53 protein-coding genes and 2 tRNA genes (1 of these 55 running past the window's edge) are annotated in these 57,671 nt (G+C 61.9%); 28 read left to right on the forward strand and 27 right to left on the reverse strand.

Annotated elements, in window-relative coordinates; translation table 11 throughout:
- Positions 1-2,628, forward strand: a 2,628-nt coding sequence (locus tag FZX13_RS05915) for an efflux RND transporter permease subunit (protein ID WP_226408379.1), incomplete at its 5' end; no start/stop codon positions are given.
- A gap of 53 nt (positions 2,629-2,681) precedes the next feature.
- The gene (locus FZX13_RS05920) at positions 2,682-3,545 is read left to right on the forward strand and encodes an alpha/beta fold hydrolase (RefSeq protein WP_226408807.1); all 864 of its coding nucleotides are present in this window, start codon (positions 2,682-2,684) and stop codon (positions 3,543-3,545) included.
- Here FZX13_RS05920 and FZX13_RS05925 read toward each other — a convergent pair.
- Positions 3,530-4,528, reverse strand: coding sequence for an RpoD/SigA family RNA polymerase sigma factor (locus FZX13_RS05925; RefSeq protein ID WP_226408381.1), 999 nt, complete (start codon positions 4,526-4,528; stop codon positions 3,530-3,532). The genes FZX13_RS05920 and FZX13_RS05925 overlap by 16 nt on opposite strands.
- Before the next feature lie 52 nt (positions 4,529-4,580).
- Positions 4,581-6,047, reverse strand: coding sequence for a magnesium transporter (mgtE, locus tag FZX13_RS05930; protein ID WP_226408383.1), 1,467 nt, complete (start codon positions 6,045-6,047; stop codon positions 4,581-4,583).
- A 72-nt stretch (positions 6,048-6,119) separates the two neighbouring features.
- Here mgtE and FZX13_RS05935 point away from each other — a divergent pair, with 72 nt between their 5' ends.
- Positions 6,120-6,593 (forward strand): glutathione peroxidase, encoded by a 474-nt coding sequence (locus FZX13_RS05935; protein WP_226408385.1) that lies wholly within the window; start codon positions 6,120-6,122, stop codon positions 6,591-6,593.
- On the opposite strand, the gene FZX13_RS05940 is transcribed toward FZX13_RS05935, so the two are convergent.
- From FZX13_RS05940 to gyrB, 4 genes are read right to left on the reverse strand one after another with little or no spacing between them, the layout of a single operon-like run.
- Positions 6,559-6,957: a CrcB family protein gene (locus tag FZX13_RS05940; protein WP_226408387.1), complete on the reverse strand. Its 399-nt coding sequence runs from the start codon at positions 6,955-6,957 to the stop codon at positions 6,559-6,561. The two genes, FZX13_RS05935 and FZX13_RS05940, sit on opposite strands and share 35 nt — an antisense overlap.
- The gene (locus FZX13_RS05945) at positions 6,950-7,330 is read right to left on the reverse strand and encodes a CrcB family protein (protein ID WP_226408389.1); all 381 of its coding nucleotides are present in this window, start codon (positions 7,328-7,330) and stop codon (positions 6,950-6,952) included. Before FZX13_RS05945 ends, FZX13_RS05940 begins: the two co-directional genes overlap by 8 nt.
- Positions 7,311-7,616 (reverse strand): SH3 domain-containing protein, encoded by a 306-nt coding sequence (locus FZX13_RS05950; protein ID WP_226408391.1) that lies wholly within the window; start codon positions 7,614-7,616, stop codon positions 7,311-7,313. Before FZX13_RS05950 ends, FZX13_RS05945 begins: the two co-directional genes overlap by 20 nt.
- Complete coding sequence (gyrB, locus tag FZX13_RS05955; protein WP_226408393.1) at positions 7,616-9,583, reverse strand: DNA topoisomerase (ATP-hydrolyzing) subunit B; 1,968 nt, start codon at positions 9,581-9,583, stop codon at positions 7,616-7,618. The genes FZX13_RS05950 and gyrB overlap by 1 nt, the downstream gene beginning before the upstream one ends.
- 153 nt (positions 9,584-9,736) lie before the next feature.
- On the opposite strand from gyrB, the gene miaA reads away from it, so the two are divergent.
- Both miaA and infC read left to right on the forward strand, forming a co-directional pair.
- Positions 9,737-10,636 carry a tRNA (adenosine(37)-N6)-dimethylallyltransferase MiaA gene (gene miaA / locus FZX13_RS05960; RefSeq protein WP_226408395.1) on the forward strand — a complete coding sequence of 300 codons (900 nt, stop codon included), beginning with the start codon at positions 9,737-9,739 and terminating at the stop codon, positions 10,634-10,636.
- 57 nt (positions 10,637-10,693) lie between these two features.
- Complete coding sequence (gene infC, locus FZX13_RS05965; protein ID WP_011363124.1) at positions 10,694-11,347, forward strand: translation initiation factor IF-3; 654 nt, start codon at positions 10,694-10,696, stop codon at positions 11,345-11,347.
- Here the strand turns inward: infC and FZX13_RS05970 are convergent.
- On the reverse strand, positions 11,344-11,973 hold the full coding sequence (locus tag FZX13_RS05970; protein ID WP_370630794.1) for a dienelactone hydrolase family protein: 630 nt from the start codon (positions 11,971-11,973) through the stop codon (positions 11,344-11,346). The two genes, infC and FZX13_RS05970, sit on opposite strands and share 4 nt — an antisense overlap.
- Positions 11,974-12,190: 217 nt before the next feature.
- Between FZX13_RS05970 and FZX13_RS05975 the strand changes: the two genes are divergently transcribed.
- The 3 genes from FZX13_RS05975 to FZX13_RS05985 are packed head-to-tail and all read left to right on the forward strand — an operon-like array spanning position 12,191 to position 14,797.
- Positions 12,191-13,192: a GntR family transcriptional regulator gene (locus FZX13_RS05975; protein WP_011363122.1), complete on the forward strand. Its 1,002-nt coding sequence runs from the start codon at positions 12,191-12,193 to the stop codon at positions 13,190-13,192.
- Between the two features lie 9 nt (positions 13,193-13,201).
- Positions 13,202-13,963 carry a serine O-acetyltransferase gene (gene cysE / locus FZX13_RS05980; protein WP_226408410.1) on the forward strand — a complete coding sequence of 254 codons (762 nt, stop codon included), beginning with the start codon at positions 13,202-13,204 and terminating at the stop codon, positions 13,961-13,963.
- A gap of 15 nt (positions 13,964-13,978) precedes the next feature.
- On the forward strand, positions 13,979-14,797 hold the full coding sequence (locus tag FZX13_RS05985) for a polysaccharide pyruvyl transferase family protein (RefSeq protein WP_226408412.1): 819 nt from the start codon (positions 13,979-13,981) through the stop codon (positions 14,795-14,797).
- Positions 14,798-15,593: 796 nt separating this feature from the next.
- Here the strand turns inward: FZX13_RS05985 and FZX13_RS05995 are convergent.
- From FZX13_RS05995 to uvrB, 4 genes are all read right to left on the reverse strand, one after another.
- Positions 15,594-16,487 carry a glycosyltransferase family 2 protein gene (locus tag FZX13_RS05995; protein WP_226408414.1) on the reverse strand — a complete coding sequence of 298 codons (894 nt, stop codon included), beginning with the start codon at positions 16,485-16,487 and terminating at the stop codon, positions 15,594-15,596.
- A 20-nt stretch (positions 16,488-16,507) separates the two neighbouring features.
- Positions 16,508-19,324: a preprotein translocase subunit SecA gene (secA, locus tag FZX13_RS06000; RefSeq protein ID WP_226408416.1), complete on the reverse strand. Its 2,817-nt coding sequence runs from the start codon at positions 19,322-19,324 to the stop codon at positions 16,508-16,510.
- Between the two features lie 78 nt (positions 19,325-19,402).
- Positions 19,403-19,474, reverse strand: a tRNA-Gly gene (locus FZX13_RS06005).
- 89 nt (positions 19,475-19,563) lie between these two features.
- A complete protein-coding gene (gene uvrB / locus FZX13_RS06010; RefSeq protein WP_226408418.1) occupies positions 19,564-21,603 on the reverse strand; it encodes an excinuclease ABC subunit UvrB in 2,040 nt (679 codons plus the stop codon).
- Positions 21,604-21,674: 71 nt separating this feature from the next.
- Between uvrB and FZX13_RS06015 the strand changes: the two genes are divergently transcribed.
- Both FZX13_RS06015 and mutS read left to right on the forward strand, forming a co-directional pair.
- Positions 21,675-22,130: a GNAT family N-acetyltransferase gene (locus tag FZX13_RS06015; RefSeq protein ID WP_226408420.1), complete on the forward strand. Its 456-nt coding sequence runs from the start codon at positions 21,675-21,677 to the stop codon at positions 22,128-22,130.
- 52 nt (positions 22,131-22,182) lie between these two features.
- Positions 22,183-24,888: a DNA mismatch repair protein MutS gene (gene mutS, locus FZX13_RS06020; protein WP_226408422.1), complete on the forward strand. Its 2,706-nt coding sequence runs from the start codon at positions 22,183-22,185 to the stop codon at positions 24,886-24,888.
- 4 nt (positions 24,889-24,892) lie between these two features.
- Here the strand turns inward: mutS and ribH are convergent, their stop codons facing one another.
- The 3 genes from ribH to FZX13_RS06035 all read right to left on the reverse strand — a co-directional run bounded on the left by ribH (position 24,893) and on the right by FZX13_RS06035 (position 26,499).
- Complete coding sequence (gene ribH, locus FZX13_RS06025) at positions 24,893-25,375, reverse strand: 6,7-dimethyl-8-ribityllumazine synthase (RefSeq protein ID WP_115024771.1); 483 nt, start codon at positions 25,373-25,375, stop codon at positions 24,893-24,895.
- 63 nt (positions 25,376-25,438) lie between these two features.
- Positions 25,439-25,627, reverse strand: coding sequence for a photosystem II reaction center protein PsbZ (gene psbZ / locus FZX13_RS06030; RefSeq protein WP_006850156.1), 189 nt, complete (start codon positions 25,625-25,627; stop codon positions 25,439-25,441).
- Between the two features lie 113 nt (positions 25,628-25,740).
- Positions 25,741-26,499, reverse strand: coding sequence for a DUF561 domain-containing protein (locus FZX13_RS06035; RefSeq protein WP_226408424.1), 759 nt, complete (start codon positions 26,497-26,499; stop codon positions 25,741-25,743).
- Positions 26,500-26,557: 58 nt separating this feature from the next.
- Between FZX13_RS06035 and tilS the strand changes: the two genes are divergently transcribed.
- Complete coding sequence (tilS, locus tag FZX13_RS06040; RefSeq protein ID WP_226408426.1) at positions 26,558-27,538, forward strand: tRNA lysidine(34) synthetase TilS; 981 nt, start codon at positions 26,558-26,560, stop codon at positions 27,536-27,538.
- On the opposite strand, the gene FZX13_RS06045 is transcribed toward tilS, so the two are convergent.
- A complete protein-coding gene (locus FZX13_RS06045; protein ID WP_226408809.1) occupies positions 27,486-28,133 on the reverse strand; it encodes a precorrin-8X methylmutase in 648 nt (215 codons plus the stop codon). The two genes, tilS and FZX13_RS06045, sit on opposite strands and share 53 nt — an antisense overlap.
- Positions 28,134-28,142: 9 nt before the next feature.
- On the opposite strand from FZX13_RS06045, the gene holA reads away from it, so the two are divergent.
- From holA to FZX13_RS06060, 3 genes are read left to right on the forward strand one after another with little or no spacing between them, the layout of a single operon-like run.
- A complete protein-coding gene (holA, locus tag FZX13_RS06050) occupies positions 28,143-29,108 on the forward strand; it encodes a DNA polymerase III subunit delta (protein WP_226408428.1) in 966 nt (321 codons plus the stop codon).
- Positions 29,109-29,155: 47 nt separating this feature from the next.
- Entirely contained in the window at positions 29,156-30,961 is a 1,806-nt protein-coding gene (locus tag FZX13_RS06055) for an aspartate kinase (RefSeq protein WP_226408811.1), read from the forward strand.
- 32 nt (positions 30,962-30,993) lie between these two features.
- Positions 30,994-31,719, forward strand: a complete 726-nt coding sequence (locus FZX13_RS06060; protein WP_226408430.1) for a hypothetical protein — start codon at positions 30,994-30,996, stop codon at positions 31,717-31,719.
- On the opposite strand, the gene FZX13_RS06065 is transcribed toward FZX13_RS06060, so the two are convergent.
- The 3 genes from FZX13_RS06065 to FZX13_RS06075 are packed head-to-tail and all read right to left on the reverse strand — an operon-like array spanning position 31,705 to position 35,740.
- Complete coding sequence (locus tag FZX13_RS06065) at positions 31,705-33,759, reverse strand: ribonuclease J (RefSeq protein WP_115024767.1); 2,055 nt, start codon at positions 33,757-33,759, stop codon at positions 31,705-31,707. The two genes, FZX13_RS06060 and FZX13_RS06065, sit on opposite strands and share 15 nt — an antisense overlap.
- Positions 33,760-33,809: 50 nt before the next feature.
- Positions 33,810-34,718, reverse strand: a complete 909-nt coding sequence (dapA, locus tag FZX13_RS06070; RefSeq protein WP_226408432.1) for a 4-hydroxy-tetrahydrodipicolinate synthase — start codon at positions 34,716-34,718, stop codon at positions 33,810-33,812.
- Positions 34,715-35,740, reverse strand: coding sequence for an aspartate-semialdehyde dehydrogenase (locus FZX13_RS06075; protein WP_226408445.1), 1,026 nt, complete (start codon positions 35,738-35,740; stop codon positions 34,715-34,717). Before FZX13_RS06075 ends, dapA begins: the two co-directional genes overlap by 4 nt.
- A gap of 157 nt (positions 35,741-35,897) precedes the next feature.
- Here FZX13_RS06075 and tig point away from each other — a divergent pair, with 157 nt between their 5' ends.
- From tig to FZX13_RS06100, 5 genes are all read left to right on the forward strand, one after another.
- Positions 35,898-37,307: a trigger factor gene (tig, locus tag FZX13_RS06080; RefSeq protein ID WP_226408447.1), complete on the forward strand. Its 1,410-nt coding sequence runs from the start codon at positions 35,898-35,900 to the stop codon at positions 37,305-37,307.
- 43 nt (positions 37,308-37,350) lie between these two features.
- The gene (clpP, locus tag FZX13_RS06085; protein WP_115024764.1) at positions 37,351-38,025 is read left to right on the forward strand and encodes an ATP-dependent Clp endopeptidase proteolytic subunit ClpP; all 675 of its coding nucleotides are present in this window, start codon (positions 37,351-37,353) and stop codon (positions 38,023-38,025) included.
- Positions 38,026-38,115: 90 nt separating this feature from the next.
- Positions 38,116-39,465 carry an ATP-dependent protease ATP-binding subunit ClpX gene (clpX, locus tag FZX13_RS06090; protein ID WP_226408449.1) on the forward strand — a complete coding sequence of 450 codons (1,350 nt, stop codon included), beginning with the start codon at positions 38,116-38,118 and terminating at the stop codon, positions 39,463-39,465.
- Between the two features lie 4 nt (positions 39,466-39,469).
- A complete protein-coding gene (locus tag FZX13_RS06095; RefSeq protein ID WP_226408451.1) occupies positions 39,470-40,108 on the forward strand; it encodes a lecithin retinol acyltransferase family protein in 639 nt (212 codons plus the stop codon).
- Positions 40,109-40,131: 23 nt separating this feature from the next.
- Positions 40,132-41,988 (forward strand): DNA polymerase III subunit gamma/tau, encoded by a 1,857-nt coding sequence (locus FZX13_RS06100; protein ID WP_226408453.1) that lies wholly within the window; start codon positions 40,132-40,134, stop codon positions 41,986-41,988.
- Between the two features lie 55 nt (positions 41,989-42,043).
- On the opposite strand, the gene FZX13_RS06105 is transcribed toward FZX13_RS06100, so the two are convergent.
- Both FZX13_RS06105 and FZX13_RS06110 read right to left on the reverse strand, forming a co-directional pair.
- Positions 42,044-43,363, reverse strand: a complete 1,320-nt coding sequence (locus FZX13_RS06105; protein WP_226408455.1) for a glycosyltransferase family 2 protein — start codon at positions 43,361-43,363, stop codon at positions 42,044-42,046.
- A gap of 23 nt (positions 43,364-43,386) precedes the next feature.
- A complete protein-coding gene (locus tag FZX13_RS06110; RefSeq protein WP_226408457.1) occupies positions 43,387-44,946 on the reverse strand; it encodes a SpoIID/LytB domain-containing protein in 1,560 nt (519 codons plus the stop codon).
- A gap of 57 nt (positions 44,947-45,003) precedes the next feature.
- Between FZX13_RS06110 and rpmI the strand changes: the two genes are divergently transcribed.
- The 3 genes from rpmI to FZX13_RS06125 are packed head-to-tail and all read left to right on the forward strand — an operon-like array spanning position 45,004 to position 46,133.
- Positions 45,004-45,201, forward strand: coding sequence for a 50S ribosomal protein L35 (gene rpmI / locus FZX13_RS06115; RefSeq protein WP_006852081.1), 198 nt, complete (start codon positions 45,004-45,006; stop codon positions 45,199-45,201).
- 56 nt (positions 45,202-45,257) lie between these two features.
- The gene (rplT, locus tag FZX13_RS06120) at positions 45,258-45,605 is read left to right on the forward strand and encodes a 50S ribosomal protein L20 (protein ID WP_011363098.1); all 348 of its coding nucleotides are present in this window, start codon (positions 45,258-45,260) and stop codon (positions 45,603-45,605) included.
- Positions 45,606-45,614: 9 nt separating this feature from the next.
- Positions 45,615-46,133 (forward strand): tetratricopeptide repeat protein, encoded by a 519-nt coding sequence (locus FZX13_RS06125; RefSeq protein ID WP_226408459.1) that lies wholly within the window; start codon positions 45,615-45,617, stop codon positions 46,131-46,133.
- A 12-nt stretch (positions 46,134-46,145) separates the two neighbouring features.
- Here the strand turns inward: FZX13_RS06125 and FZX13_RS06130 are convergent, their stop codons facing one another.
- Entirely contained in the window at positions 46,146-46,691 is a 546-nt protein-coding gene (locus FZX13_RS06130) for a hypothetical protein (protein WP_226408460.1), read from the reverse strand.
- A 51-nt stretch (positions 46,692-46,742) separates the two neighbouring features.
- Here FZX13_RS06130 and FZX13_RS06135 point away from each other — a divergent pair, with 51 nt between their 5' ends.
- The 4 genes from FZX13_RS06135 to FZX13_RS06150 all read left to right on the forward strand — a co-directional run bounded on the left by FZX13_RS06135 (position 46,743) and on the right by FZX13_RS06150 (position 50,256).
- On the forward strand, positions 46,743-47,561 hold the full coding sequence (locus tag FZX13_RS06135; RefSeq protein WP_226408462.1) for a thiazole synthase: 819 nt from the start codon (positions 46,743-46,745) through the stop codon (positions 47,559-47,561).
- Positions 47,562-47,653: 92 nt separating this feature from the next.
- Positions 47,654-47,827, forward strand: a complete 174-nt coding sequence (gene psb34, locus FZX13_RS06140; RefSeq protein ID WP_115094672.1) for a photosystem II assembly protein Psb34 — start codon at positions 47,654-47,656, stop codon at positions 47,825-47,827.
- 73 nt (positions 47,828-47,900) lie between these two features.
- A complete protein-coding gene (locus FZX13_RS06145) occupies positions 47,901-49,097 on the forward strand; it encodes an NAD-dependent epimerase/dehydratase family protein (RefSeq protein WP_226408464.1) in 1,197 nt (398 codons plus the stop codon).
- Between the two features lie 13 nt (positions 49,098-49,110).
- On the forward strand, positions 49,111-50,256 hold the full coding sequence (locus tag FZX13_RS06150) for a glycosyltransferase family 1 protein (protein WP_226408466.1): 1,146 nt from the start codon (positions 49,111-49,113) through the stop codon (positions 50,254-50,256).
- Here FZX13_RS06150 and mrdA read toward each other — a convergent pair.
- From mrdA to cbiD, 6 genes are read right to left on the reverse strand one after another with little or no spacing between them, the layout of a single operon-like run.
- Complete coding sequence (gene mrdA, locus FZX13_RS06155; protein ID WP_226408468.1) at positions 50,253-52,040, reverse strand: penicillin-binding protein 2; 1,788 nt, start codon at positions 52,038-52,040, stop codon at positions 50,253-50,255. The genes FZX13_RS06150 and mrdA overlap by 4 nt on opposite strands.
- Positions 52,037-52,423, reverse strand: a complete 387-nt coding sequence (locus FZX13_RS06160; RefSeq protein WP_226408470.1) for a hypothetical protein — start codon at positions 52,421-52,423, stop codon at positions 52,037-52,039. The genes mrdA and FZX13_RS06160 overlap by 4 nt, the downstream gene beginning before the upstream one ends.
- Positions 52,424-52,432: 9 nt before the next feature.
- Entirely contained in the window at positions 52,433-53,044 is a 612-nt protein-coding gene (locus FZX13_RS06165; RefSeq protein WP_226408472.1) for a hypothetical protein, read from the reverse strand.
- Positions 53,045-53,101: 57 nt separating this feature from the next.
- Complete coding sequence (locus tag FZX13_RS06170; protein WP_226408474.1) at positions 53,102-53,725, reverse strand: sulfotransferase; 624 nt, start codon at positions 53,723-53,725, stop codon at positions 53,102-53,104.
- Entirely contained in the window at positions 53,725-55,311 is a 1,587-nt protein-coding gene (gene guaA / locus FZX13_RS06175) for a glutamine-hydrolyzing GMP synthase (RefSeq protein ID WP_115094678.1), read from the reverse strand. The genes FZX13_RS06170 and guaA overlap by 1 nt, the downstream gene beginning before the upstream one ends.
- 32 nt (positions 55,312-55,343) lie before the next feature.
- Positions 55,344-56,450, reverse strand: a complete 1,107-nt coding sequence (cbiD, locus tag FZX13_RS06180; RefSeq protein ID WP_226408476.1) for a cobalt-precorrin-5B (C(1))-methyltransferase CbiD — start codon at positions 56,448-56,450, stop codon at positions 55,344-55,346.
- Between the two features lie 38 nt (positions 56,451-56,488).
- On the opposite strand from cbiD, the gene FZX13_RS06185 reads away from it, so the two are divergent.
- Together FZX13_RS06185 and FZX13_RS06190 are read left to right on the forward strand one after the other, a co-directional pair.
- Positions 56,489-57,637 carry an alanine--glyoxylate aminotransferase family protein gene (locus FZX13_RS06185; RefSeq protein WP_226408478.1) on the forward strand — a complete coding sequence of 383 codons (1,149 nt, stop codon included), beginning with the start codon at positions 56,489-56,491 and terminating at the stop codon, positions 57,635-57,637.
- Between the two features lie 32 nt (positions 57,638-57,669).
- Positions 57,670-57,671: transfer RNA gene (locus FZX13_RS06190), tRNA-Gly, on the forward strand; it runs 70 nt beyond the window's last position.

Consider the following 57,671-nt stretch of genomic DNA (forward strand, 5'->3'; position numbering starts at 1 on the left):
GTGGGGGGGCTGGTGGGAGGGCCTCCGGCATCAGGAGATCAGGCGTACACCTACCCGATCGTGGTGGAGAACAACGGCAACCTCACCTCCCTAGAAGACTTCAACAACCTGATTGTCAACCGCTCCCCCTCAGGCAACCTGCTCAAACTCGAGGACGTGGGCGAGGTGCGCTACGGCACCAACAGTTTCGCCGTACAGGGCATCGACAAGAACGGCCATGAGGCGCTGACCCTGGCGATCTATCAAACCCCGGCCAGCAACGCCCTGGATGTGTCCAATGCGGTGATGGCACAACTCGATCAGTTCCGCAGCCTCGTTCCCCCCGGGGTGACGGTGAATCAGATCTATGACATTGGCCAGTTCATCGAGGCGTCGGTGGATGGGGTGATTGATGCCCTGGGTCTTGCCATCGTGCTGGTGCTGGTGATCCTGTTTCTGTTCCTGCAGAACTGGCGCGCCACAGTGGTGCCCAGCCTGGCCATCCCGATCTCGCTGATCGGCACCTTTGCCTTCCTGAAGGTGTTCGGCTTCTCGATCAACCAACTCACACTGCTGGGGTTGGTGCTGGCGACGGGTCTGGTGGTGGACGACGCCATCGTGGTGATCGAGGCCGTGTCCACCAACATCGAGCGGGGGATGAAGCCCCGCGAGGCAGCCCTCGCCTGCATGGGCGAACTGTTCGGTGCCCTTGTAGCGACAGCACTTGTGCTGATGGCGGTGTTTGTTCCCGTGGCCTTCTACCCCGGCGGTATCGGCATCATCTACAAGCAGTTCGCCCTGACGATCGCCTTCTCGATCGCCATTTCGGCCTTCAACGCCCTCAGCTTCTCGCCGATGCTCTCGGGTTTGATCCTGCCCCGGGAGAAACCTCCCGAACCGCGCGGTCGCGCCTGGATTGTTGTGGGTGTGATCGTGGGTCTGGCCTTCGGGCGGTTCAGTGCCGCAGCCTTCGGCAGCTGGACCTACCTGGCCGGCGTGGGCATCGGCGCCCTAACTGGAGCCAACCTGCCGCGCATTTTCACGGCATTCAATGCCGGCTTTGACCGGCTGCAGCAGGCCTACGCCGCCCTGCTCACCCGGGTGATCGCCCTGCGCCAGCTGATCCTCGGCGGCTTGGCCGTGGGCATCGTGCTGACCGGCTTCGCCTTCAAAGCCCTGCCCACCGCCTTCATCCCCGATGAAGACCAGGGCTACGGCCTGGGCATCTTCCAACTCCAGAACGGCGCCTCTCTGGTGGAAACCAAAAAGCTCGGCATGCAGATCGCCAAGGTGCTCAGCGAGGAAGACGACGTGGCCAATGCTGGAATCATCAGCGGCTCCGGCTTCAACGGCTCCAGCCCTGATCAAGGCTTCTTCTTCTTCGGATTGAGACCCCTGGAGGACCGCAAAGGAGCCAGCCAAAGCTCCGACGCGATCATCAAGCGCTTGAACACCAAGCTGATCCAGCTGAGCGAAGGGCTGGCGGCGGCATCAGGGCCGCCAGCGGTTCCGGGTTTCTCATCTCAGGGCGGTTTTTACTTCCAGTTCAACGACCTCAGCAACGGCCAGTACAGCCTCAATGAGCTGTCGGATCTGGCGGATCAACTGATCAAGGAGGGGAATGCCAGCGGTGATTTCTCCACGCTCTACACCCAGTTCAACCCCAGCTCTCCGGCCGTCGGCCTGTCGGTGAACCGCGATGTGATGGGGGCTTTGAACGTCGACTATCAGGAGGCGATGGACAGCATCGCAGCTCTCACTGGCGGCAACTACTCCGGGCTCACCTATGAGAGCGGTCAGGTACGCAGCATCTACGTGCAGGGCACACCGGATCAACGCCAGACCATCGACGACGTGCTGAGTTACTACGTGCGTGATCGCGATGGCGGGCTGGTGCAGGTGTCGCAGTTCGCCTCGGCTGAACTGAGCAGTGCGCCGCCGGTGATCAGCCACTACAACCTCAACCGCACCGTGCTGATCCAAGGAGCAGAAGCGATTGGAAAGAGCAGTGGTCAGGCCCTGGCCAAGATTCAAGCGCTGTTCAATGCTGCCGACTTCACCAACATCGGCTCCGCCTTCACCGGACTGGCAGAGCTGCAACTCTCCGCCGGTAACGCCAGCGTTCTGGTGTTCGGCCTCGGCGTGCTGATTGTGTACCTGGTGCTCTCGGCCCAATACGAGAGCTACATCACGCCTGTGATCATCCTGGCCACGGTGCCTCTGGCCATGCTCGGTGCCCTGGCCTTCCTGGCCATCCGTTCGATCGACCTGAACATCTATGCCCAGGTGGGCCTGGTGACCCTGATCGGCCTTGCGGCCAAGAACGGCATCCTGATCGTGGAGGTGGCCGAACAAAAGCTGGAGCAGGGCCTGAGCATCACCGAGGCGGCGGTGCAGTCGGCCGAATCACGACTGCGACCCATCCTGATGACGGCCATTGCCGCCCTGGCCGGCTTCCTGCCTCTGGTGGTAGCCAATGGCGCCGGCGCCCACAGCCAGCAATCCCTGGGCACCGTGATCTTCGGTGGTCTGGTGGTGGCCACGGTGTTGTCGCTTGGAGTTGTGCCGCCGGTGTACGTGCTGGTGAAAAACCTCGAACAGCGGTTGTTCAGTCGCCAAGATGCACCGGCGCAGCAAGCCAAGGCGTGAGCCCTAGCAACAAACTCTGGAGCTGGAACCAACGATCCATTGGCTGGAGCCTGATGGGCGACCCCGATGCCGAAGAAGCGGTGCTGCTGATCCACGGCTTCGGGGCCAACACCAACCACTGGCGCTTCAACCAGCCGGTGCTGGCCGAGCTGGTGCCGACCTACGCCATCGATCTACTGGGGTTCGGTGCCAGCGACCAACCCCGGGCCCGCTTGAAGGATGAACCCGAAAGAACAGATGCGGTGCATTACGGCTTCGACCTCTGGGGCCAGCAAGTGGCGGACTTCTGCCGCGAGGAGATCGATCGACCGGTGCGACTGGTGGGCAACTCCATCGGCGGGGTTGTGGCCCTACGGGCCGCACAACTCCTGGACAACCAGTGCCGAGGCGTGGTGCTGATCGATTGCGCCCAGCGCTTGATGGACGACAAGCAACTGGCAACCCAGCCGGCCTGGATGACCTGGATCCGGCCGCTGCTGAAAACCATGGTGCGACAGCGCTGGTTGAGCACCGCCCTGTTCCGTAATGCGGCGCGTCCCGGCGTGATCCGCAGCGTGCTGAAACAGGCCTATCCCAGTGGCATCAACATCGACGACGCGCTGATCGACCTGCTGTTTCAGCCCACCCAGCGCCATGGTGCCGCCGAAGCCTTCCGCGGTTTCATCAACCTGTTCGACGACCATCTGGCGCCGGAGTTGATGGAGGAGCTAAACATCCCAGTAGATCTCATCTGGGGTGAACAGGATCCCTGGGAACCCGCCGCAGAAGCCAAGCGATGGGCCCAGACCATCAGCTGCGTTCGTTCCCTCGAAGTGATTCCCGGTGCAGGCCACTGCCCCCACGACGAGGCACCGGATCAAGTGAACCCGGTGCTGCAACGGCTGGTCAAGTCGGAATCTGATCAGCAGGCGACGTAGGCCTCCACCTGATCGCTGACCCTGCGTAGACCTGCTAGACCATCACGCTCCAAGTTGCGCACACGGTCGCGGCTCATGCCAAGAATCCGGCCAATGCCAGTGAGGCTCATCGGGTCTTCCCCATCCATGCCGTAACGCATCCGTAGCACCTGCTCTTGAAGGTGGGGCAGCTGGCCCAGCAGGCTGCGCAGATCACCTTTCAAGCAATCCTCTTCCACCTGATCGCTGGGCAGATCACCATCGCCGGAGAGCAGTTCCAACAGTTCGGTGTCGTCACCGTCGCCAACTTTCATCTCCAAGCTCACGGGCTGGCGGGCGCGACACATCAGATCCTTGACGTCGTCTTCCGGCAGCTCGACGTACTCGGCAAGCTCGATGACGGTGGGGGTGCGACCCAGTTCTTGGCTCAGCTCCCGCTGCCCCTTCTTGAGCTTGTTCAGCATCTCAGTGATGTGAATCGGTAGCCGAATCGTGCGGCTCTTTTCGGCAATGGCCCGCGTGATGCCCTGACGAATCCACCAGTAGGCATAGGTGGAAAATTTGTAACCCCTGGTTGGATCAAACTTTTCAACTCCACGCACCAGGCCGATGGTTCCTTCCTGAATTAGATCCAGAAGCTCCATGTTCCGCTTAGTGTATTTTTTAGCGACGCTCACCACCAGCCTTAGGTTGGCGGCCACCATGCGCTCTTTAGCGCGGCGGCCGTGCTGAAGCTTGCGCTTGAGCTGCACTGAGGAAAGCCCCGAGGCCTTCGCCAGCTGATCTCGGCTGGGCTTCTCACCTTCCTTGCTCTCTAGCTCAGACTCGATGGTCTCGATGTCCATTAACTCTTGGACCTGACGCCCGAGTGTGATCTCTTGCTCGTGGGTTAGCAGAGGAACACGGCCGATGTCACGCAGGTAGGAGCGGACTAGATCAACGTCTGCCGTGACGGTTTTCGCGGCAGTTTTTGGCTTGGAAGTAGCGGTCGCTGCCGGAGCCATGTCGCTTCTTTGAGTTATGTAAAGAGTACTCCTAAGAAACGTAAACACACTCTCAGAAAACGCCCAAGGCAAAGAATTGGGTAGAAATACCTGTGGCCTGAACCAGCTGCGGCAGGTGGACCAACAGCCACCCCGCCGTCTTCAGGTAGATCAGCGTGCCTGCCACATCAGTACAGGTGGTGATGAAGGGCGTGGACATCAAGGCCGGATCCAAACCCATGCGATCGAACAGCAGCGGAAACGCCGCTCCGGCAGTGGCCGCCAAGGTGGTGATCGCCAGCAGGCTCATCCCCACCGACAGACCCACCAAAGCGCTTTCACCTCTCCACCAAGCAAAAGGAACCACCAACAACATCATCAAGACACCCAGCAACGCCCCCGCCATGGCTTCGCGGGTAATCGCCCGCAAGGGTCCGAGGCTGGAGATGCTCTGGGTGCTCAAGCCACGGATCACCACCGTGGAGCTCTGGGCCCCCACATTGCCGCCAGTGCCACCGAGCAAGGGGATGAACGCCGCCAGCAAGACCACCTTCTGCAGCACGTCTTCATTGGCGGCAATCACTTCCGAGGTAAAGAAGCTGGCGAGCACCAGCACCGCCAACCACACCACCCGGCGACGGGCGACGGTGAACAGGTTGCTGCTGAAGTAGTCGTCGTCATCACCAGCCTGAACCGCACCGGCGGCGTACAGATCACGGGTGGCCTCCTGCTCGATCACATCGATCACGTCATCCACCGTGACGATGCCCACCAGACGCTGCTCCAGATCCACCACAGGAACGGCGAGGAAGTCGTAACGCTGAATTGTGCGGGCCACCTTCTCCTGATCGGTGTCGGTGCTGACGCTGAGCACTTCCTCCGTCATCACATCGCCGATGCGAGCCTGGGGGTCTGCCGTCACCAGATCCCTGAGCGACAGGATGCCGGTGAGGCGGCGTTCCGCATCCGTTACATACAAGGAATAAATCGTTTCGGTGTCGCGGGCGCGGCGGCGCACGATTTCCAACGCCACAGCCGCCGTCTGGTTTTCCTTCAGGGCGATGTACTCGGTCGTCATCAAGCGACCGGCCGTCTCAGAGCGGTAACCCAGCAATTCAGCGGTGACCTTGCGCTCATCCGGGCTGAGCTCGCTGAGCAGCTGGCGCACCACCTTGGCCGGCAGTTCCTCAAACAAGCGGGCGCGATCATCCGGCGACATCTCCTCCACCACCTCCCGCATCTCACCGGAACGCAGCAGGCTCAGCAGACTCTGCTGGGTGGCGGTGTCGAGGTACTCATAAACACTGATGGCTTCGTCTTTGCTGAGCAGCCGAAAGGCAATGGCCTGCAGGTTGGCTGGCAGCGCGCCGATCGCTTGAGCGATATCGACCGGCTGAACCGGTTCCAGCAGCAGTTTCACCGCGTCGTAGTTCCCCGCCTGAAGCATGGCGGCGAGTTCATGGGTGACTGCTTCAGCCAGTAACTCTGGCTCCACGCCCACGCCCATGCCGGCACTGCTCAGCCCCGATGCCTCCGTCATGCTCCTCCGGCCGGGAGCCCAGTCTATGGCCGTTACATCCGGTTAACGTCAGCTCTCCCTCAGTGTTCAACCATGGCGATCAGCGTCAGCTCTGTCTCCGTCACCACCCCCGACGGCAGCAGCAAATCCCTTGGCGATTACGCCGGCAAGGTGCTGCTGATCGTGAACGTGGCCAGCCGCTGTGGCTTCACCAAGCAATACGCCGGGCTGCAGGCCCTGAACGAGGCCTACGCCGCCAAGGGGCTGGCCGTTCTGGGTTTCCCCTGCAACGACTTCGGCGCCCAGGAGCCCGGCAGCCTCGACGAGATCAAGAGCTTCTGCTCCACCACCTACGGCGCTGACTTCGAGCTGTTCGAAAAAGTGCACGCCAAGGGCAGCACCACAGAGCCCTACACCACCCTCAATCAGATGGATCCCAGCGGTGACGTGGAATGGAACTTCGAGAAGTTCCTGGTGGGCAAGGACGGCACAGTTATCTCTCGCTTCAAGAGCGGCGTCACCCCCGAAGACCTCAAGTCGGCGATTGAGGCGGCTCTGGCGGCTTGATTCGGCGCCCCAGGCTGAAACCAAGGGCTGCGGCGCCAAGCCCCAGCCCAAGGGTCAGCCCGATCAAGCCCAATGCGGCGGCCCAATCACCTGAACTCAGGTGCTTCATGGCCGCCAACATCCAACTGCTGAAGGTGGTGAGCGAGCCGCAGAAGCCAATGCCCAGCAGCAACTGTCGACGCGGGGCGGCGGGAAGCCCGGCCAGCATGCCCAACAGCGCGGCCCCCAGGACGTTCACCAGCAGGTTCTGATCCCCCAGATGCAGAGCCAGCTGCCAGCGCAGCAGGGCTCCAGGCACAGCGCCCAGACCCACGAGCAGCAGCTCCTGCAGTTCCAGTTGCAGGCTGGGGTTGGCCTCAGGCATAGGTCCCCAATCCGTAACCAACGGCCGAGGCCAGCAAACCCGCCCCGATCGAAGCGAGCGCAAGCACCATGGCCGTTAGAGCCTGGCCAGCCCGGAGCTCGTTCAGTAACTCCACCGCAAAGGTGGAAAAGGTGCTGAGGCTACCGAAAAAACCGACACCCATCAGCAGCGCGATGCCGGTGCTAGCGGTGCAGGTTTCATTGAGGGCCAGCACCAACCCGAGGGCGAAACAGGCCAACACATTCACGAGAAAGGTGCCCCAGTGCTTCTTAGGCACCATGGGCTGAAAGTGGTTCACCACCTTCAAGCGCAGCCAGGCCCCGGGGATCGCCCCGAGACCAACCAACAGGGCGTCAGGCGCGGAGCCAGCCACGGCGTTGCTCTCCGGAGACGGTTTGCACGTGCAGCCAATCCTGGCCATCGGCGGCAGACCAACGCCGCAGCAGGCGCAGGGAGGATCCCGCCTTGAGGGTGCTCAACCGTGGAGCAACCTCCAGCGGGCTGAGGTGCAGGGGCTGGTCGGTCGACGTGTGTAAGGGCCCAGACGCCTCGCGGCGACGGGGCTGTGGTTGACGCCGATCAGCACCACCGGCGGGCAAGGCCGCCGGGGCCATCAGCGCCACCCCAAGCAACCAACTCCAACGGAGAAGAGGCCCCATCAAATGTCGAGGGCTGCCATGTCCAGCTCGGCGCTGTGGGTTTCGATGAATTCCCGGCGAGGAGCCACCTTGTCACCCATCAGGATCGTGAAGATTCGATCGGCCTCGAGGGCGTCTTCGATTTCGATGCGCTTCATCATCCGGGTGCTGGGATCCATGGTGGTTTCCCATAACTGCTTGGGCATCATTTCTCCGAGACCCTTGAAACGCTGAATGGTGTAGTTGGCTTTTTCACCAAACCCTTTCAATGTTTTTTGCAGATCTGATTCGTTATAACAATAGGTATGATTTTTACCGCGCTCCACTTTGTAGAGCGGTGGACAGGCAATGTAGATATAACCACCTTCAACCAATTCTTTTTGGTAGCGATAGAAAAATGTGAGGATCAAGGTGCGGATATGGGCGCCATCCACATCAGCATCGGTCATGATCACAATGCGGTGATAGCGCAGGTTCTTCACGTCGAAGTCTTCGCCCTTGATCCCCAAGCCCAAAGCGGTGATCAGCGCCTGGATCTCGGTGTTCTTATAAATCTTGGCGTCGTCGGTTTTCTCGATGTTGAGGATCTTGCCCCGCAGCGGCAGGATCGCCTGGAAGCGACGGTCCCGGCCCTGCTTGGCGGAGCCTCCAGCGGAGTCACCCTCCACGATGTAGATCTCGGATTCGCCAGGGTCGCGGGAGCTGCAGTCGGCCAGTTTTCCGGGCAGGGTTGAGCTCTCCAGAACGCTCTTGCGGCGCACCAGTTCGCGGGCACGGCGGGCGGCTTCCGCCGCATTGAACGCCTGGATCGCCTTCTCCAGGATCAGACCGATCACGGAAGGATTGAACTCGAGGAACTGCCCCAGCGACTCGCCCACCAGGTTGTCGACGATGCCCCGCACTTCGGTATTGCCGAGCTTGGTTTTGGTCTGACCTTCAAATTCCGGTTCCGGCACCTTCACCGACAGAACCGCGGTGAGGCCTTCACGGATGTTCTCCCCCGCCAGGTTGGAATCCGCTTCCTTGCGTTTGCCCAGCTTCTTGGCGAAGGCGTTGAGGGTACGGGTGAGCACCGTCTTGAGGCCTTCGATGTGGGTGCCCCCATCCACAGTGCGAATGTTGTTGGCAAAGCCAAGGATGCTGTCGGAGTAGGCATCGGAGCACCACTGCAATGCCGCCTCCACCTGAACGCCATCCTTCTCCGAATTCACGTAGATGATTTCGGGGTGAAGGGCATCCTTCTCCTTGTTCATGTAGGCGACGTATTCCTTGATGCCGCCTTCATAGAAATAGATCTCCTCATGGGGCTGACCCTCCTCATCCCGGGCCGACTCCCGCTCATCACGGAAGACAATCCGCACACCACCGTTGAGATAGGCGAGTTCCCTCAGACGAGCCGAGAGGGTGGCGTAATCGAAAACGATGCCGCCGGTGAAGATTTCAAGGTCGGGCTTGAAGCAGACGGTGGTGCCGGTCTCGCCGGACTCCGCCGATGACTGCGACTCCGAGGCAAGCGCCCCAATGGCAGTGCCCCGCTCAAAGCGCTGGCGATGAATCTGGCCCTGGCGGCGCACCGTCACCTGCACCCATTCACTCAGGGCATTCACCACCGAGATGCCGACGCCGTGCAAACCGCCAGACACCTTGTAACCGCCGGCTCCGAATTTGCCGCCGGCATGCAACACCGTGAGCACCGTCTCCAGGGCACTCTTGCCGGTGCGGGGATGGACATCGGTGGGAATGCCACGGCCGTTGTCACTCACCGAGGCAGAGCCGTCTTCACCCAAGACGACAACAATTTGGTCGCAATGACCGGCCAGAGCCTCATCGACCGAGTTATCAACCACCTCGTACACCAGGTGGTGCAAGCCCCGCGGCCCCGTGGTGCCGATGTACATGCCCGGGCGCTTGCGAACGGGCTCAAGCCCCTCCAGCACCTGAATTTGCTCAGCGCCGTAGGCGTTCTGGACCTTGGAAGCGTCGCTCATTCAGTAAGTCTCAAGCCAGGAAACCGGGTCATGGGCGGGCGCAACGGCTCTAAACCTCGACCTGACAATGCCAATCTACCACCGGCTGTCTATAGAGGCTTGCAGAGGCCTCTCAGAGGTCGTTCCAAGCCGGGCTGCACCCCCCTAACGCTTTTGAATAGCTCCAATCCCCTGGTGATCGCCCTGCTCGGGCCCACTGCCAGCGGCAAGACCGCCCTGGCTTTGGACATCGCCGAACGGCTGGATCTGCCGGTGATCAACGTGGATTCCCGCCAGCTCTACCGGGGGATGAATGTCGGCACTGCCAAGCCGACGGCGGAGCAGCAGGAACGGGTACAGCACCATTTATTGGACCTGCGCGCACCGGACCAGCCGATCACCCTGCAGGAGTTTCAATCAGAAGCCAATCCCTGCATCAACCATGAGCTGGAGCAGCGTGGTGTGGCCCTCCTCGTGGGCGGCAGCGGCCTGTATCTCAAAGCCCTCACCTCCGGACTGCAACCTCCGGCTGTCGCCCCGCAGCAGAAGCTGCGCCAACAACTGACGGCCCTGGGCCAGGGCATCTGCCACCCCCTGCTGCAAGCCGCCGACCCAGACGCCGCCGCCAAAATCGCTCCAGCCGATGCCGTGCGCACCCAGCGCGCCCTGGAAGTGCTCTACGCGTCCGGACAACCGATGAGCCGCCAAGCCACCGCCACACCGCCCCCCTGGAACGTTCTGGAACTGGGCCTCAATCCCGCCAATCTGCGCCAGCGGATCCAGCAACGCACCGAGCAGCTGTACCAGAACGGGCTCGTGGAGGAGACCCGGCGCCTTAGCGAGCGCTACGGCGCAGATCTGCCGCTGCTGCAGACCATCGGCTACGGCGAGGCGCTGCAGGTGATCAGCGGCGGGCTGACCAATGGAGACGCGGTGCGGATCACCAGCCAACGCACCCGCCAGTTCGCCAAACGACAACGCACCTGGTTCCGGCGTCAGCACAACCCCCACTGGCTGCCCGACCAGGCAACGTTGACGGATGCGATGACGTTGATCCAGCAGCAACTAATGTGAAGGATGCAGACGTTATATCCCTCGAAATTGTCTGCACCTGTCCCCGTCACCGCCTGAATGCCCCCACGTCCCCGTTTTGACCGTCGTGCCCCGGTTCGGGAGCTGCCCAACATCAACGATCGGATCAACTACCCCCAGTTGCGGGTGGTCGACTCAGACGGCGCTCAGCTGGGCGTGATCAGCAGGGAAGAAGCCCTCGACGTGGCCCGTGACCGGGAACTGGATCTGGTGCTGGTGAGCGAGAAGGCCGACCCGCCGGTCTGCCGAATCATGGACTACGGCAAGTTCAAGTTCGAACAAGAAAAAAAAGCCAAAGAGGCCAAGAAAAAGTCGCACCAGACCGAAGTTAAAGAGGTCAAGATGCGCTACAAGATCGACCAGCACGATTACGACGTGCGAATCGGTCAGGCTCAGCGCTTCCTCAAGGCTGGCGACAAGGTGAAGTGCACGGTGATCTTCCGCGGCCGGGAGATTCAGCACACGGCCCTGGCGGAAACCCTCCTGCGGCGGATGGCCAAGGATCTGGAGGAAAAGGCCGAGATCCAGCAGGCGCCCAAACGGGAGGGCCGCAACATGATCATGTTCCTCACCCCGCGCAAAACACCGCTGGTGAAGAAGGAGGAAAAGGAGCAAGCCGCCAACAAGGCCGTGCGCACGATTCCGGCACCCCCACGCCCCACCGCCGCGAAGGTGGCGAGCCCTCAGGGCTAGAGGAGAGAGACATCGTCCAGCAGCAAGCGCCATCCCTGGGCTGAGGCCTGGGGATCAAAACTGCTGCGGGCTTCGCACATGAAGCCGTGATCGGCGCCGTCATAGCTCAGACAACGCAAACGCTCGCCGGCGGGATCGGCCTTGCGCAGGGCCATATCAATTGTTTCGCGATCCTCCGCAGGAATCAGCGGATCGGCCGTGCCGAACACACAGGTAAGCCGTGCCTGGATCTGCGGCAGCAGGGTCAGGGAGGGTTCACCACCGCCGGGCCGCATCCGGCTGACGCCAGCGCCGTAGAAATCAAAGGCGGCCGCCACGCCAGGCAGGCTGGCCGCCAGGAACGCGGCATGCCCCCCGAAGCAGAAGCCCACCAGATGAACCGCTGCCTGCGGGTGTTGATCCTGGATCCAGGCGATTGCAGCAGCAACATCAGCGAGGATCTGATCGCTGGTGGTGGCGTCCTTGTGGCGACGACCTTGGGCCAGATCGGACGGTTCGTAGGCCAACTCCAGCTCGGGGGCCGTTCGCGCAAACAAGGGCACCGCCAGGGCCGGATAACCATGGGCGGCCAGCCGATCGGCCACGCTGCGCACCCAGGCATTCACACCGAACACCTCAGGCAGCACGATAAAGACACGATTTATAGACAATTCTGTATTGATATCGTTTGCGGCAGTTTGCGGCTGTGCCCACCAGCACCGCAGCGACACATCCCCATTGGCAATCTGAAGCCAGCGAGTTGACAGTGAGTTTGAAATTGTCACAGGTCCACAGGACACAGAAGTAATTGTCACCAAGGGAATCGCTCCGTATGGTGGCCGCATTCCGACCTGTCCCACCGGCGTGCGATTCCATATCCAACAGGAAAGCGACATTCCGGCATCGACGCAGCTCTACAACCAGATCTGTTTCGCCATCGCAGCGCGGCATTACCCACCGGGCCATCGATTGCCGAGCACCCGCCAGCTGGCGATGCAGACAGGATTGCACCGCAACACGATCAGCAAGGTTTACCGCCAGCTGGAAACCGATGGCGTGGTGGAAGCGATGGCCGGCTCTGGCATCTACGTGCGCGACCAGCAGAAACCACGTGAAATCAAAACGCCACCGCACATCCGCAATCGGGGCGTCACCGATCTCGACCGGGAAGTGCGCAAGTGCGTGGATGGCCTGCTGAATGCGGGCTGCACCCTGCAGCAGACCCGGGAACTGCTGACCCGAGAGATCGACTGGCGCCTGCGCTGCGGTGCACGGGTGCTGGTCAGCACGCCGCGGGAAGACATTGGCGCATCAATGCTGATCGCCGAAGAACTGGAACCCTGCCTGGATGTGCCGGTGGAAGTGGTGCCGTTGGAGGAACTGGAAAGCGTTCTGGAAAACTCCAGCAACGGCACAGTGGTGACCAGCCGTTATTTCCTCCAACCGGTGGAAGAGCTGGCCAAGAAACACAGTGTTCGGGCCGTGGCCGTTGACCTCAACGACTTCCGCCAGGAACTGGCCATGCTCAAGGAATTGCGCCCCGGCAGCTGTGTGGGCCTGGTGAGCATCAGCCCTGGAATCCTGCGGGCAGCGGAGGTGATCCTCCACTCAATGCGCGGCAACGAATTGCTGCTGATGACCGCCACTCCAGACGTGGGCAGCCGCCTGCTGGCGCTACTGCGGGCCTCCAGCCACGTGCTCTGCGATCGCCCCAGCCTGCCCCTGGTGGAGCAGAGCCTGCGCCAGAACCGCTCCCAACTGATGCGCATGCCCCAGGTGCATTGCGCCGAGAGCTACCTCAGCACCGATACGATCGATCTACTCCGCAAGGAGATTGGCCTACAGACCCCGGCAGCCGCCAGCTAAAACCCTGCGATGTTTGATCACATCCGTGCCGACCTCGCGATTATCCGCGAGCGTGATCCGGCTGCCCGTGGCTGGCTGGAGATTGTGTGCTGCTACCCCGGCTTCCAGGCGATCAGCCTGCATCGGTTCAGCCATCGGCTCTGGGCCTGCAAGCTGCCTCTGAAACTGGCCGCCCGCTGCCTCAGCCAGATCGGCCGTGCCCTCACTGGCATCGAAATCCACCCGGGCGCACGCATCGGCCACAGTGTGTTCATCGACCACGGCATGGGGGTGGTGATCGGCGAAACCGCTGAAATTGGCCCCCGCTGCCTGCTGTACCAGGGGGTGACCCTGGGAGGCACGGGCAAGGAGCATGGCAAACGCCACCCCACCCTGGCGGAGAACGTGGTGGTCGGAGCTGGAGCCAAGGTGCTGGGAGCCATCACGATCGGCACCAACACCCGCATCGGCGCCGGGTCAGTGGTGGTGCGCGATGTGGAAAGCGACTGCACCGTTGTGGGCATTCCAGGCCGCGTGATCCACCAAAGCGGCGTGAGGATTAACCCCCTGGCTCACTCCGCCCTGCCGGATGCCGAGGCGAGCGTGATCCGCAACCTGATGGAGCGGATCGATCACCTCGAAAACACGGTCACAAACCTCAAACGCTGCCTACAGGAGGTGGCGGCTGGGCGACAACTCACGGAAGAGTGCACTGGAGACGCTCAAAATCTTAAGGATCGGGAAATTCTGGAATTTCTGGGAGATAGCAATTCGTCATCATCCGAAAAATAATGGAGAACTCAAAACATGGCGCTGAGACACGAGAATCTGATCAGATTTCTGCTGGACACGACCAGCCCAGGAGAAACGATTCAATACATACCCAATCCAGGAAATGCCGGAGACAGCTTGATAGCTCTAGGTACGTTGCAATTAATGGAATCTCTTGGTTTACGCGTAAGACTCCACAAACACAGGGAAACTTTTAATAAAAATGATCGCGTCTTCTATGGAGGAGGTGGGAACTTTGTGCCTTACTACAAGCAATGTCGTGAATTCATTCTCCGCAACACTCACGTTCAGCAGCTCGTTCTGTTACCACACACTGTCCACGAACAGAGCGATGTGCTAGAGAAAATCGGGCCGAATATGGTTTTATTCGCACGAGAACGACGAAGCTTTAGGCACCTCACGCAGCACATGCGCTACCCGGAAAATGCTCGAATCGATCACGACTTGGCCTTTGCAATTGGCCCTAGCACCATTCAGTCATTGATCAAAAACGATTTAGGTCACAGGTCCGGTTGCTTACATGCGTTCCGAACTGACAAGGAAGCCACAAAGATTGAAATTCCGCCGGACAACAGTGATCTATCGCATATGTGCAAGACAATCAATAATACGCAAACACTAGAGGGGATTACTGAAAGCTCAAGAGCCATTTTTGAAGCGATAGCACCATACGCAGAAATAAAAACCAACCGACTTCACATCGCAATAGCCTCAGCACTTTTAAACAAAAAGACAATAATGGGAAGCAATTCTTATTTCAAAAATAGCGGAGTCTATCGATACTCAATTAAACAAAATTTTTCGAATGTAAAATTCGTAAATGTCAGGACTTAAAAATATTTATGACCAAAGGCCATAAGGAATTTTTTGAATTCCTTGTTTCTTGACCTGAAACAAACGTGCGCGAACATCAACAAAGGCTCGAAAGGAAAAGCCAGAGTTTTAAACCCTGTATTGGGCAATTATAGTATTCGTTTTTCCAAGCCAAAGGGTTCAATGCTGACATCCATGCGCAACTATTGAATTGGCGGAGCATTAAATCGAGCTCCCAACAAAGATTGGGCTTTCCTCATGAATTCTTGATCTGCCTTGTCAAGCAGTCGCGACAGAATGATCCCTTTGCAGCTCAGCAAGGGAGTCGATTGGAGAAGCGCATCGGCATCGACACCGACACCGAACTGGCGATCATCCACGCGTACAATCCGCAACAGGATCAAGCGGAGCGATCACCTCGAGAGCACGGTGACGAACCTCAAACGCTGCCTACAGGAGGTGGCGGCTGGGCGACAACTCATGGAAGAGTGCTCTGGCGAAGCTCAAAATCTCAAAGATCGAGAAATTCTGGAATTTCTCGGAGACGCCTCAAGCGAGCGTTGATCACAATCTGGAGCCATTTGCCCATCACACCTCTAAGCATGCAACCAGTTCGATAAAAAGCACTTTTTCAAGGCAAAGAACTAGAAAGATCTACAAACCCAACACCTGCAACAGGGCAAAGGCAATACCAGCCTCACATATACAGATAAATATTTTCAACACCTCCATTTTAGGAACCATGCTGAATGCCTTCCAGCTCAATCATCACCCTCCTAAAAATTAAACCAATTGGCAAAGGGGACGAATCTTAACCTCAACTCAGCCAGCGAGAGATTCGACACTTCAACCAGAACCAACGGTGCTTGGCCCGCAAAGACTTCACAGCAACGAAAAGCCGAGCATCCTCAAAAATGCTGCCTTCTTTCAAACCTTGAGCAAGGGCCTCGGGGGTTGTCTGCAAGCCACGCCAGAATTCCCAAAGACCATCACGACGCAAAAGCCGGCGTTGCTGTCGCCAAGCATCGCCCCAAGTTCGAGGAAGACCTTTGTTGCGTTGGTAGGCAGCACCGCCAAGTCGAATTTTTGATTGGTAGGAGGAAAAACGCCTGTACGGAAAGTGAAAGATGGATACCTGATCACTGAACTCAAGTGACCCCTGATGACCAAAAATCTCATGATTGCCTTGATCAACAGTTACATCAGCAAAGGCACGATGCATGCACTTAGGAGGCAAAGGACGGTGAAGCGCATTAATACTTTCACGCCAGAAGAAACAACTCTGTGAAGGGTGAGCCAAACCATCACGACGCCGACCACTCTCTGGGAGAACAGCATTAAAACGCTGAACAAACAACCCAGCTATGCCTGGAGCAACAGAATCCAAAAAGGATGGCGCATCTCCATCGGGGAACAACCAAAACTCATCAGCATCATTATTGATGACCCAATCAGCCCCATGATCTTGATAAGCAGAGCGGGCCATTTCCGTAACCCACTGCGCTTGATCATACGTATCAGATGTCTGCTGGATATAAGTGATAGGAACAAAACGGGCTAACCGCCGCAAGATCGCAGACGTTGCATCCGTGGACAGATTATCCATCACCAAAAAAGACTCAACACCCTGGGCATAGTGAAACAGGATGTTCTCAGCAATAACATCCTCCTCGTTACGAACGAGAAGAGTCATCACCACACGAGTAGACATTCAGATCACACCAATGTCAATCAAGTGGACCCTGACTGCTGTGGTGCAGCTGGCTGGAACATGAACATTGAATAGATCACATTGCGACGCATATTGGTCATCATTTCAAGGAACATGTCGTAGCCCTCGTTCTTGTATTCAATGAGAGGGTCTTTCTGACCGTAGCCACGCAGACCCACCGATTCACGCAGGGCATCCATCGCCTGAAGGTGCTCCCGCCAGAGGGTATCGATCTGCTGAAGGATGAAGAAACGCTCGGCCTCCCGCATCAGCCCCGGACGTTGCTGTTCGATCTGGCCTTCTTTGAGGTCGTAGGCGTTGCGCAGTTGCTCCTGAAGGAAGGCCTTGAGTTCCTCCATACCAAGGCCCTGCACCTGATCAGGGGTGAGATCCTCCAGGAGGTAGATGAATTCCTTCACCTTGCCCACCAGCTGGCCCAGATCCCATTCCTCCGGCGGCAGATCCGGATTCACATAGGCCTCCACGATTTCGCCCATAGTGCGTTCGCCATAGCCGATCACCTGCTTCTTGAGGGCACGGCCATCCAGCACCCGGCGGCGTTCGGAATACACCGCACGCCGCTGGTTGTTCATCACCTCGTCGTACTCGAACACCTGCTTGCGGATGTCGTAGTAGTAGGTCTCCACCTTCTTCTGGGCCCCCTCCAGCGAGCGGGTAAGCATGCCCGATTCGATCGGCATGTCTTCCTCCACGCGGAAGGCATTCATCAAACCGGCAACACGGTCACCGCCAAAGATCCGCAGCAGGTTGTCTCCTAACGAGAGGAAGAAGCGGGTGGAACCGGGGTCGCCCTGGCGGCCGGCACGGCCACGCAGTTGGTTATCGACCCGGCGGGACTCATGCCGTTCCGTGCCGATCACATGCAGGCCACCGGCCTCGCGAACGCGGCTTTCCTCCTGCTTCACCACGGCGTCGTATTCACCCTTCACCCGGGCGATCGCCTCGCGCAACGCCTGAATCTGGGGATCCTCAGTGGGAGCTTTCTCCGCAGCAGTGGCGATGCGCTCCTCCAGATCAATCACGCTGAGGGCACGGTCGCCCCAGGCCTTGACCAGATCACGGGCTAGCTGACCGAGGGCCTGATCGGTGTCGTCAGTGAGCAGGCAGGGGTAGAGGCTCTCACCGCTACGGGGCAGCGGCGGTGCTGCGGCATCGGCGAATCCATCCGCGGTCGTGCGTTGCAAGGGCACCGGTGGTTTGTGGTCGTCCTCCGGTTTCACCAGACGGCCCAGCAGCACTTCCCGCAACTTCAAACGGGCCATGTAGTCGCTGTTGCCGCCGAGGATGATGTCGGTACCCCGGCCCGCCATGTTGGTGGCGATGGTCACGGCTCCAGCGCGGCCGGCCTGGGCCACGATTTCCGATTCCCGCTCAACATTCTCCGGCTTGGCATTCAGCAGGTTGTGGGGGATCTCCTGCTCAGCCAGCAGGGAACTCAGCAATTCGCTCTTCTCCACTGAGGTGGTGCCCACCAGCACCGGTCGTCCGTTCTTGTGGATGTCGGCGGTTTCATTCGCCACAGCCCGCCACTTGGCGGTTTCGGTTTTGTACACCTGATCGGCCCAGTCCTGCCGTGCCCGCACCCGGTTGGTGGGAACAATGGTGGTTTCGAGTTTGTAGGTCTTCTCGAATTCCACCTCTTCCGTTTTTGCAGTACCGGTCATGCCGGCCAGGCGTGGATAAAGCAGGAAGAAGTTTTGATAGGTGATCGAGGCGAGGGTCTGGGTTTCCGGCTGGATCGGCAGGGATTCCTTGGCCTCGATCGCCTGGTGCTGGCCGTCGCTCCAACGGCGGCCCGGCATCACCCGGCCGGTGAACTCATCCACGATCACCGCTTCGCCGTCGCGCACGATGTAGTTCACATCCTTGACGAACAGCTCCTTGGCCTTGAGGGCGTTAGTGATGTAGTGGGCCCAGGGGTCCTGGGGGTTGAACAGATCCGCCACGCCGAGCATCTTCTCGGCCTTGGCAAAGCCTTCATCGGTGAGGGTGCAGCTGCGCTGCTTTTCATCCACCTCGTAGTCGCCTTCAGGGTCGATGCCGTCCTTGCCCAGCTCCGCAGCACGGACCAGGGCGTTGACCATTTCAGCGGCCTGCTGGTACTTCTCCTGGGGACGTTCCACCTGGCCGGAAATGATCAGGGGGGTGCGGGCTTCGTCGATCAGGATCGAATCCACCTCATCGATCACGCAGTACTGAAACTGCCGCTGCACCACCTCGCTTATGTCAGCGGCCATGTTGTCGCGCAGATAGTCGAAACCCAGCTCGGAATTGGTGGCGTAGGTGATGTCGCATTGGTAGTTACGCCGCCGTTCCTCCGGTCGCATGTCCTGCTGGATCAAGCCCACGGATAAACCGAGGAAACGGTGAACCTGGCCCATCCACTCGGCGTCGCGGCGGGCGAGGTAGTCGTTCACGGTGACTACGTGGACGCCGCGGCCGGTGAGGGCATTGAGATAGCTGGGCAGGGTGGCGACCAGAGTTTTGCCTTCGCCGGTTTTCATCTCGGCGATCTGGCCCTCGTGCAGCACCATGCCGCCAATCAGCTGCACATCGAAGTGGCGCATGCCGAGCACTCGTTTGCCAGCTTCACGAACCACTGCAAAGGCTTCGGGCAGGATCTCGTCAAGGATCGGGCGCTGGTTATCCAAGCTGCCGGCATCGGCTAGCCGTTCTTGAAATGCTGCTGTTCTGCTGCGCAGTTCGTCGTCGGAAAGAGGCGCGATCTCCTCTTCCAACAGGTTGATGTCGGAAACGATTGGCTGGTAGCGCTTCAGCTTGCGGGCATTGGGATCACCCAGCAGGAGCTTGAGCATGGAAAGCGGCAACCGAATCAGGTGCAGCCTAATAGAGAAGCAATGTCAGAAGGCCCTTCTGGACTGGGTTCTGAATCAAGCGGATGAAGAGATTCGAACTCTCGACCCTCTCCTTGGCAAGGAGATGCTCTACCACTGAGCTACATCCGCAGGTCGACGTGGGCGTTTCCCTGACGACAAACAGACTTTGCCTTACCGAGGGACCAAAGGTCAATTGCAACAGGTTGCCACCTTGAATTTCAGCGGGAACCAGCCATCTTCTGACGCAGCTGCTTCACCCGGTCGCGCAGGTTCGCCGCTTCTTCGAAGTCAAGCTTCTTGGCCGCCTCCTTCATCTTGGCCTCCAGCTGATCGATCAATTCCGGCAACGCCTCCAGCGCCAGGCCGGCATCGGGATCGTTCTCCAGGGCCTGAGCGGCTTTGCCCACCACCTCCACCAGATCGGCATCAGGCCCGTCTTGCTTGAGCTTGCGGCTCAGCTCCAGGAAGCTGAGGATCGAGTTGCTGGCCTTCTTGCCCGCCGCGGTGGGCACAATGCCGTGCTTCTCGTTGTGGGTCTGCTGGATCGCACGGCGCCGCTCAGTTTCAGAGATGGCCTTGGCCATCGAATCGGTCATGTTGTCGGCATAGAGCAGCGCCACTCCCTCCACGTGCCGGGCGGCCCGGCCAATGGTCTGAATCAACGAGCGCTCAGCTCGCAGGAAACCCTCCTTGTCGGCATCGAGGATCGCCACCAGGCTCACCTCCGGCAAGTCCAGGCCCTCCCGCAGCAGGTTCACCCCCACCAGCACGTCGTATTCACCCAGGCGCAAATCCTGAATGATCTCGATCCGCTCGATCGAGTGGATCTCCGAGTGCAGATACCGCACCCGCACCTCGTTCTCCGCCATGTAATCGGTGAGGTCTTCCGCCATCCGCTTGGTGAGGGTGGTGACCAGCACCCGCTGGTTCTTGCTGGCCCGATCGCGGATCTCCCCCAACAAATCATCGACCTGGCCGGACGTGGGCCGCACCTCCACCACCGGATCCAGCACCCCCGTAGGACGGATCACCTGCTCAGCTACCTCACCGCCGCTCACCTCCATCTCCCAGTTGCCAGGCGTGGCTGAGACGAACACCGTTTGCCGCGCCTTCTGCCAGAACTCTTCGCCCTTGAGCGGACGGTTGTCCGCCGCGCTGGGCAAACGGAAACCGTGCTCGATCAGCACCTTCTTGCGGGCCTGATCGCCGTTGTACATCGCCTGCAATTGGGAGCAGGTGACATGGCTCTCGTCCACGATCAGCAGCCAGTCGTCGGGGAAGTAATCGATCAGGCATTCCGGCGGCGTGCCCTCCTCGCGGCCGGCCAGGTGGCGGGCGTAGTTCTCCACCCCGTTGCAGTAGCCAACCTGGCCCAGCATCTCCAGGTCGTACTTGGTGCGCTGCTCCAGCCGCTGGGCCTCCAGCAACTTGCCTTCGCCATTGAGCACATCCAGCCGATCCCGCAGTTCCTGGCGGATCTCACGGATGGCGGTATCGAGCCGATCTTTAGGCGTCACGAAGTGCTTGGCCGGGTAAATGTTCACCGCATCCATGCTCTGCAGGATCTCGCCGGTGGTGGGGTCGACGTAGCGGATCGCCTCCACCTCATCGCCGAACAGCTCAATCCGCACCAGCCGGTCTTCGTAGGCGGGGCCGATCTCCAGCACGTCCCCCTTCATCCGAAAACGGCCGCGGGCGATTTCGGTGTCGTTGCGGCTGTACTGGTTGTTCACCAGCTCCCGCAGCTGGCCGCGAATGTTGAGGGTTTCCCCCACCTCAAATTTCACCGCCGCCTTGAGGTATTCACTCGGAATCCCCAGGCCGTAAATGCAGCTAATCGAGGCCACCACGATCACATCGCGCCGCTCGAACAACGAACGCGTCGCCGAGTGGCGCAGCATGTCGATCTCTTCGTTGATCGACGCCGTCTTGGCGATGTAGGTGTCGCTGACAGGAACGTAGGCCTCCGGCTGGTAGTAGTCGTAATAGGAGATGAAGTACTCAACGGCGTTCTCGGGGAAGAACTCCCGCAGCTCGTTGCAGAGCTGGGCCGCCAAAGTTTTGTTGTGGGCCAACACCAAGGCCGGTCGGCCGGTCTGGGCGATGACGTTGGCCATCGTGAACGTCTTGCCCGTGCCCGTCGCTCCCAGCAGGGTCTGATAGCGCTCACCGCCATTGACCCCCTTCACCAGCTGCTTAATCGCCGTCGGCTGGTCACCTTTAGGGGTGTAGGGCGCCGTGAGGTCGTAGGCGGGCATGGGTGCTGTGCCAAACGGCGGCCGTCAATTATCGCCGGGGAGCAAGATGAAGTGCTGCGGCTCCCCGACCCGTGACCCCGATCCGGCTGGTTCACCATGCCCCCGGAGCCCCCGGCCTGCGCTGGCTTGGCCTTGGGCCGGATCTGCGTCCCAGCCGGGCACTGATCAAGCTGCAACGGCTGTTCGATCGCCATGCCTTCTGGGCCCGCGGTCGCAGCTTTTCCCAGCTGCGGCGGCTGCTGGCCGGAAGCGACGCCGTAGTGAGCCTCTGGCGCGGCAAGCGGCTGGTGGGCTTCGGCCGGGCCACCTCCGATGGTTTTAGCCGCGCCGTGCTCTGGGACATCGTCGTGGCCGGCGATCTGCAGGGCCATGGCCTGGGCCGCCGGGTGATCGAAGAACTGCTCCACACCCCGCCGGTGGTGGGCGTGGAGCGGGTGTATCTGATGACCACCAAAAGTGCCGGCTTCTACCAGCAACTGGGTTTCCAGGATGCAAACCCGCAACAGTTAATGGTGCTGCGGCGCTGAGACATCTGAGACCTGTCAGGCCCGGTACGATCCGGATTCGTCAGAGCAGCCGATGCCCCGGTCCGCGTCCCAGCCCCCTGACGACGCCCTGCAGGGCAATCTGTTTGGCGCTCCCGAGCCAGCAACGCCGACTGCACCCGACAGCGGACCTGAGGCGGCCAGCCACGATCTCAGCGACGACGAGCTCGGGGCCGATGCCGCCGCCCGGCCCCGAACGCGCCAGGCCAACGCCAGCGACACCAGTGCTGACAGCCCAGGGGCCAACGATCCCGAACCCAGCAGCGACGAACCGGCTTGGGCCCACCACAGCCAACTGGATCCGCAGCAGCTCACGCCGATGCTGCGCCACTACGTGGAGCTCAAGGCCGCCCATCCCGAGCGGGTGCTGCTCTACCGCCTCGGCGACTTCTTCGAGTGCTTCTTTGAAGACGCGATCGAACTCTCCCGGGTGCTCGAACTCACCCTCACGGGCAAGGAGGGCGGCAAGGCGATCGGCCGCGTACCGATGGCGGGCATCCCCCACCACGCCGCTGAGCGCTACTGCGCCGAACTGATCAAGCAGGGCTACAGCGTGGCCCTCTGCGATCAGCTGGAGACCACCCCCACTAAGGGCGCCCTGCTCAAACGGGACATCACCCGGGTGCTGACCCCCGGCACCGTGCTGGAGGAAGGCATGCTCAGCGCCCGCCGCAACAACTGGCTGGCGGCGGTGGTGGTGGAGCCGCCCCAGGGCAAGCAACCGCTGCGCTGGGGCCTGGCCAGCGCCGATGTGAGCACCGGCGAGGTGCAGGTGATGCAGCGGGAGGAGAGCAGCGCCCTGCACCAGCAATTGGCCCAGCAGGAGGCCTCCGAACTGCTCTGGGCCGCCGGCCACGACGCGGGCCGGCCGGCCTGGTGCCCAGAACGGCTGCGGCTGACGCCGATGGCCAGCACCCCCTTCAGCCCCGCCGAGGCGGAGCGCACCCTGCAGCAGCACTACCGCCTCAGCAGCCTCGATGGCCTGGGCCTGCCGGAGCATCCCCTGGCCCTGCAGGCCCTCGGCGGCCTGCTGCGCTACCTGCAGGAGACCCAGCCCCTGGAGGACGACAGCCGCATTCCCCTGGAGGTGCCGGCGATCGTGCACCGCGGCGATGCCCTGGTGCTGGATGCCCAGACCCGCCGCAACCTCGAACTCACCGCCACCCAACGCGACAACCAGCTGCAGGGGTCGTTGCTCTGGGCCATCGATCGCACCCTTACCGCCATGGGCGGCCGTTGCCTGCGCCGCTGGCTGGAAGCACCCTTGATGGACCGCGAGGCCATTCAACAGCGCCAGGATCTGGTCAGCAGCCTGGTAGGCGAACGCAGCCTGCGGCTGACGATCCGCCAGCTGCTGCGGCCGATGGGCGACCTGGAGCGGCTGGCTGGACGGGCCGGAGCCGGCCATGCCGGTGCCCGCGATCTGGTGGCCATCGCCGATGGTCTGGAGCGGTTGCCCCAACTCACGGCACGACTGGAGGCTGCCATCAGCGAGGGCCCCGACTGGTTGCAGCAGCTGCTGACCCCCGATCCGGCCCTGGCCGAACTGGCCCAGACCATTCGCCACAACTTGGTGGAGGCACCGCCCCTATCGCTCTCGGAAGGCGATCTGATCCATGACGGGGTCGACCCGCTGCTGGATGGATTGCGCAACCAGCTGGACGATCAGGACGCCTGGCTCAGCCATCAGGAGCAGCAGGAGCGCCAACGCAGTGGCATCAGCACCCTGAAGCTGCAGCACCACCGCACCTTCGGCTATTTCCTGGCGGTGAGCAAAGCCAAGGCCACAGCCGTGCCGGACCACTGGATCCGGCGCCAGACCCTGGCCAACGAGGAACGCTTCATCACCCCGGATCTCAAGGAGCGGGAGGGCCGCATCTTCCAGCTGCGGGCCCGAGCTTGCCAGCGGGAATACGAGCTGTTCTGCCAGCTGCGCGAGCAGGTGGGAGCCATGGCCGCCCCGATCCGCCAGGCGGCCCGCGCCGTTGCCGCCCTTGATGCCCTCACCGGCCTGGCCGATGTGGCCGCCAGCGGTGGCTACTGCGCCCCCAGCATCACCGACAGCCGTGGGCTGCAGCTGGAGGCCAGCCGCCATCCGGTGGTGGAGCAACGGCTGGTGGAAACCGCCTTCACCCCCAATGATGTGCAGCTCGGTGAGGGCACTGATCTGGTGGTGCTCACGGGCCCCAACGCCAGTGGCAAGAGCTGCTATTTACGCCAGATCGGCCTGATCCAGTTGATGGCTCAGATCGGCAGCTGGGTGCCGGCCCGCTCTGCCAGCGTCGGCATTGCCGATCGGATCTTCACCCGGGTGGGTGCCGTGGATGATCTGGCCGCCGGCCAGTCCACCTTCATGGTGGAGATGGCCGAAACCGCCAACATCCTTCACCACGCCACTGAGCGCTCTCTGGTGCTGCTGGATGAGATCGGGCGGGGTACCGCCACCTTCGATGGCCTCTCTATTGCCTGGGCCGTGAGCGAGCACCTGGCAGGCGATCTGGGCAGCCGCACGGTGTTCGCCACCCACTATCACGAGCTCAATAACCTGGCCTCCGAACGCGACAACGTGGCCAACTTCCAGGTGCTGGTGGAAGAAACCGGCGACGACCTGGTGTTCCTCCACCAGGTGCAGTCCGGCGGCGCCAGCCGCAGCTACGGCATCGAAGCGGCGCGGTTAGCCGGCGTTCCCAAGCCTGTCGTGCAACGGGCTCGTCAGGTGCTGGATCAGCTGGCGGCCTGAAGCATCAAGCCGAAGGCAACGCGCGCATCAGGCTGCCCATCTCAAGGGCTTCCAGGCCGTAGCTCCAACCCAGGTTGCTCTTGATGCCAGCCCGCTCCAGCGCCTGCTGCATCGTGTCGGTGGTCAACACCCCGAAGATCACGGGCACGGAGGTGTCGCGCGCCACTGCTGCAATGCCCTTGCTGGCTTCTGCGACCACCACATCGAAATGGGGGGTATCGCCACGGATCACGGCACCCAGGGTGACCAGCACCTGGTACTGACCGGAGCGGGCCATCTGCTGGGCCACGATCGGCAGTTCAAATGAACCCGGCACCCAGGCCACATCGAGCTGTGAACTGGTCTCCGACACATCCACGCCATGGCGCTTGAGGCAGTCGAGACAGCCGCTCAGCAGCTTGGCGGTGACGAGATCGTTGAAACGAGCCACGACGATGCCGACGCGCAGACCAGCTGCGTCAGAGAAACGTCCTTCGAACGTGGCCATTGGGAAGGTGCCGACTGAATCTCAGCCATCGTGGCACCCGCCGGTTGCGGCTGATAGACGAAATCAGACGACGAAGAAGCTCACACCCCAGTTGAGCAGCACCAGGGCGACCCAAACAGCACTGCCCAACAGGATCAGTCGGTTGGAACGGCCGCTGTCCTCACTGGAGGCATACAGCACCGGCACCGCAACGATCAAGGCAAAAGACGCCACCACCAGGGCCAGAACGGTCAGCGTGTTGATGAACTGCATGGAACTGGAAGTCAGGGGTCGATTTTCACACGAGAGCCGCTGCTCCCGAGAGCGAGCTGAGCACTCTTCACACCATGAAGGGGAAAAGTGCTCCGCTCAGCGGCTGATCAGGCTCAGACACGGGTCGCGACAGCGCTGCCCAAGGCGTCGCGCAGACCGCGCACCACAGCCAGCATCGCCAGCTCATCCTGGAGGCGGTTCACCGCTGAACCGACGCCCACGCCGGCGGCACCGGCGGCAATCGCCATCGGCAACGTCACCGCCGAGAGCCCCGAAGCACAAAGCACGGGCACGTCGACAGCACGGCTGATGCTGTGGGCCGCCGCCAGGGTGGGAGCAGCCTTCTCGATCAGGCCGAGGTGACCGGCGCTGAAGGGCTTGGCACTGGTGCCGCCCTCGGTCTGGATCAGATCGGCACCGGCCGCCACCAGATCGATGGCCAGCTGTTCCTGCTCATCCATCGGCAAAACGTGGGGCACCGTGACGCTCAACACAACGTTGGGCAGCAGTTGGCGGGTGCGGCGGGTGAGCTCCAGCACCTCAGCGGCATTAAAAATCCGACCTTGGGGATAAAAGGCGTCGTAATTGCCAATCTCCACCATCAATGCACCGGCCGCCACGGCCGCGGGGAACTGCTCGGGCTCCACCGACGACACACATACCGGAACTCCACCGGAGGCCTCGATCGCCAGGCGCACCAGGGCGGGGTCGCAGGCCACATCGATCAGATCAGCACCGCCACGCCCTGCTGCACGGGCAACCCGCTCCACGCTGGCGGCATCAAAATTCATCAGGCCAGCGATCACCTTGAGCGCAGAGCGCTGCTCGAGGCTGCGCTGCAGAGAAGCGGGCAGCTGCTGAAGACGGGTCATGGGGGACTGGACAGCAATGCCCCAATTCTCACACCGTGGGGGAAACGCACCCTCTTCCTTGGGCTGGACGTCCTGGCATGACCGCCTGCACCGGCGCCTGCTTCAGCAGCCGCAGCTGCTACCGCAGGAGAGCGCCCTGCTGTTGGCAGTCTCCGGCGGGCAGGACTCCATGGCCCTGCTGGCTCTGCTGCAGGATCTGGCGCCCTTGCATGGCTGGAGCCTGAGCCTTTGGCACGGCGATCACCGCTGGCACGACGGCTCCAGCCGGATCGCCGCCGAACTGAGGGCCTGGTGCCAACAGCGCCAGCTGCCCCTCCAGGTGGATCAGGCGGTGCCGGGGCAAGTGCCCAGCGAAGCCACGGCCCGGCAGTGGCGTTATGAACGGCTGGCGCAGCGGGCCCGCGAAGCAGGCGCCGATGTGGTGACCGGCCACACCGCCAGCGACCGGGCTGAAACGGTGCTGCTGCAGCTAGCCCGCGGTAGCGACCTCGCCGGGCTGGCGGCACTGCCCAGCGTCCGCCCCCTGAGTGCGGAGGGTCCCCACCTTCGCCGACCGCTGCTGCACCTGCAACGCCACGACACCCTGCAGATCTGCCAAGACCTGGCCCTGCCGATCTGGGAGGACCCGAGCAACCAATCCCCTGATTTCGCCCGCAACCGGATCCGTCAAGAGGTGCTGCCCGTCCTGGAGCAACTGCATCCGGGCTGCAGTCTGCGGATGAGCGATCTGGCCGAACGGGTGTCCCACGTGCGGGACAGTCAGACCGAACTAAGCCGGATGGCCCTGGAGCTTCTGCAAACCCCAGCCGGGCTAAACCGCCGCGGCCTGGGGGCGTTGAACCCGGCCACCCGCCGCCTGCTGCTGGCGCAATGGCTGCAGCAGCAGGGGGTGCCACCCTTGCCGGCCGCCCAATTGGAGCAGCTCAGCCAGCGCCTGAAACGCGGTGCACCCGGAGGTTCAGCCGATTGTCCGGGGGGCTGGCAGCTCAGCTGGAAGGGGGCGGAGCTGATGCTGCAGCAGCGCGAAGCAGGGCATTGACCGCCGCCGCCACCAGACCCGCGCCCCCACGACTGCCCTCCAAGCGGATCTGCGCCAGGCCGCTGGCCGCCAGATGACTCTTGCTTTCCGCCACCCCCACGAAGCCCACCGGCATGCCGATCACCAGGCTGGGGGCCGGGGCCCCAGCCGCCACCCGCTGCAACAGCACCTCCAGAGCTGTCGGTGCACTACCGATCAGCACCACTGGAGCGGGTGACGCCACCGCGAGCGTCGTCCAGGCCTGCTCCATGCCAGCGGCCGTGCGCGTCGAACCCTGCGGTGCCAGCTCTGGAGCCCACTCCAACACCGTGTGCACCGCGCTGCCGAGGGTGCGTTGGGCCATCGGGGCCACCGCTGCCGCTGCCATCGCGGTATCCGTCAGGATCGGGGCCCCCTGCCTCAGCGCCTCCACCCCCTGCTCACAGGCCCCCTCGCTGAACTGCAGCAGGGGCCCGAGCGAGAGATCACCACTGCTGTGCACCAGCCGTTCCAGCACCTGCTGTTGCAGCGGAGGCAAGCCCGTGTCGCCCAGAGCCGCATGGATCCGCCGGATGCTTTCGGTGAAGATCGGGTGGTCCTGGGCCATCCACGCCATCATCAACCCATGCCGATCCATCTGCTCTGGGGTGATGACGCCGCCGCGCGGGACCGGGCCATCGAGGCTCTGATCGGCCAGGTGGTCGACCCCAGCTGGAGCAGCCTCAACCTCAGCCGCCTGGATGGGGCAGACGCTGGTCAAGCCCTGCAGGCCCTCGAGGAGGCCCGCACCCCTCCCTTCGCCACGGGCGAACGGCTGGTGCTGCTGCAGCGCAGTCCGTTCTGCAACGGCTGTCCCAGTGAACTGGCCGACCGGTTTGAAGCCGCCCTTGAGCTCATCCCCGACACCAGCCACCTGGTGCTGGTGAACCCTGCCAAACCGGATGGTCGCCTGCGAACCACCAAAACCCTGCAGAAGCGGATCAAAACCGGGCTCGATCAGGAACAGAGCTTCCCGCTGCCAGCCGCCTGGGATGGCAATGGTCAGCGCCAATTAGTGCAACGCACTGCCGAGGCCCTGGGCCTGCAGGTCGACCCCGATGCCATCGATGCCCTGGTGGAGGCCATCGGCACCGACAGCGCCCGACTCGAATCGGAACTGCGCAAGCTTTCCCTGCGCGGCACCACCATTTCCGCTGCGCGGGTTCAGGAGCTGGTGGGGGGTCGCTCAACCAATGCTCTGGCCGTGGGCGATGCGCTGCTGGAGGGCAACCCCGGCGAGGCCATTGCCCGCTGGGATGCCCTCATCGAAGCCGGGGAACCAGCTCTGCGCATTGTGGCCACCCTCACCGGTCAGATCCGGGGTTGGCTCTGGGTGAGCCTGCTGGAACAGCAAGGGGAGCGGGATGTGGCGGTGATTGCCAAGGCCGCCGGGATCGGCAACCCCAAACGCATTTATGTAATGCGCAAGCAGCTGCAAGGTCGCCCGGCCAAACGCTTCCTCTCCCTGCTCGGGCGCCTGCTGGAGGTGGAGGCACGGCTGAAACGCGGCGCCCAGCCAGGCGATGCCTTCCGCGACGGACTGCTGGGCTGATCGCTGCCCGCCAGGTGAGAAAATCCAGCGTTGCTGAAGCCCAGACCATGGCCCTCCTGGTGCAGAAATTCGGGGGCACTTCCGTCGGCAGCGTGGAACGCATCAAGGCGGTGGCCGATCGCATCGGACGCTGCCGTGAGGAGGGGCACGACGTGGTCGTGGTGGTCTCCGCCATGGGCCACACCACCGACGAACTGACGGGTCTGGCCAACGCCATCACCTCCAGCCCCACCCAGCGGGAGATGGACATGCTGCTGGCCAGTGGTGAGCAGGTGTCGATCGCCTTGCTGGCCATGGCCCTAAACGCCCAAGGGGTCAGTGCAACGTCGATGACCGGCCCGCAGGTGGGCATCGCCACGGAATCCACCCATGGCCGAGCTCGGATTCTCGGGATTCGCACCGACCGAATCCGCAACCGCCTCGCTGCTGGCCAGGTGGTGGTGGTCGCCGGGTTCCAGGGCACCAGCACCAGCAGTGATGGCCTCAACGAAATCACCACCCTCGGACGCGGGGGCTCCGACACCTCCGCAGTGGCCCTGGCGGCAGCCTTGGGTGCCGATGCCTGCGAGATCTACACCGACGTTCCGGGTGTTCTCAGCACCGACCCGCGCAAAGTGCCGGATGCCCAGTTGATGGACACGATCAGCTGCGACGAAATGCTGGAACTCGCGAGCCTTGGGGCCTCCGTGCTGCATCCCCGAGCAGTTGAAATCGCCCGCAACTACGGCGTGAATCTTGTGGTGCGATCCAGTTGGAGCGATGCCCCAGGCACCCGGCTCACCAGCCGACCAGCCCGTCCGATCAGCACCAACGGCCTGGAGCTCGGCAGTCCCGTGGATGGGATGGAGGAAGTGGACGGACAGGCCGTGCTCGCCCTCTCCCATATCCCCGATCAGCCCGGCATTGCCGCACGACTGTTCGAAACCCTCTCCGACGGGGGAATCAATGTGGACCTGATCATTCAGGCCACCCATGAGGGCAGCAGCAATGACATCACCTTCACGGTGGCCGAGGCGGATCTCGAGCTGGCCCGCGGCATAAGCCAGAAAGTTCTGGATCAACTGGGCGGCGATCTGGCAGCAGAAGGAGGGCTGACGAAGCTCAGCATCAGCGGGGCCGGGATCATGGGGCGACCGGGCATTGCCGCCAACCTGTTCAACTGCCTGTGTCAACAGGGCATCAACCTTCGACTGATCGCCACCAGTGAAGTGAAGGTGAGCTGCGTGATCGAATCCAGTGCCGGCAGCAAAGCTGTTCAAGCGGTGCGGGACGCCTTCGACCTTGAGGAATCGCAAATCCGCATCAATCCCACCAACAACGGCCGTGGAGAACCGGAAGTGCGCGGCGTCGCCCTCGACCGCGACCAGGTGCAACTGAGTGTTCGCCACGTGCCCGATCGACCCGGCACCGCAGCGTCGCTGTGTTCAGCCCTGGCCGACAACAGCATCAGCCTGGATGCCATCGTTCAATCGGAACGACAACACAGCGACGGATCACGGGACATCACCTTCATCCTGCGCAAGGACGACCGCGCCCGTGCCGATGTAGCCCTAGCCCCCCTGCTGGCCCAGTGGCCGGGTGCCGCCCTGGAAGACGGCGAGGCCATTGCACGGGTGAGTGCCGTCGGTGCTGGGATGCCGGCAACGCCAGGAACAGCGGGGCGCATGTTCCGTGCTCTGGCGGATGCAGGCATCAACATCGGCCTGATCGCCACCAGTGAAATCAGAACCAGCTGCGTGGTGGCAGAAGAGGCTGGCGTCGAGGCCCTCCAAGTGGTGCACACCGGGTTCGGACTGGGTGGTGATGAACGTCACTCAGCCCAAGGCACCCCATCACCTCACGACGCCAGCTGAAGGTCTACAACTGGGGTACCGGAACCCCAAGCGTGGACGCCGATTTCGAGCAGCACTACCAAGCAGCGGAACGGGCCTACGGCCTCGGGGATTACCCCGAGGCTCATGACCTGGCCTCGGAGTTGTGGGATCAACTCCAAAGCGCATCAGACGAGCAAGACCAAAGCCTCGTCTTGGGATGGCGGGCTGTGGTGGCGTTGCTCCTGGGTCACATCCAGCTGCATGGACTCCAGCAACAGGAGCAAGCCGCCCTCTCTTACCAACGGGTGCTGGACAGTGAACCGGAGGCCACCCTGGCGGCCCTCGCGGAACAAGGGCTGGAGCTCTGCCGGTCGCAGAACAGCGTCAGCGCAGCAACGACGACACCTGCAACCGATGTCGTCCTCCCAGACCTGCTGAAGGATCCCTTCCTGACCTCGGATGCCGATCAAGCCAGTCCAGTACAGCCCCATGTGGTCACGGCGATGCCGTGGTTGCCCAGTGACGAGGAACCTCAGCCCACGCCCACTGCAGCTCCGGCCCCAACCCCAGAGCCTGCGGTCACCCTGGAACCAGAGATCACAACCGAGCCAGCGGATCAGCCACCGAGCGACGAGATCGAGCCCACAACCCAGGAGCCTGCAGCCAAGGATCTCCTGGAGAAATCGTGGCTCCGCAGACAACTTCAACCTGCAATCAAAAGCCCCACCGACTCGACTGAGCCGATGGGGCTAATGAACAGGATCAAAGGGGCCTTCGCCCGCTCAGCTGGCCGCTGAACGACGACGACGGGTGCGCCCTGCAGGCATCTCCGCTTCGACCGGCTGTTGAGCAGCAGCAGCTTTCTCGACAACCGGTTGGGGAGTCACTTTCTCGACCACAGCGGTTGCTGTTGCTGCCGCCGCACGGACGGGGGCCGGCGTTGGTGAGCCAGAACGGCCGTTGCCATTGCCCTGATTGGTGCGCACAGGAGCGGGTGTTCCACCACCACCGTTACGACGGCCATAGGGGGAACCACCTCCACGACCACCGCGACCGCGCGGTGCCGGACGATCATCGGGCTCAGCATCGGCGCGACCCTTGTAAACGGGCGTGCCACCAGGAGCTGGCTGCACCAGGCACAGGATCAGTGGCTCCACCTGCAGTTCACGGCGCATCCGCCGGCCGAGGCCCACCTCCACCTCACGCTGCACACCCATCCAATCCACTTCCGGTGCCTTCTCACCGGTGTTGCGGCAGAGCTGCTTCCAGCGATTTTCGAGCACCCAGGTGACTTCCCGCTCGGTCCACAAGGACATCTTGCGGGCATCCGCCGTGGTGACCACACCCCGCAGGTTCACCCGCGGCGGAGCCACCATGGCGCCATCGGTGCTGATCGCCGCCAGGATCGTCACCACGCCGTCTTCCGCCAACTGTTGGCGCTCCTTCAGAACACGGGCGTCAACGATGCCGTTGCGGGATTGGTCCAGCAGCTCAATGCCTGCCTTCACAGCATTGCCCTTGCGGAGCGAATCCGGAGTGAGCTCCACCACGTCACCGTTATCGATGATCAAGGTGTTGTCGACCGGAACCCCCATGGAGTGGCCGGTTTTGGAGTGCTGCACAAGCATCCGGTGCTCACCGTGCACCGGCACGAAGAACTTGGGCCGGGTGAGGGCCAGCATCAATTTCTGGTCTTCCTGGAAGCCATGGCCGGAGACATGAATGCCCTCGCCTTTCCCGTACACGACCTTGGCGCCCAGCATCATCAGCTTGTCGATCGTGTTGACCACGGAAATCGTGTTCCCGGGGATCGGGCTGGCTGAGAAAATGATCGTGTCGGTGGTCTTCACCCTCACCTGGGGATGTTCACCGCGGGAGATGCGGCTCAGGGCTGCCAGTGGCTCGCCCTGACTACCGGTCATCAGCAGCAGCGTTTCACGATCGGGCACATCATTGATCTGCTTGATCGGCACAAACAGCTCATCCGGCGCACGCATGTAGCCCAGTTCCCGGGCTTTGGCGATCACATTGAGCATGGAGCGGCCCAGAAGCCCCACCTTGCGGCCGTTCTTCAGGGCCAACTCCAGAATCATCGACACCCGATGGATCGAGCTGGCGAAGGTGGTCACGATGACCCGACCCTCGGCATTGGCGATGTGGCGGTCCAAGTTGGGGAACACGGAGCGCTCAGGAGGGCAAAAGCCAGGAACTTCCGAGTTGGTGGAATCACTGAACAGACACAAGACCCCCTTTTCACCGTGGTGGGCGAGCCGTGCCATGTCGAAGTTTTCACCATCGACCGGGGTGTGGTCGAACTTGAAATCACCCGTGAAGATCACGGTTCCCACCGGTGTGGAAATGGCCAGCGTGAAGCTGTCGGCCATCGAGTGGGTGTTGCGGATGAACTCCACCGAGAAGTGCTGACCCACCTTCACCACATCGCGCGGACCGACGGTCTGCAGGGTGGTGCGGTCTCTCACCCCCGCTTCGTCCATCTTCCCGGTCAGCATCGAGAGGGCCAGCCGCGGCCCATAGATCACCGGAATGTTGAAGTGCTTGAGGTGGTGAGCAATGCCACCGATGTGGTCTTCATGACCATGGGTGACGATCATGCCGCGGATCCGCTTCTGGTTCTCGCGCAGGAAGCTGGTGTCGGGCAGCACCACATTCACCCCGTGCATGCCATCGCTGGGGAAAGCCAGACCTGCATCCACCAGCATCAGGTCATCGCCGTACTCGAACACACAGGTGTTCTTGCCGATCTCATGCAGTCCACCCAGGGGGATCACCCGAAGACAAGGCTCTTGCCCCTTGCTGGATCGCGCGTTGTTGGCCATAGAAAGAGTTGAAGAAGAACGGATTGCGTAAGCCGATAAGCCGGACCGGGCTAGGTCTGACGAAGGGCGGCCATGGCGATGGAGAGGGAACGTTTCATGTCGTCAGAAAGAGGGCACAAAGGTGGACGGGGAGCACCGACAGACCAGCCATTGAGTTCGAGAGCAGCCTTGACAGGAATCGGATTGGTGGTGGCGAACAGAGCCTTAAACAGAGGAATGAGAGCGTCGTGCAGGGCGAGTGCGGAGGCACCGTCGCCATTCAGATAGGCCTCGATCATGGCGCGTATCTCGGGGCCCGCCACATGGCTGCCCACACTCACCACACCAACAGCACCCACGGCGAGCATGGGCAAGGTGAGGCCGTCATCGCCGCTGTAGATCGCCAACTGCGGACCGCAGGCCAGGCGCAGCGCCGTGACCTCTTCGGTGGTACCGCTGGCGGCCTTGAAACTCACTACATTGGGGCAGTCCATCAGCCGCGCCACCGTGGCCGGAGCGATGCTGCAGCCGGTGCGGCCGGGGATGTTGTAGAGCATCAACGGCAACTCAGGAGCCGCCTCAGCGATGGCACGGAAATGGGCCTCTAGGCCCTCTTGGGGAGGCTTGTTGTAGTAGGGCACAACCACGAGAGCACCATCGGCGCCGGCTGCCGCTGCTTGCTGGGTGGCCTCTATTGCCTCCGCTGTGGAGTTGCTGCCGGTGCCCGCCAACACCTTGGCGTCGTTGCCGACGGCGTCGCGAACGGCCTGCAGCAGTTGCAACTGCTCTTGCCAGCTAAGGGTCGGCGACTCGCCGGTGGTGCCACACACCAACAATCCATCGGAACCCTGCTCCACGAGATGGCGTGCCAACTGACCCGCCAAGGTCAGATCCACAGCACCGCTGGCATCAAAGGGGGTCACCATGGCGGTGACAACACGACCGAAGGGTGTTGGGGAGAGGGTGGCGGTACGTGTCATGACTTCTGGATCAACAGTTCAGCGATCTGAACGGCGTTGAGCGCCGCTCCCTTGCGGATTTGATCACCGCACAACCAGAGCTCCAGTGCGTTTGCATCACTGATGTCCTGACGGATCCGGCCGATCGCCACCGGATCGCGACCGGTGACGTCTGTCGGCATGGGGAAGCGGTTCGCCGCCGGGTCGTCAATCAACTCAACACCAGGGGCAGCGGCCAGTAGCTCACGTGCCTCCTCAACAGGGAAAGGAGACTCGAACTCAATGTTCACTGCTTCGGAATGGGCCCGCAGTACAGGCACCCGCACACAGGTCGCTGTGAAACGCAGATCCGGCAGACCCATGATCTTGCGGGTCTCGTTGACCATCTTCATCTCCTCCTCGCAGTAGCTGTTCGCCTGGAGCGGTGAGTTATGCAGAAAGAGATTGAAGGCCAGGGAGTAAGGCAGCACTTCACCCTTGGGGGTTCCCCCATCCAACACGGTCTGGGACAAATTTTTCAGCTCCTCCATCGCCCTGGCGCCGGCGCCACTGGCGGACTGATACGTACTCACGACAACCCTGCGCAGCGCTCGCTTCGCGGCCAGAGGGGCCAAGGCCAAGGTGAGCAGGATCGTGGTGCAATTCGGATTGGCGATCACCCCCTTGTGGGCGAAGGCCGCATCGGGATTGACCTCCGGCACCACCAGGGGAACCCCCTGCTCCATGCGAAAGGCGCTGGAGTTGTCGACCATCACCGCACCTGCAGCCGTGATCGCATCACGCCACTGCTTTGAAACGGAGCCACCGGCGGAGGCGAGCACCAAGTCAACCCCTTCGAACGACTGAGCCGACACCTCTTCCACCGTGAGAACACGGCCATTCCAGGCTTGGGTCTGACCGGCAGAGCGGGCCGACGCCAGCAGCTTCAGCTCGCCAACAGGGAAACGGCGTTCTTCAAGCAGCAGCAGCAATTCCTGGCCAACAGCACCGCTGGCACCAAGAACAGCAACATTGAGAGGACGGCTGGGAAGGGTCGAAGACAAGCGGTGGAGTGAACGATCTGAACGAAAACCCGTCGACTTTCGGAACCGACATCACTACGTAGAGAACGTGATGCCGATGGTGCGACGGGCTCAGCTTACCGATCCAGGCCCAGTTCAACCGTTGCATACAGTGCTTGGCTGCCCTTTCCCTTCCCCCATGAGCGCTGCAGCCCTGAAGGTGACCACCGAAGCCCGCCCAAGCAGCCGTCTGGCGGTGACGGTCACCGTTCCTGGGGAGCGCTGCAAAACGAGTTACGAAGACGCGATCACCAGTCTCAGCCGCAGCATCAACCTGCCGGGCTTCCGCAAGGGCAAGGTGCCGCGCACGGTGCTGGTTCAGCAGCTGGGAGGTGTGCGAATCAAAGCCACAGCGTTGGAACAGTTGATTGATGGCGCCTGGCGGGACGCCATTCAGCAGGAATCCCTGGAGCCGATCAGCCAGCCCGATCTGAGCAGTGGCTTCGATGGGCTGCTGGAAAGCTTTGAGCCCGGCAAGGAACTCACCTTCACCCTGGAAGCCGACGTCGCTCCGACGCCGAAACTGAAGAGCACGAAAGGGCTGAAGGCGGAATTCGAAACCGTCGCCTACGACGCCTCCCGTGTCGACGAGATGATCGAGGACTCCCGCAAGCAAATGGCCACGGTCGTTCCCGTGGAAGATCGTGCCGCGCAGAACGGTGACATCGCGGTGCTTGGGTTCAAAGGGACCTACAGCGATGACGGCAGCGAAATCGAGGGGGGCAGTGCCGATTCCATGGATGTCGACCTGGAAAACGGCCGGATGATCCCGGGCTTCATCGAGGGGGTCATCGGCATGAAAGTCGGCGACAACAAAACCGTGGATTGCCAATTCCCCGAGGACTATCCGAAGGAGGACGCGCGCGGACGCAAGGCCGCCTTCGAGATCGAGCTCAAGGACCTCAAGACCCGCGAACTGCCCGACCTGGATGACGCCTTCGCCAAGCAGGCCAGCGAGCAGGAAACCCTTGCAGATCTGCGCAAAGATCTCGAGCAGCGGCTCAAGGACGACGCCGAACGGCGCCAGACCAGCAACCGCCGCGATGCGCTCGTCGCCGCATTGGTCGAGCAGCTCGAAGTGGACTTACCCGAAGCCCTGATTCAGCAGGAGAGCCGCAACCTGCTGGAGCAGACGGCAGCCCAGTTCGCCCAGCAGGGCATGGATGTGAAGTCTCTGTTCACGCCAGATCTGGTGCGCAACCTGATGCAGAACTCCCGCCCAGAGGCCGAGGAACGGCTGCGCCGCAGTTTTGCCCTCACCGCCCTGGCTGAAGCGGAGGAGATCAAGCTCGACGACAAGGACGTTGACGCCAAGATCAAAGAGGTGAAAAAAGAACTCTCCAACGAGGCCAAAATCGATCCGGAACGCCTGCGGCAGGCCGTGATGGATGACCTGATGCAGGACCGTCTGATGGGTTGGCTCGAGGAGAACAGCACGCTCACCGAAAAGGCCCCGGCGGCAGATGACGGCACTCCAGCAGCCAAGAAAAAGGCTGCCGGCAAGAAGGCCCCCGCCAAAACCAAGTCCAAGGCGGACGCCAAGGACTGAGCAACGCCCATAGATTGAGCCAACTTCACCGCACACCGATCGCGTGATCGACGCCCGCAGTCACCACCCCATCCAGAACCGCTGGCGGGCCGCCATGCCCGTCTCGGCACCGGGGCCTCTACCCACGGTTGTGGAACAGTCCGGTCGCGGCGACCGGGCCTTTGACATCTATTCCCGCCTGCTGCGGGAGCGGATCATCTTCCTCGGCACCGGTGTGGATGACGCCGTCGCCGATGCTCTAGTCGCGCAGATGCTGTTCCTCGAAGCTGAGGACCCAGAGAAGGACATTCAGATCTACATCAACTCGCCGGGCGGCTCAGTCACAGCAGGACTGGCGATCTACGACACGATGCAGCAGGTGGCCCCGGACGTGGTGACCATCTGCTACGGCCTTGCCGCCAGCATGGGAGCGTTTCTCCTTTCCGGAGGCACCAAAGGCAAGCGTCTCGCCTTGCCCAATGCCCGGATCATGATCCACCAACCCCTCGGTGGCGCCCAGGGGCAGGCGGTGGACATTGAAATTCAGGCGAAGGAAATTCTGTATCTGAAGGAGACCTTGAACGGACTCATGGCCGACCACACCGGCCAGCCCCTCGACAAGATCTCAGAAGACACCGACCGCGACTACTTCCTTTCTCCAGCAGAAGCGGTTGAATACGGCCTGATCGATCGCGTGGTGGACAGTTCCGGGGACGGAGGAATCATTACGGAGAGCTGACAGAAGCGCTTCCGTTCTCGATCCTGTGTGTTCAGGGAGACGCCATCGGTTGATTCCTGTGTTGTTCTCCTGTGTGGTGCCCAGCGTTCGATGGCCAAGTTCGACGCCCATCTGAAGTGCTCGTTCTGTGGGAAATCCCAGGATCAGGTGCGCAAGCTGATCGCCGGACCCGGCGTCTACATCTGCGATGAATGCATCGATCTCTGCAACGAGATCCTCGATGAGGAGCTGGTGGATGGCCAAGGCAATCCACGTCACAGCCACGAGCAGAGCCGCAAGGCCGCACCTGCCGCGCGCAAGAGCAGTAAACCCGCCCCAACGCTGGCCTCCATTCCCCGGCCTCAGGACATCAAGAGCTTCCTGGATGAACAGGTGGTCGGCCAGGACGCCGCGAAAAAGGTGATGTCGGTGGCGGTTTACAACCATTACAAGCGCCTGGCCTGGCAAGGCGATGGCAACGGCGAAACCGAGGAGACCGCCACCCGCCTGCACAAGAGCAACATCCTGCTGATCGGACCCACCGGCTGCGGCAAAACGCTGTTGGCCCAGACCCTGGCCGAAATGCTGGATGTTCCCTTCGCCGTGGCCGATGCCACCACCCTCACCGAAGCGGGCTATGTGGGTGAGGACGTGGAAAACATCCTGCTGCGGCTACTGCAGAAGGCCGACATGGATGTGGACCAGGCCCAGCGGGGCATTATCTACATCGATGAGATCGACAAAATCGCCCGCAAGAGCGAGAACCCCTCGATCACTCGGGATGTCTCCGGCGAAGGTGTTCAACAGGCCCTGTTGAAAATGCTGGAGGGCACCGTGGCCAACGTGCCGCCCCAGGGTGGCCGCAAGCACCCCTACCAGGACTGCATCCAGATCGACACCAGCCAGATACTGTTCATCTGCGGCGGTGCCTTCGTCGGCCTCGAGGACGTGGTGCAGAAACGGATGGGCCGCAACGCCATCGGCTTCATGCCCAGCGATGGCCGCGGACGCAGTCGGGCCAATCGCGACCTGCAAGCCGCCCATGTGCTGCGTCACATGGAGCCGGATGATCTGGTGCGCTACGGCTTGATCCCGGAATTCATCGGCCGGATGCCGGTGAGTGCCGTGCTCGAACCCCTGGACGAAAGCGCCTTGCAATCGATCCTGACCGAGCCCCGCGATGCCCTGGTGAAGCAGTTCCGCACCCTGCTGAGCATGGACAACGTGCAACTCCAGTTCGCCGATGACGCCATCGAGGCGATCGCCCAAGAGGCCCACCGGCGCAAGACCGGCGCCCGAGCTCTGCGCGGCATCGTCGAAGAACTGATGCTCGATTTGATGTACGACCTCCCCTCGCAGACATCCGTGAAGGAATTCACCGTGACCCGGGCGATGGTGGAAGAACACACCGGCGGCAAGGTGCTCCCCCTGCCTGGCACGGAACAACAGAAGACCGCCTGAGCCCTTGGCTGCCGCTGACCACCTGGAGGTGCCGCGTCAGCACGGCCTGTTCAACCATCACGGCATCGACCTCGGCGACGGAACCGTCGCCCACTACCTGGAGGGGCGTGAAATCCTGCGCAGCCCGTTGGAGGAGTTCAGTCGAGGTCAACCACTGCGGGTGATCAGCCATCCCGGTGCTTCGCCGGTGGGGGTAACCCTGCGCCGGGCCATGGGGCGCCTGGGTGAACAGGATTACAACCTGCTGTTCAACAACTGCGAGCACTTCGCCACCTGGTGCAAAACCGGGCGCCATCGCAGCGGCCAGGTGGACTCGGTGCTGGAGCGGGGACGTCACTGGAGCGGTCTGATGTCTTCCGCCCTGATGCGTGGGCTGGAACTCCTGGTGCAACGGGGCCTGCTCGATGACGATGCCCGCGCGATGGCCAGGCGGGGTGTGGAGAAACTGGAACGCCTGCGCCTGTCGCTGCTGGGCAAATTGGAGGGCCTCCTGGAACGGGCAGGAGATGGGACGGACCGCCGGCTGCTGCTCACGGGTCAGAGCCTTGCGGATGAGCTGGCGGCCGTGGAAGACCTCAAACAACGAATTGATGCCCTGTTGGAACAGCGCCCCGCGCTGCCAGGCTCCGAATCCTCTGAGTAATCTCCTTTCAACGCTCGCGGCGCATGAGTTCGGCCTACCAGCCGCTGCATCACAAATACCGGCCCCAGCGCTTTGATCAGCTGGTGGGTCAGGAGGCGATCGCCGCCACCCTGGGCCACGCCCTTACCAGCAATCGGATTGCCCCGGCCTACCTGTTCAGTGGCCCCCGCGGCACCGGCAAAACCTCCAGCGCCCGCATCCTGGCCCGCTCGCTCAATTGCCTGAACAGCGACGGGCCAACGCCCGAACCCTGCGGCACCTGCGAGCTGTGCAAAACGATTGCCGCAGGCACAGCCCTGGATGTGATCGAGATCGACGCCGCCTCCAACACCGGTGTCGACAACATCCGTGAACTGATCGAACGCTCCCGTTTCGCACCGGTGCAGGCCCGCTGGAAGGTGTATGTGGTGGACGAGTGCCACATGCTCTCCACCGCAGCCTTCAACGCCCTGCTGAAAACCCTGGAGGAACCACCTCCACAGGTGGTGTTCGTGCTCGCCACCACCGATCCGCAACGGGTGCTGCCAACGATCCTCAGCCGCTGCCAACGCTTCGATTTCCGGCGGATCCCGCTCGATGCCCTCAACAAACATCTGAGCTGGATCGCCGAACAGGAAGCGATCGACATCAAACCCGAAGCCATTCACGTGGTGGCCCAGCGGTCCCAGGGAGGCCTGCGGGATGCGGAAAGCCTTCTGGACCAACTGAGCCTGCTGCCGCCACCGATCGAAGCCGCTGCGGTGTGGGATCTACTGGGCGCGGTGCCCGAACAGGAACTGCTGGAGCTGGTGGGGGCCATGAGCAGCGCCGAACCGGTGCAACTGCTGGAGGCGACCCGCAACCTGCTGGACCGGGGCCGGGATCCTGGGGCCGTGCTGCAAGGTCTGGCCGGAATGCTGCGGGATCTGGTGCTGATGGCTGCCGCTCCAGATCGGCTGGAGCTCACCAGCGTTTCGCCCCAGTTCCGCGATCAGCTACCCGCCCTCGCGAAGACCATGGGCAGAGCCCACTTGCTGCAATGGCAAGCCCAACTGCGGGGCAGCGAGCAACAACTGCGCCAAAGTGTGCAACCTCGGCTTTGGCTGGAAGTGCTGTTGCTGGGGTTGCTGGCGGAACCGGTAGCTGCTCAGCACATCACCGCAGCCCCGCCCAAAACACAACCAGCGACGACACCAGCAATCGCTGTGACTCCGATCGCAGCTCCAGTGCCAGCTCCCGCCGCCGCACCAACCCCAACCGAGGCACCGACCGCCAGTCCAAAACCGGCACCTGCGGCATCACCGGAACTGCCAACGGTCTCCAGCCCTGCGCCGTCGCCCAGCACCAACCTGCCCGAACTGTGGCAACAGATCCTTGGCAGCCTCGAACTGCCCTCCACCCGGATGTTGCTCTCGCAGCAAGCGCAACTGGTGCGACTGGATGCCAACCGCGCAGTTGTGCAGGTGGCTGGCAACTGGATGGGGATGGTGCAGAGCCGGGCATCACTGCTGGAACAGGCGGTGGCCACAGCTCTCGGTGGCTCGAGGCAGCTGATCCTGGAAGCCAGCAACAGCGCCATGCCACCACCGATCACAACACCGCCGATTGCGACTCCACCGATCGCAACTCCGCCGATCGCAACACCGCCAGCAGCAGTCGAGCCTCCAGCACCAACACAACCGGCACCGGCACCTGCTCCAACACAACCGTCACCAACATCAGCTCAGCCTGTTGCACCGGAACTGCCGCGCACGCAACCCGAGCCGGTGCAACCAAAGCCGGCACCTGCTCCAACGGAAACCAACCCTCAACCCAGCCCACCTTCAGGCCTGGATCGTCAGGCCCGCAATCTGGCGGACTTCTTCAATGGTCAAGTTCTCGACGTTGATGAAATCAGCTGAAGTGAAGGCGGGTGATCGGGCTCCCACCTAGGGCACGCAACAAAAAGGGGCTGCGTCAGGCCTGTACCGGATGGTCATGGCCGTGGCTGGTTTTGGCCCAAACCAAACGTTTTGGGAGCAGCGACATCCGCAACGTCACCCAGGGAATCACCACAAACCAGTGGCCCAGGTAGGCAATGGCCACCAGGAGATTCACCGGGCCCGCGGTTGGAATCGCCGGCCCCGCGCTCCCACTGCGACAACCACGCCAAAACGCCAGACCCGAAACGCTGAACGCCACCACCGACAAGGGCCAGTACACCGGAACGCTTCGGGTGATCAAAGCCGCGCAAAGGTCAGCGAAAGACACCACCGGCAGGGCGTATTGGAGCAGGAAAAACGCCATCAGGTCCCAGCGCTGGCGAACACTGAGCTGGGCCGACGTCAGCACCGGCCAGTAATCGAAGAAACGCTGCAATCCTCCTTCCGCCCAGCGTTGCCGTTGCTTCCACAAGGCCTGGAGACCGGGGACTGCCTCTTCCTGAACCGGGGGGTCCCACAGCAGTCCTACCAAAGCCCCATGGGTCAACAGGCGGAAGCTGAGATCAAGATCATCGGTCACGGTGTCTTCGTTGAAACCGCCGCTGGCCTCCAGCACCGAACGCTTGATCAACTGGCCGTTCCCCCGCAGCTCTGCCACACCTCCATTGGCCAGACGCCCCGACTGGATCACCGCATCCAGGGCCATCTCCATCGCCTGGGATCGGGTCAGCCAGTTGCGATCTGCATCAATCACGGCCTTGCGCAGCTGCACCGCTGACCAGCCACCATCGAGCGCGTAGGGCACCAGGCGCTCGAGCAGGTCCTCCTGCAATTGGGCATCCGCATCAAGCACCAGCAGCCAATCGCCACTCAGGCGATCCAAGGCGGTGTTGAGAGCACCCGACTTGCCACCACCGGCATTGCGCTGGCGATGGATGACATTGAGTCCCGGGTGCTCGGCAGCCAGGTTGTCCAGCAACTCAGGCGTGCGATCCACACTGCCGTCGTCGATCACCCAGGTGGTGAGTTGTCCGGATGGATAGCGCAGCGATGTGAGGCGTTCCACCAAACGCTGCACCACAGATTCTTCGTCCCGGGCGGCCACCACCACATCCAGGCTGGGAAGCTGCCCCGGATCCATTGCCGGGACGGCATCCGCTGCACCACGTGTCAGCTGCCCACGCATCACGGAACGCAAGCCATACCCGCCAAGCATCAGAGCAAGACTGATGGCAGGCCAGAGCGAGCGGGCAGGGTCAAGCCAATGGGGAGCTGCACCAGCGCATCCACAAGCGAACAGGAACGCGGCCGACTTCACCCGTCGGTGATCACCAGAGGTGGCGTTCGAGCTCATCCAGCTGCCCAGGTGGCAGGACTTTAAGGGGACTGCACAACTGTTGAGAGCGGGCCGTAGACAGTCCCTGGGTAGTAATGGCGCAGGATCCGCTCCACAGACCAGCCCCGCCAGGCCAAATCGATCGCACCCGCCTGCGACAAACCGGCCCCATGGCCGAAGCCACCGCCCAGCACCAGCCAGCGTTCAGCCCCCTGAGGCTCCAGCACAAACAGGGTGCTGGGAAGTGTCCGGAGGGTGCGACGGATGGCATCCAACCTGAGGGTGACCGGTGAAGCATCGCCGCTGCCGGAAATCTGCAACGCCAGCACACGGCCGCTGGCACCCCGCTCCAGAACCTGCAGCTGCAAGGGAGAAGCCAGCGGTTCTGCCGCTGCTCCGAGGGCCTGACGCAGACTCTGACCAGAGAGGGTTCGGGTCCAGCGGAAGCGGGGGTGCTGCTGGCCATAGGCCCCGGAGCGATCCGCCAGCAACGCCTGCACCGCCTGGCGCTGCTGCAGCGGCAAGGGATGACGACTGCTCCAGCCCTCATCCCCATCCGGTTTCGGACGCAGGTAGGTGGTGGGCTGCATCGCCCAGGCTTCCGGGCCGGCGGCCATGATCCCGCCATTGGTGGCGTGATACACCGCACTGATCGGTTGGTTATTCAGGCTGAGCAACTTTCCCTGGGTGGCCGCAATCGCTTCGCGCACAGCAGCTCCCGCATGGCGGGGATCGCTATAAACCTGGCACTGGGTGTCACTGCAGAGGTGATAGCCATCGATGCTGAAGCGATGGCTATTCGCCAAGGCCCAGGTGCGCGCCAAAACGGTCTGGGCCTGCAACGCTGCCATCGGTGAACCGGCTCCAATCTCATGGGGAACCACCCCCTCCAGATAACGCTCCACCGGCACTTGCTCCACCAGGGACCAACTGCCGTAGGCATCCCGTTGCAAGCGGAAGGGACCCTGAAAGCGTCCACCTGCCCAGAACAGTCCATCGGACGCCTCAATCGAAACAGGACCCTGCAACGTGCGTACCCCCTCCGGCGTTTGCAATACCGGTTCGACGGTGCTGGTGAGCGTGCCTTGCCAATCGCGCACAGCGAGACCCTCTGGAACCGGGCCCCCTTCTGGCGCCCAGACCTCCCATTCCCCGGGATGGGCGACCTCCGCTTCAACTCCCAAAGCACGCCAACGGGAGGCGACACGATCCGCCGATTCAAAGCTGGCGTAGGGGCCTGCAATCCGGCGGGCCAACGGAAACGGAGTGCCCAAGGGCACGCTTCGCCAGGTGATCGCAAAATCCGATCCGCTGCGTTGCTCCCCCGTTGCATCCCGAAGGGTGAGCGATCCTGAGAAGGCACGGAGATTCAGCGGCGCCGCTGTTGCAGCGGCACCCAGATGGTCCTCCAACGCCACCCAGAGCACCGGTTCAGGGCCCTCAATCGGCGGTGGGTCAGCGATGGAGCGGTGGGTGGGGAGCTGAATCGGTTCAACGGCAGCAGGCTCGACCGCGGCGGGTGACTGAGTTGCAACGTCTTCACGGGCCTTGCAGCCCAGACCCATACAAAGAAGCAATGTGAGCGTCAGGAACCGAATCATTCCGTGGGGGGCACGTCGGGAAGTATTGTTGTCGTTTGTGCCCGAACGAGCAGACCAATGCCCAAGCTGAAGACCCGCAAAGCTGCCGCGAAGCGGTTCAAAGCAACCGGCACTGGCAAATTTCTGCGTCGTCGCGCTTTCCGGAACCACCTGCTGGACCACAAAACCCCTAAGCAGAAGCGTCATCTGGCCACCAAGGCTGTGGTGGATCGCACCGATGAAGAGCGCGTGACCCTGATGATGCCCTACGCCTGAGCAAAGCTGCTCAGACGAGACCGTTCAACAAGACCTGATCCAACCCTTCCAACCTCATGGCCCGCGTCAAGAGAGGCAACGTCGCCCGTAAACGCCGCAACAAAATTCTGCGGCTGGCCCGTGGCTTCCGTGGTGGCAACGGAACTCTGTTCCGCACAGCAAACCAGCGGGTGATGAAAGCCCTCTGCAATGCCTATCGCGATCGTCGTCGTCGCAAGCGCGACTTCCGTCGCCTCTGGATTGCCCGTATCAACGCAGCCGCTCGGTTGAATGGCGTGAGCTATAGCCGGCTGATGGGCGGACTCAAGAAGGCGGATGTGCGCCTGAACCGCAAGATGCTGGCTCAGCTAGCGGTCGTTGACCCAGGCAGCTTCACCAACGTGGTGGCTGCAGCCAAGAGCTGATCTCCAACTGTGAACCTGCTGCCCCAGACCTACCTGCTGGGCCTGGTCGGCCTACTTGCCATCGTTGCGGTGGTGGTGGGCCGACAATTTTTTCGTGTGCGACGTGACGAAGCACGACTGATCGAACTCGAAAAATCTGACACGGCCTCATCTCGGCAGGCATCGGATCTTTATGAGCTCGGATCCGTGCAACTGCGCAAACGGCTGTACCCACAAGCGGCTGCCACCCTCAAGCAGGCACTGAAACGCCTGAGTGGTGAACCAGATGAGGCTCGCGCGCTGATTGAAAATGCTCTTGGCTTTGCTCTGGCTGCGCAAAAGGACTATTCCGGTGCCACCAAGCACTACAAGCTGGCGCTGAAGGCCAAAAAGGACTATCCCGTTGCCCTCAACAACCTGGCTTTTGCCCAGGAAAAGTTGTTGGAAGACACTGAGGCGATCTCGCTTTATGAGCAGACACTCAGTATCGAACCTGAGAACGCCACAGCGAAGAAAGGGCTGAAGAAACTCAAGCGTCGGATGAACTGAAGGGTGATTACATCACCAAAGAGGCTGAACGGGAATCTCGTCTTGGCAGCTGCTGGTCATCGCAAGACGACCGCCAACCCCGGTGCTGGGGTTGGCCACATTCACCAGGCGAGGAGCCTGCCAACCGGTGGGACTAAAACCTTGCAGGCCGAGGAAGACACCTCCGGGCTCGAGGCCAGCGATTAAGGGATCCGCCAAGGGAATGAGATCAAGCTGATCCGACTTGGCGTGCAAGTTGCCCTGAACCGGTGTGGTGACGGACCCAAAGGTCATCGTTCCCCGTATATCAACCATCTGGCCCAACGCCGTCAGTTGGGTGATGTCCAAGGTGACATCAACGGTGGAATTGCCATCAAAGGGTTCAAACGTGCCGCACCACTGGCGGGGCAACGATGCAGCCAGATCTCCAGCACGTGCCACCGGATCAAAGCTCTCCACGTCTCCCTCATCGATTTCCAGAGGAACCGCAAGCTGAATCGGATCCAGAGGCAGCTGAGGATTGGTCTCAAACGGCACCTGGCTGCCAACCGGGAGATCCATGGCAAGCAGGAACGGCATGGAAGACGATGGATGATGAGGGCACGGTAGGCCCTTTTGCTCACGCGCGTAATGGATTTGCCCTCCCCCACATCCGACCCCCTCACCATTGGCGGGCGTCAGTTCAACAGCCGTCTGTTCACGGGCACCGGCAAATATCCATCAATGGCCTTGATGAAGCAGAGCATCGAGCGATCCGGCTGCGACATGGTCACGGTGGCTGTTCGACGGGTTCAGGCTGTGGCCGCAGGCCATGAGGGCCTGATGGAAGCCATCGATTGGAACCGAATCTGGATGCTGCCCAACACCGCGGGCTGCACCGATGCGGAGGAAGCGGTGCGTGTCGCCAGGCTTGGACGGGAACTGGCCAAGCTGGCGGGTCAGGACGAGAACAGCTTCGTCAAGCTGGAGGTCATTCCCGACACCCGGCATCTTCTGCCCGATCCGATCGGCACCTTACAAGCCGCAGAACGCCTGGTGAAGGAAGGCTTCACGGTGCTGCCTTACATCAATGCGGATCCCTTGCTGGCCAAACGCCTGGAGGAGGTCGGGTGCGCCACGGTGATGCCCCTGGGCTCTCCGATCGGCTCGGGCCAGGGCCTAAACAACGCCGCAAACATCGGATTGATCATCGAAAACGCCCGTGTTCCAGTGGTGGTTGACGCAGGCATTGGCGTGCCCAGCGAAGCGGCGCAGGCCCTGGAGATGGGAGCCGATGCCGTCCTGGTCAACAGCGCTATCGCCATGGCCGGAGACCCTCCAGCGATGGCCGAGGCCATGGGTCAGGCAGTGCTCGCGGGGCGGACCGCCCACCGCTCCGGACGCTTGCCGCGGCGGGACCAGGCCTCCGCCAGCTCACCGACCACAGGCATCGTGCAGTCGGCACCATGAGATAAAGAGACGTGAAGTGAGGTGAAGCCTGCTTCACAAAGCCAGGCAATAAGCAATTGGACTCATAAGGTCCGACCAGTCGCATCAGACCCATGTCGGTCACCACGGAAGACGGCGGTCGTCTCAATGCATTCGCCAAGGAGCCACGCATGGAGGTGATGGATGTTGCCACCAGCCAGAGCCGCAACCGCAGCTCGATGATGATGCTGGTGACCGGTGGATTGCTCGTGGCCGGCATGGTGGCAGTGACCGTCGCCATCAGCTGAGACGGTCCACGCTGAAATCCCTGTAGTAGCTTGCCAGGAGTGAGCGTCACGCTCGTTCCAGAAGGAGTTTGGGGTGAAAGTTCTCGTTCTCGGCGGTGACGGCTTCTGCGGCTGGCCCTGTGCGGTGAACCTGGCGGATCAGGGCCACGAGGTTCTGATCGTCGACAACCTCAGCCGTCGCAAGATCGATATCGACCTTGAAGTTGAGTCGCTGACGCCAATCGTGAGCATCGGTGAGCGCCTTAAAGCCTGGGAAGAAACCGGCGGCAAGCCGATGCGCTTTGTCCACATGGACATCGCCCATGAGTACCAACGCCTGCTGGATCTACTGCTGGAAGAACGGCCAGATTCTGTGGTCCACTTCGCTGAACAGCGGGCCGCGCCTTACTCCATGAAGAGCAGCGCCACCAAGCGCTACACGGTTGATAACAACGTCAACGGCACCCATAACCTGCTGGCCGCCATCGTTGAAAGCGGTCAAGAAATTCATGTGGTGCACCTCGGCACCATGGGCGTCTATGGCTATGGCTCCCACCGCGGCGCCACCATCCCTGAGGGCTACCTGAAGGTGGAAGTGCCCCAGCCCGACGGCAGCCGCTTCGAGGAGGAGATCCTCCACCCGGCAAGCCCAGGCAGCGTTTATCACATGACCAAGACGCTCGATCAGCTGCTGTTCCTCTACTACAACAAAAACGACAAGGTCCGCATCACCGACCTGCACCAGGGCATCGTCTGGGGAACAAACACCGACGCCACCGACCGCGACCCGCGGCTGACCAATCGCTTCGATTACGACGGTGACTACGGCACCGTGCTTAACCGCTTCCTGATGCAAGCCGCCATCGGCTATCCGCTCACCGTTCACGGCACGGGAGGCCAGACGCGCGCTTTCATCCACATCCGCGATTCCGTGCGCTGCGTCCAGCTGGCGCTGGAGAACCCTCCGGAACATGGCGAGCGGGTGAAGATCTTCAACCAGATGACCGAAAGCCATCAGGTGGGCGAATTGGCCAACAAGGTGGCTGCTCTCACTGGTGCTCAGGTGAACAACCTGCCCAACCCCCGCAACGAGGCTGTGGAGAACGATCTGATCGTTGACAACCGCTGTTTCATCGAGCTGGGCCTCAACCCCACCACCCTCGACGACGGTTTGCTGAAGGAAGTGGTGGAGATCGCAACCCGCTACGCCGACCGTTGCGACCGCAACCGCATCCTCTGCACATCCGCCTGGACCAAAACTCAAGCCCAGGCCATCGGCTCCGCATCCTGAACAAGCTTCATCCTTGAAAGTCGCCTTCTTCACCGAAACCTTCCTGCCGAAGGTCGATGGCATCGTCACCCGTCTCACCAAAACGGTGAAGCATCTGGTGGAAGCCGGCGATGAGGTGGTGGTCTTCTGCCCGGAAGGTTGTCCGGATGAGTACATGGGAGCGCGGCTGATCGGCGTTCCGGCGATGCCGCTTCCTCTCTATCCCGAACTCAAACTGGCGTTACCTCGCCCAGCGGTTTCGGAAGCGATCGATGAATTTCAACCCGATCTGATCCATGTGGTGAACCCAGCAGTGCTGGGCCTCGGTGGCATCTGGCTCGCCAAGAACAAAAACATTCCCCTGGTCGCCAGTTATCACACCCACCTGCCCAAATATCTGGAGTATTACGGCTTGGGGATGCTGGAGCCGCTCCTGTGGGAAATGCTCAAGGCCGCCCACAACCAAGCCCTGCTGAACCTATGCACCTCCACCGCGATGGTGAAGGAACTGAGTGACAAGGGCATTCAGCACACCGATCTCTGGCAACGGGGCGTGGACACGGAGCTGTTCCGTCCCGAACTGCGCAGTTCGGGACTGCGCCAACGGCTTCTGGGTGGCCATGACGATCGCGGTGCCCTGCTGCTCTATGTGGGCCGCTTGTCAGCGGAAAAGCAGATCGAACGGATCCGACCGGTGCTGGAAGCCCTTCCCGAAGCACGCCTCGCCCTGGTTGGGGATGGTCCCCACCGCCAGCAACTCGAAAAACACTTCGAAGGAACCGCCACCACCTTCGTCGGTTACCTCGCCGGGGAAGAACTGGCCGGGGCCTACGCCAGCGGCGATGCGTTTCTGTTCCCCTCCAGCACGGAGACATTGGGCCTGGTGCTGCTGGAAGCCATGGCCGCCGGTTGTCCCGTGGTCGGCGCCAACCGTGGCGGAATCCCCGACATCATTACCGACGGCGTCAACGGCTGCCTGTATGAGCCCGACGGTGCGGATGGCGGCGCGGCCAGTCTGATCGAAGCCACCCGTCGCCTGCTGGGGAACGATCTGGAACGCCAGGCCCTGCGCAATGCAGCCCGTGAAGAAGCGGAGCGCTGGGGCTGGGCTGGTGCCACCGAGCAACTGCGGACTTACTACCGCAGTGTGCTGTCAACAGCCCAACTCACCGCTGCCTAACGCTGACGGGTCCTCTCCCACTCAGCCAGCACCTTCTTGGCCATCGGCAGGGCGTGAACGGATCCACCGCCAGGGGTGTTCTGGGCAAAGGCCACCACCACAATCTTGCCGTCCGGATAGGGGGCAAAGCAGCCGAACCAGGCGTGATCAGGGCCTCCAGTGCTGTCCTCGGCCGTTCCAGTTTTGCCGGCCGCCGGAGGAATGCCAGGACCATTGAGGCCGGCACCGGTTCCGGCCTCCACCACTTTGCGCAACCCCTCACGGATCGTCTGCAACGTGGACGGATGAATCGCCACCTTGGAGCGATGCTCGGGGCTCATCCAGTCGATGTCACCGGCCGCAAGGTGCGGTGTCACGAGCCAGCCGCCGTTAGCGAACACGGCGTAAGCACGAGCCAGTTGCAGGGGTGTGATCTGCACCACTGACTGACCGATGGAAGCGCTGGCCATGTCTTCAGGGATCCAGGGGCTGGTGCCGGGATCAGTCCAGCCGCGGCCTCGAGCCGCCCAGTCTTCATCCCCAACCAGCCCAACGCTCTCTTCCCAACCGATCTCAATGCCGGTCTTCTGCTGAAAGCCGAGCTGATCAGCCGCTTGTTTCAGGGCCTTGGAGCCAACCCCAACCCCTACTTGATAGAAGAAGGTGTTGCTGGAAAAGCGCAGGGCATCGGCATACCCGATGTGGCCGAACCCAGCGCCGTTGTGATCGGGGAAGCAGTGGCCGCCGTAGGTGATGCAGGCCGTGGTGTGCAACTTGGTGTCGGCCGGGAATTTGCCGGACTCCATACCGGCCATCGCCGTCACCGGCTTCCAGGTGCTGCCGGGGTCATAGGGATTCATGGCCCTGGAGAGCAACGGTTTCTTCGGATTGGAGAAGAGGGCGTCGTACTCCTTCTGGGTGGTGATCAGCTTGGAGAAAAAGTTCGGATCAAAACTGGGACGACTAGCCAGGGCCAGCACTGCACCCGTCGCGGCCTCAAGCGCCACCACAGCGCCACCGGGCTTATCCGCCAGAGCCTGCTCCGCCACGCGCTGCAGATCCAGGTCGAGGGTGAGCACCAGATCCTCTCCCGCTTCGGAGGGTCGATCGCCCAGGTTGCGCTGCACCTCTCCCATGGCATTCACCTCCAACATCTGACCGCCCCACTTGCCACGCAGATGGCTCTCGTAGGCCGCTTCAACTCCGGTGCGACCAATGCGGTCGCGGATCTTGTAGTCCTTCTCCGCCAAGATCTCGAATTCGTTTTCCGTGATCGGCTGGGTGTAACCGAGGGCGTGGGCTGCCAGGGTTCCATGGGGATAGGCCCGCAGGATGTCGACATCCACCTGGGCGCCCCGCAGTCCCAAGGCCTGTTCCTGGAACCGCAGCACCTGTTCCGGCTTGAGATCCAGGGCCAGAGTGGTGCGGTAACCATCCCGATCCAGACCCTTCTGACGGCGCTGATCCAGCAGATCAGGCTTCAAATTAAGCAAACGTGCCAGGCGATCACGCAGATCAGGCCAGTCGGCATCGCTGACTAGACGCGGCTCGAGATACAGGGAATAGGTGAGCTTGCTTGTGGCCAGCACCCGCCCTTTGCGATCGAGCAAGCGACCGCGGATGGGCGAGCGGGGCACGAGACGGATCCGGTTTTCATCCGCCAATTCGCGGAAGCGCGACCCCTCCAGCAGCTGCATCCACACCAAGCGACCGACCATGGCGCTGCAGAACAGCAGCACCAGCGTCAGCAGCACGAGGGGTTGCTGACGCAGACCGGTCTGCCGCTGCTGTGCGGAACGGGTCATCCCTGCTGCGCTGGCAAGCGACGGCGCAACTCCTCAAGACGCTCTTCAATCCGCCGCAGGGTCGGCATCAAGTCGTCGGGGTCATCCTGGCGTTCATTGACCGTTTCCGGTTCATCGACGGAAACCGAGACAGGCATCACCGGGTTGCCCAGCCCGGGGCTCACAGCATCCAGCTGCTCTCGAACATCACGCGCCACGGGCTCACCCTCCTGGCGCAGCTCGGCGATGGGGTCCTCCGACCCCGCAGTGAACACCTCCACCACCTTGCCGGGGCCGCCCTGCCGGGCCCGTTCCAGCACGGCCAGCCCCACGGGAAGCACGTCTTGCATCAGCGACAGACGCAACTGGTCGAGCGGGTTTTCGGAGCTGGAATCAGCGGCCATGGGGCCAGATCAACGGACCCCAGTCTGTCCCGAAGGAAGGGCCAATGTCGGACAAGCGGAACGGTTCGCCGCCAGAGACCAGCCCAACACCCCACTCAGCACCATCAGCATCACCAGAGGCACCAGTGCTTTCTGGGTGGTGTCCAGCAGGATCCACTCGCGCCAGGCGCGCCAGAAGCGGCTTCGCTCAAAGCGCCGATGCTCTCGGGTCTGATCCCGCTGACGCCGCCGGATCGCCTTATCCACCCAGCGCTCGAAGGCCCGCTTCTTGGTGATCGTCATCTTGCGTTCCACTTCGAGCATCTGCCCGGAACCCAGCTCGGGATGGAAGGTGCTGATCAACTCCAGACTCTTGAGGAACATCTCAACGGCGCCATCGTGGACATCGATGCCGTGATCATCCAGCTGACCCCAGTCGAGTTCGGGGTAAAAACGGCTGCGGTTGGTCGTGATTTGATCCTCGGTCAGCTGACCGGGTTCCCGCAGCCAGCGATCGGTGTTGCTGTCGAACCGCCGCCAATAGAGAAACGGGTTCAAATAAATCGTGCGGCCACCCAGCTGAATGCTGTCCTGCTGCAAGCGGCGCTGCAGCTGAACGTCCTGCTGTTGTGTCGCCGTCATGTCCCAAAGGCCGGTGGCCCAAGGTATCGGCGATGCAGGGCCGTCGCCAGCCGTGGATCAACCTGTTGACGGAGAGGATCTCGCCCCGGCATGGGGCAACACCTTGCCGCGGATCCGGTAACCACGACGCCGCAGAAAACGGCAAAGGTCAGCCTGCTCCGAGGGCACGCTGATGTTGAAGGCGAAGAAGTTGCTGCGTCCGGCGAAATAACGCTTCAGGTCGAGATCATGGCGCTGCCAAGCCTCTTCCCAGTGCTGGCGCAAGTCCTCCAGCGTCAAGGAGGGATCGTCGAAGGCCCGACGCATCCGATCCAAGTAGTCAATGGCGTACATGCCCTTGCGGTGGTTCATGCGGGAGTCCACCCAGCGGCTCACATCACGCGTGTTGTAAATGAAGCAGGAGCCTGGGTACTGCAAGTCCAACAGAGGGAACAGACGGTAGGCGTAGAACTCACCACAGAGCTCCATATCGGTGTACCCGCAGTAGCCATCCACGCCATCCAGCAGAGGCTTGGAAAAGGTGAAATTGGCCTGGATCCGACGGGCCAGGCGCCCCTTGTCGTAGTGGATCGAGCTGTAGCCGTTCTGCCGCAAAAGCTTGTGGAACGACCGCGTGCCGCACTTGTTGTGACCAATCAAAAAAATGCGACCCGGCTTGGGCCGCAACCAATCCCACGCCATCACTCCCACTCAATCGTGCCGGGGGGCTTGCTGGTGATGTCGAGCACCACCCGGTTCACCCCCTTCACCTCATTCACGATCCGATTAGAGATGGTCTCCATCAGGTCGTAGGGAAGACGCGACCAATCGGCGGTCATGCCGTCTTCGCTGGAGACACAGCGCAGAACGATGGGCCAGGCATAGGTGCGTTTGTCGCCCATCACCCCGACAGACCGCACCGGCAGCAGTACCGCAAAGGCCTGCCAGATGTCGTGATAGAGACCAGCTTCCTTAATTTCCTCGCGCACGATCAGATCCGCATCACGCAGACAATTGAGCTTCTCGTCGGTGACTTCACCGAGGATGCGAATCGCCAGTCCAGGGCCAGGGAAAGGATGGCGGCGCACGATCTCTTCAGGCAGGCCGAGGCTGCGCCCCACCTTGCGCACTTCATCTTTGAAAAGTTTGCGCAAAGGCTCCACCAACTTGAACCGAAGATCCTTGGGAAGACCGCCCACGTTGTGATGGCTCTTGATCTTCACGGCCACCCGCTCGCCAGTCTTGGGATCGACGTTGGTGCCTGCGCTTTCAATCACATCGGGATACAGCGTTCCCTGGGCCAGGTAATCAAAGGGTCCGAGCCGCTTGCTCTCCTCTTCGAAGACCCGGATGAACTCGGTGCCGATGATTTTGCGTTTCTCCTCTGGATCGGTGATGCCGTTGAGCTTGCTGATGAACCGCTGTCGAGCATTGATGTACTCCACATGGATATTGAACTTGCGGTCGAAAAAGTCCATCAGAAATTCCGGCTCGCCTTTGCGCATGAATCCCTGATCGATGAACATGCAAGTGAGCTGATCACCGATCGCCTTCTTGAGCAGAAAGGCGAGGGTTGATGAATCGACCCCACCGGAGAGCGCCAACAGCACGCGCTTATCGCCCACCTGCTCCCGCACCAGGCCAACGGCCTCATCGATGAAGGCCGCCGTGGTCCAATCCGGATCACAGCCGCAAACGTGATAAACAAAATTGCGGATCAGGGCCATGCCGCAGGTGGAATGCACCACCTCGGGGTGGAATTGCACCCCATAGAGCTTGCGTTGCAAATGCGCCACCGCCGCTTCAGGGGTGTTGGCCGTGTGCGCCAAACGCACAAACCCCTCTGGAAGGGCTTTCACCGAGTCGCCATGACTCATCCACATCGTCGATCCGTTGTCGACATTGGTGAGCAGATCCGTCGGGTCATCCACCTCAAGGGGCGCCTTCCCATATTCAGCCTTGCCCGTGGCGGCCTCCACAACGCCACCGAGCTGCTGCACCATCAGCTGCATCCCATAGCAAACCCCCATCACAGGAATGCCCAGATCCCAGATGCCGGGATCACAGAGCGGCGCGTGTTCCGCATAAACGGAACTGGGGCCACCGCTGAGGATGATCCCCTTCGGTTGCATCCGGCGCAGTTCCTCCGCCGAGGTGCTGTAGCCCAACACCACCGAGAACACTTCGGTCTCGCGCACGCGCCGGGCAATCAACTCCGAATACTGGGAGCCGAAATCAAGGATGACGATGGCCGGCTGACGCTGACCGTCGGACGAGGGCTGGGACATCGATCCTGATAAGTACCGCTCTTAGACGAGCGTCAATCCCTCAGCGTAAAGAAGCGCTTCTCCCCCTCCGGTCCCCACCAGCGCAGGGTCCGGCTCCGGTCGAACAGAGCAGCACCGATCCGCATTGACCAGTCGCCGTAGCGAGCGACATAGGACTGACTGCGCCGCTCCACCATCGCGGCCAGATGCTGCCCGAGCGCTCTGGATTGATCAGCACCCAGAGCCTGGAAGGCCTCCTCAACGGAGGCGGCACCACGCAGTTGCAACAACTGGTCTGCAGACAGGCCGATATCCAGCCCCAGCGACACCAACACTTCCAGACGGCCATCCGCCAGATGGTGATGGGTGTGAAAGATGCCGCCAGCCAACTTGATCAACTTGCCGTGGTAACCGAGCAGCAGCAGATCGCGAACACCGGCTTCCGCCGCGGCCACCAGCACCGGTCCCAGCCAGTTCCCCACCTTGAGCAAGGGCCCCAGACCCCGCTGGCGGGCGAGGTCCAAGCCGTTCTCACCAATCACCAACACGATGCGTCCCTGAAAGGACGGATCCGAAGCGAGCGTCCCCAGATCAGCAAGCACCTGCTGCAGCTGATCCGGAGCCGCGCTGCGCTGCACCTCCGCTTGTGTGCCGATCAACGCCAAGCCATCCACCACCCCAAACGCGGCATTGCTGGTGCGTTGGGCCAGGGCACGACCCAGCGGAAGAATCGGCTGCACCACTAGGCCCCGACCGGGCGGCAACAGGGGCAGCAGATTCCGCTCCAACAGCTCACGGGCGAAGCCTGACAAACAAGCCTCTCCCGCAGGACCGACGCGGCCAACACCTTCTCCTGCCTGCAGATCAAGCATCGGCTGAGATGCGCTGATCCAGGCCACCCGCACCCAGATCTCAAGATCCCGCGTCAGATCCAGACCAGGCCCAGGATCACAGCGGCTGATCCCCAAGGCTTGATCAGTCGCCAAGGGAGCCGCAGAGCAGACAGGCACCTGCAGCGACGGTTGATCTGGCCCCTGGCACAACTGCTGTTCCGGATCAAACGCCTCGCCAAGCAACACCTTCAGGGCTGCCTTGGCCGCCCCCGCCACCCACACCGGCAAGGTCAATCCTGGGCTGGAGGGGGCGATGGGACTGGACAAGCTGTTTTCTAGAGTCGCCGATTGGCATCCCCCGCGCCATGCAGGACAAGCTCACCCTGATGATTCCGGGCCCCACGCCGGTGCCGGAAACGGTGCTGAAGGCCATGGGTCGACACCCCATTGGCCACCGCAGCGGGGAATTCCAGGCCATCGTGCGGCGCACGACTGAACAGCTGAAGTGGCTGCATCAGACCACCAGCGATGTGCTGGTGATCACCGGCAGTGGAACAGCTGCCATGGAAGCGGGAATCATCAACACCCTCAGCCGCGGAGACAAGGTGCTCTGCGGCGACAACGGCAAGTTCGGGGAACGCTGGGTCAAGGTGGCCCGCGCCTACGGACTGGACATGGAGGTGATCAAAGCGGAATGGGGCCAGCCCCTCGACCCAGAGGCCTTCCGCTCGGCTTTGGAAGCCGACAGCGCCAAAGCGATCAAGGCCGTGATCCTCACCCACTCGGAAACCTCAACGGGGGTGATCAACGATCTGGAGAGCATTGCCCGTCACGTGAAGGCGCACGGCACGGCCCTGACCCTGGCGGACTGCGTCACCAGCCTCGGTGCCACCAACGTCCCCATGGACGACTGGGGGCTGGATGTGGTGGCCTCAGGCGCGCAGAAGGGTTACATGCTCCCGCCTGGCCTGAGTTTTGTGGCCATGAGCGCACGGGCCTGGGAGGCCTACGAGCGCTCCAATCTGCCCAAGTTCTATCTGGACCTGGGCCCCTACCGGAAAACAGCGGCGCAAGACAGCAACCCCTTCACCCCCGCGGTGAATCTCTATTTCGGCCTGGAAGCAGCCCTGGAGATCATGCAGAAGGAGGGGCTGGAGGCGATCTTTGCCCGGCACGCCCGCCATCGCGCCGCCGCCCAAGCCGGCATGAAGGCAATGGGCCTGCCCCTCTTTGCTGCTGAGGGTTGCGGCAGCCCGGCCATCACCGCGGTGGCCCCCGAAGGCATTGACGCCGAACAGTTGCGCAAAGCCGTGAAGGAAAAATTCGACATTCTTTTGGCTGGTGGTCAAGACCACCTGAAAGGGAAGGTGTTCCGAATCGGGCATCTCGGCTATGTCTGCGACAGGGATGTGCTAACCGCCGTCGCTGCGATTGAAGCCACCCTTCAATCGCTGGGGCTGCACAAAGGCAGCATGGGTGCAGGTGTCGCTGCAGCTTCTACTGCGCTTGGCTAGAACACAGGTGGCGAGAGCGATCTCGCCTCATTGC

It is taken from the genome of Synechococcus sp. MU1625, from assembly GCF_020514205.1.
Taxonomy (GTDB): Bacteria; Cyanobacteriota; Cyanobacteriia; order PCC-6307; family Cyanobiaceae; genus Parasynechococcus.

Coding starts and splice junctions, on each gene's coding strand:
- FZX13_RS05985 (WP_226408412.1), top strand. CDS start 13,979: ATGGCGCTGAGACACGAGAATCTGATCAGATTTCTGCTGGACACGACC.
- rpmI (WP_006852081.1), top strand. CDS start 45,004: ATGCCCAAGCTGAAGACCCGCAAAGCTGCCGCGAAGCGGTTCAAAGCA.
- FZX13_RS06065 (WP_115024767.1), bottom strand. CDS start 33,759: ATGGCCAACAACGCGCGATCCAGCAAGGGGCAAGAGCCTTGTCTTCGG.
- mgtE (WP_226408383.1), bottom strand. CDS start 6,047: ATGACGGAGGCATCGGGGCTGAGCAGTGCCGGCATGGGCGTGGGCGTG.
- holA (WP_226408428.1), top strand. CDS start 28,143: ATGCCGATCCATCTGCTCTGGGGTGATGACGCCGCCGCGCGGGACCGG.
- FZX13_RS06135 (WP_226408462.1), top strand. CDS start 46,743: ATGGATTTGCCCTCCCCCACATCCGACCCCCTCACCATTGGCGGGCGT.
- infC (WP_011363124.1), top strand. CDS start 10,694: ATGCCCCCACGTCCCCGTTTTGACCGTCGTGCCCCGGTTCGGGAGCTG.
- tig (WP_226408447.1), top strand. CDS start 35,898: ATGAGCGCTGCAGCCCTGAAGGTGACCACCGAAGCCCGCCCAAGCAGC.
- FZX13_RS05925 (WP_226408381.1), bottom strand. CDS start 4,528: ATGGCTCCGGCAGCGACCGCTACTTCCAAGCCAAAAACTGCCGCGAAA.
- cysE (WP_226408410.1), top strand. CDS start 13,202: ATGTTTGATCACATCCGTGCCGACCTCGCGATTATCCGCGAGCGTGAT.
- mrdA (WP_226408468.1), bottom strand. CDS start 52,040: ATGACCCGTTCCGCACAGCAGCGGCAGACCGGTCTGCGTCAGCAACCC.
- FZX13_RS06105 (WP_226408455.1), bottom strand. CDS start 43,363: ATGAGCTCGAACGCCACCTCTGGTGATCACCGACGGGTGAAGTCGGCC.
- dapA (WP_226408432.1), bottom strand. CDS start 34,718: ATGACACGTACCGCCACCCTCTCCCCAACACCCTTCGGTCGTGTTGTC.
- FZX13_RS06170 (WP_226408474.1), bottom strand. CDS start 53,725: ATGGCGTGGGATTGGTTGCGGCCCAAGCCGGGTCGCATTTTTTTGATT.
- gyrB (WP_226408393.1), bottom strand. CDS start 9,583: ATGAGCGACGCTTCCAAGGTCCAGAACGCCTACGGCGCTGAGCAAATT.
- FZX13_RS05995 (WP_226408414.1), bottom strand. CDS start 16,487: ATGTCTACTCGTGTGGTGATGACTCTTCTCGTTCGTAACGAGGAGGAT.
- guaA (WP_115094678.1), bottom strand. CDS start 55,311: ATGTCCCAGCCCTCGTCCGACGGTCAGCGTCAGCCGGCCATCGTCATC.
- FZX13_RS05940 (WP_226408387.1), bottom strand. CDS start 6,957: ATGCCTGAGGCCAACCCCAGCCTGCAACTGGAACTGCAGGAGCTGCTG.
- uvrB (WP_226408418.1), bottom strand. CDS start 21,603: ATGCCCGCCTACGACCTCACGGCGCCCTACACCCCTAAAGGTGACCAG.
- ribH (WP_115024771.1), bottom strand. CDS start 25,375: ATGGCCACGTTCGAAGGACGTTTCTCTGACGCAGCTGGTCTGCGCGTC.
- FZX13_RS06110 (WP_226408457.1), bottom strand. CDS start 44,946: ATGATTCGGTTCCTGACGCTCACATTGCTTCTTTGTATGGGTCTGGGC.
- mutS (WP_226408422.1), top strand. CDS start 22,183: ATGCCCCGGTCCGCGTCCCAGCCCCCTGACGACGCCCTGCAGGGCAAT.
- secA (WP_226408416.1), bottom strand. CDS start 19,324: ATGCTCAAGCTCCTGCTGGGTGATCCCAATGCCCGCAAGCTGAAGCGC.
- psb34 (WP_115094672.1), top strand. CDS start 47,654: ATGTCGGTCACCACGGAAGACGGCGGTCGTCTCAATGCATTCGCCAAG.
- FZX13_RS06185 (WP_226408478.1), top strand. CDS start 56,489: ATGCAGGACAAGCTCACCCTGATGATTCCGGGCCCCACGCCGGTGCCG.
- clpX (WP_226408449.1), top strand. CDS start 38,116: ATGGCCAAGTTCGACGCCCATCTGAAGTGCTCGTTCTGTGGGAAATCC.
- FZX13_RS06045 (WP_226408809.1), bottom strand. CDS start 28,133: ATGGCGTGGATGGCCCAGGACCACCCGATCTTCACCGAAAGCATCCGG.
- rplT (WP_011363098.1), top strand. CDS start 45,258: ATGGCCCGCGTCAAGAGAGGCAACGTCGCCCGTAAACGCCGCAACAAA.
- FZX13_RS06160 (WP_226408470.1), bottom strand. CDS start 52,423: ATGGCCGCTGATTCCAGCTCCGAAAACCCGCTCGACCAGTTGCGTCTG.
- FZX13_RS06165 (WP_226408472.1), bottom strand. CDS start 53,044: ATGACGGCGACACAACAGCAGGACGTTCAGCTGCAGCGCCGCTTGCAG.
- FZX13_RS06130 (WP_226408460.1), bottom strand. CDS start 46,691: ATGCCGTTCCTGCTTGCCATGGATCTCCCGGTTGGCAGCCAGGTGCCG.
- FZX13_RS06100 (WP_226408453.1), top strand. CDS start 40,132: ATGAGTTCGGCCTACCAGCCGCTGCATCACAAATACCGGCCCCAGCGC.
- FZX13_RS05920 (WP_226408807.1), top strand. CDS start 2,682: ATGGGCGACCCCGATGCCGAAGAAGCGGTGCTGCTGATCCACGGCTTC.
- FZX13_RS06055 (WP_226408811.1), top strand. CDS start 29,156: ATGGCCCTCCTGGTGCAGAAATTCGGGGGCACTTCCGTCGGCAGCGTG.
- FZX13_RS05935 (WP_226408385.1), top strand. CDS start 6,120: ATGGCGATCAGCGTCAGCTCTGTCTCCGTCACCACCCCCGACGGCAGC.
- psbZ (WP_006850156.1), bottom strand. CDS start 25,627: ATGCAGTTCATCAACACGCTGACCGTTCTGGCCCTGGTGGTGGCGTCT.
- FZX13_RS05950 (WP_226408391.1), bottom strand. CDS start 7,616: ATGGGGCCTCTTCTCCGTTGGAGTTGGTTGCTTGGGGTGGCGCTGATG.
- FZX13_RS06035 (WP_226408424.1), bottom strand. CDS start 26,499: ATGACCCGTCTTCAGCAGCTGCCCGCTTCTCTGCAGCGCAGCCTCGAG.